Raw genomic sequence first — 57205 nt, 5'->3', positions numbered from 1 at the left:
GACCCGGACGGCGGCTGGTTCAAGGTCCCCATGGACCTCCAGCGGGAGGTCTGGCCGACCGAGGAGTACGAGCTCGCGAAGTCGCTCGTCGATACATCCCTCCCCGAGGACGACCTCTTTGCGGGCATCCGCGACAATGCCTGACATGAGCGCAAGCCTGGCACTGACGCACCTCGTCCCCCTCGCCAAGGAGGTCGACGAGAACAAGGTCACCCCCGGCGTCCTCGGCTTCATCGTCTTCGCGGTGATGGCCCTGGCCGTCTGGGGTCTGATGAAGTCCATGAACCGCCACATGGGCAAGGTCACCTTCCCCGAGGACGCCGACACCACAGCGGACTCCGGCACCGCCGACCGCACCGCCTCCGCCGCGGCGGCCACCGGCACCGGCACCGCGGGCTCCGGCTCCGGCGGAGCCGCACCCGCCAAGGGCTGACCACGGCTTTCCCGGGCCCCCACAGCGGGGCCCGGGCGGCCCGCCCGGCGGGGACTCAGTCCCGCGCCGCCCCCACCGCCACGCCCATCACGTCACGGGCGTGGCGGCCCGGCACCATGCCCAGACGCCACGCCTGCCAGCCCGCGTCCAGATCCACGCCCCGCTCCAGCAGGAGCTGGTAGGCCTCGATGCAGTCGTCCAGCTTCCCGTCCCGCGTCGCGTGGCCGGTCCGCGAGAGCTGCGCCAGCTCCTCCTGGGCCACCGCCGCCCCCACCTCGTAACCACCGGGCGCCGCGTACGGGAGCAGGGTGCTGCGCAGGAAGCGCGCCCAGTCCTCGCCGCGGTGGTCGCCGTACGACGCGAACAGGCCGACGGCCTCGTCGCACAGCGCCATGGCCTGCTGGGCGCGGCCGTTGCCCGCGTCGACCACGGCGAGCTCCAGACACGTCCAGGCCTCGCCGTGCGCCACGCCGATGCGCCGGAAGTCCGCCCGGGCGTCCACCAGGAGCTGGCGGGCGAAGCCGGAATTGCGCAGCGAACCCGTCTGCGCGGCCCGCTGGTCGCGGGTCACCCGGGCCGAATGGTGACGGGCGCACGCCAGCCCGTACACGTCCCGCATCCGGGAGAACATCGTCCGCGAGCGCTCCAGCTCGCGAACCGCCTGGTCGAGATTGCCGGTCTCCTCCAGTGCCTGGCCCAGGTAGTAGACCGTCCACGCCTCGCCGCGCGCGTCCTCGTTCTCCCGGTGACGCGACGCCGCCTGGCGCAGCCCGTCGACCGCGGACGACGGGTCGCCCTCCACGAGCCGGGCCCGGGCCAGCTGGGTCAGCGCCCAGGCCTCACCGCGGGCATCGCGCGTACGACCGTACAGATCGAGCGCCTCACGCAGCTCCCGGTCGGCGCGCGGCACGTCGCCCATGCGCAGCCCGAGCTGCCCCAGCTGGAAGTGCGCCCACGCCTCGCCGTGCACCGACCCGCTCGCGCGGTGCAGGACCAGTGCCTCGGTGAGCAGGTCCAGCGCCTGGGCGAGCCGGGACCTGTCACGCTCCACCGCCGCCAGCGCGTGCATCGTCCACGCCCGGTCCGCCGCCAGCTCGAGGGAGGCCTGCAGGTCCATGGCCTCCTGGAGCTTGGCCGCCGCCTCGGTCAGATTGCCCTGGTGGTGCAGCGTGATGCCCAGCGAGCACAGCGCCCGCGCCGCGCCCGCGTCGTGGTGCGCCTCGAAGTACAGGTCGACCACCGACGCCAGCGTGGTCCGCGCCTTGTCCAGCTCTCCCAGCTGACGGGCCGCGATACCGGTGCGCCACTGCACCGAACGGACCAGCAGCCCCTGGTCGACGGCCTGCGTCAGCTCGCTGATCTCGCCGAGGCGGTACAGGTCGCCGCGCAGCAGGCAGTAGTCGCACAGGGCGCCCAGCAGGTTCAGGACCGCGGACTGGTTCACCCCCTCCGCGTGCCGCAGGGCCGCCGTGATGAAGCTGGACTCGTCGTCCAGCCAGCGCAGCGCGGCGTCCAGCGAGGTGAAGCCGTGCGGCCCGAACTGGTCGGCGCGCGTCGACGTCTTCCCGTCGACCAGGCGGATCACGGAGTCGGCCAGCTCCGCGTAGTTCACGATCAGGCGCTCCTGCGCCGCCGTGCGTTCCGCCTCCTCCTCCTCGTCGAGGAGACGGGCCGCGGCGAAGGCCCGGACGAGGTCGTGCAGGCGGTACCGGCTGCCGCGCACGTGGTCGATCAGACCCGCCTGCGACAGGGCCGTCAGATGCCGGGTCGCCTCGGGTTCGTCGGTCGCGAGGAGCGAGGCCGCCGCGGCGGCACCGAGCGAGGCCCGGCCGGCCAGCGCCAGCCGGCGCAGCAGCCGGCGGCCCATGTCCGACTGATCCGTGTACCGCAGCCACAGCACCCGCTCCACGGGCTCCACCGGGCCGTAAGCCGCCAGGTCGGTCGCGAGCTGACGAGCGGTACGCGGACCGAGCGACGAGCCCGCCACGCGCAGCGCCAGCGGCAGCCCGCCGCACAACTCCCGTACCTGGTCGGTGGATTCGGCGTCGTACGGGCCGGAGCGGTCCTGCGCCGACGCGGTGAGCAGTTCCTCCGCGCCCGCCGTGTCCAGGGCCTCGACGGGCAACTGGTGCACCCAGGCCGCAAGGTCGGCCGGCAGGTCGAGCGGCTTGCGCGCGGTGACCAGGACGAGGCTCTCCGAGCGCTCCGGTACGAGGGTGCGCACCTGCTCGGCGTCGCTCGCGTCGTCCAGCACGATCGTCACCGGCAGGCCCGTCAGATGCTGGTGGTACAGCTCGCTCAACCGTCTGGCCTGCTGGTCCTGCGAGGAACGCTCACGGAACAGGAGCTGCTCGCGGGGCGCGCCCAGCCGGTTCAGCAGATGGAGCAGGGCGTCGCGTGTGGTGAGCGGCGGGTCGTCCGGGCTGTCGCCCCGCAGGTCCACCACGCACGCGCCGCGGAACTGGTCCTTGAGGGCGTGCGCCGCGCGGATCGCGAGCGTGCTGCGGCCGGAGCCGGGCGCGCCGTGCAGCACGACGACCGTCGGCTTCGTCTCCGTGCTCGCGCGGGCCGCCTGCACCCACTGTGCGACCCGGGACAGCTCGGTCCGCCGACCGGCGAACGGGCCCTCCGACTCCGGCAGTTGACCGAAGGACTGCTCCAGGACACTGCGCCTGCGGGCCGCCGCGCTCTTGTCGGTGCGCCGCAACTGGGGCGCACCCTTCTTCGCGCCGGTCGACGCGTTGAGCACCCGCTGCTGGTCGAGGAACGGCCGGATACCCCGTACCTCCAGGGCGGTCAGCCACTGGAGCCGCAGCTGTTCGGGGCCGCCCGGCTGGCCCAGCGCCCCGGCCCGGCGGCTCGCGGCCGGCATGTGCGTGGCCGTCACCTTGAGGACGGTGGTCGCGGCGCCCGCCACCGCCACCGTCGCCCCGGTGCCGACGGCCGTGCCCGCGCCGGTACCGAGCGCCAGGTCGGCCACGACGGCCGCTAAGGCACCGACGGCGGCCACCAGCAGGGGAGTTCCGGAACCCTCGCGCGCGTAACGCTGCCCGAACGTCTGCTGTCCCGCCGCCGCCTCGTCCAGAGCCCGGGTGTACGTCTCGTACTCCTCCGCGGCGGTCCCCGCCATCGCGTCGAGCGCGGCTCGCGCCCGCGACAACAGCACCCCGCCGTCGACACGCCCTCCCGAGCGGCGCACCTCCTCCTCGACGGCCCTGGCCAACAGGCGCTCGGCCTCCGCCCGGTGGCTGTCCCGCATGTCACGTCCCCCTCCGGCAGCAACTCCTTGGCCTATGAGTGTCCTTCGGGAGCGACCTGAGCGCGAGAGGGCCGACGATCACCGTTCGGCGGCCGGCCGCGGGGCGGGCCGCGTTGGGCGGATCGGGTGGTGCGCCCGCGCCGGGCCCGCAGGCCGTCCCGCCACGGGCGGGGACCGGTCAGGCAGGATGGAAGCATGCCGAACCGACTGGCCCATGAGACGTCCCCCTACCTGCTCCAGCACGCCGACAACCCCGTCGACTGGTGGCCCTGGTCGGCCGAGGCCTTCGAGGAGGCACGCAGGACCGGCCGGCCCGTCCTGCTGAGCGTCGGATACAGCAGTTGTCACTGGTGCCACGTCATGGCCCACGAGTCCTTCGAGGACGAGGCGACCGCCGCCTACCTGAACGAGCACTTCGTGAGCGTCAAGGTCGACCGGGAGGAGCGGCCCGACGTCGACGCCGTCTACATGGAGGCCGTGCAGGCGGCGACCGGGCAGGGCGGCTGGCCCATGACGGTCTTCCTCACCCCGGACGCCGAGCCGTTCTACTTCGGCACCTACTTCCCGCCCGAGCCCCGCCACGGCATGGCCTCCTTCCGGCAGGTCCTGGAGGGTGTGTCCGGTGCCTGGGCCGAGCGGCGCGACGAGGTCGCGGAGGTCGCGGGGAAGATCACCCGCGATCTCGCCGAGCGGGAGATGAACTTCGGGGACAGCAGCGCGCCCGGCGAGGAGGACCTGGCCGGCGCGCTGCTCGGCCTCACCCGGGAGTACGACGCCACGCGCGGCGGCTTCGGCGGGGCGCCCAAGTTCCCGCCGTCCATGGTGATCGAGTTCCTGCTGCGCCACCACGCGCGGACCGGCTCCGAGGGTGCGCTCCAGATGGCCGTCGACACGTGCGAACGGATGGCCCGCGGCGGCCTGTACGACCAGCTCGGCGGCGGTTTCGCGCGCTACTCCGTCGACCGCGACTGGGTGGTCCCGCACTTCGAGAAGATGCTCTACGACAACGCCCTGCTCTGCCGCGTCTACGCCCATCTCTGGAGGGCCACCGGGTCCGAGTCGGCCCGCCGGGTCGCGCTGGAGACCGCCGACTTCCTGGTGCGTGAACTCCGCACCACAGAAGGCGGGTTCGCCTCGGCTCTGGACGCCGACAGCGACGACGGGAGCGGGCGGCACGTCGAGGGCGCGTACTACGCGTGGACGCCCGCGGAGCTGCGCGAGGTGCTCGGGGACGCGGACGCCGAACTCGCCGCCCGGCACTTCGGCGTGACCGAGGAGGGCACCTTCGAGGAGGGTGCCTCGGTGCTCCAACTGCCCCAGCAGGAAGGCGTCGTCGACGCGGAGAAGGTCGCCTCGCTGCGGGAGCGGCTGCTCGCCGCGCGCGCCGAGCGGCCCGCCCCCGGACGGGACGACAAGGTGGTCGCGGCGTGGAACGGCCTCGCGGTGGCCGCCCTCGCGGAGACCGGCGCCTACTTCGACCGCCCCGACCTGGTGGAGGCCGCGATCGGCGCCGCCGACCTCCTCGTACGCCTGCACATGGACGAGCACGCCCGGCTCGCCCGGACCAGCAAGGACGGCCAGGTCGGTTCGAACGCCGGGGTGCTGGAGGACTACGCGGACGTGGCCGAGGGCTTCCTCGCGCTGGCGTCCGTCACCGGGGAGGGCGTCTGGCTGGAGTTCGCCGGATTCCTGCTCGACCACGTCCTCGCACAGTTCACGGACGCGGAGTCGGGCGCCCTGTACGACACGGCGGCGGACGCCGAGCAGTTGATCCGCCGCCCGCAGGACCCGACCGACAACGCGACGCCCTCCGGGTGGAGCGCGGCGGCCGGGGCGCTGCTGACGTACGCCGCGCAGACCGGCGCCGAGCCCCATCGCGCCGCCGCCGAGCGGGCGTTGGGCGTCGTGAAGGCGCTGGGCCCGCGCGCGCCCCGGTTCATCGGCTGGGGGCTCGCGGTCGCCGAGGCGCTGCTCGACGGTCCCCGGGAGGTCGCGGTCGTCGGCGACGCGGGTGACCCGGCGACAACGGCCCTGCGGCGTACGGCACTTCTGGGTACCGCGCCGGGCGCCGTGGTGGCGTTCGGGGCACCGGAGAGCGACGAACTGCCGCTGCTCGCCGGGCGGCCCCTGGTGGACGGCAGTCCGGCCGCGTACGTCTGCCGTCACTTCGTGTGCGACGCCCCGACGACCGACCCCGAGGAGCTGCGCGCGACCCTGATCAGCCCGAACGCCTGATCAGCCCGAACGCCTGAGTCGCGACGCCTGCTTCAGCCCCGGCGTCACGTGCCGAACTCCGCGAGGGCGCGTTCCACGACGGTCTCCAGCCGGTCGTGGTGCGCGCCCTTCCAGTAGGCGCGCCCGCACTCCCCGCACTGCGCGAACACGTCGTACGACCGCTCGGTTCCGCCCGCCAGCTGGTCGGCGACCTGTTCCTTGGTCGCCCTGGCGAGCAGGCCGTTGCACGCGGTGCAGCGGGTCCACGGGTTCAGCTCGGGCGCGAACCGGCCCAGTACGTCGCGAAGTTGGTCGTCGGGCCGGGTGCTGTAGACGAAGCCGCCGGCCCACAGCTCACGGCGGCGCAGCAGTCCGCGGTCGCGGCTGAGCAGGACGCGCCGCTCGGCCGCGGACCGGGTGGCGAGGGCGGGGTCCCCGATGTCGGTGGACTCGTAGGCCGCGTCGACGCCGAGGAGCCGCAGCCGGCGGGCGAGGGTGCCGAGGTGGACGTCGAGGAGGAAGCGCAGCGGCGCCCCGGGGACGCGCTGCGGTCGCTCGACGGCGTGGACCCGTACCGACTCGCCGGCCGCCGGGATGTGCGAGAAGGGCACCTCCGCGCCGTCCACGACCAGGGCGCCGACCTCGGTGAGCGGGACGCCGAGCGACTCGACGACGTGGCCGAGGGTGGAGGAGCCGTCGGTGGCGGCGGGGGTGGCCCCGGTGCGGCGGGCGTGCGGGACGAACAGCCCCAGTTCGGGGGCGAATTCGATGTGGATCTCCGGTCCGTTCACGCGGTCAGGATGGCATGCGGGGCGCGCCCGAGGCCTCCGGGTTTCCCGGCGGCAGACCGTGCTCCAGGACACTGACGGTCCGGTCGACGAGGTCGGCGAAGTCCTCCCGGTGGCCGGTCTCGGCCCAGTACAGGGAGGTCTCCATGAGTCCGCCGATCAGTGACATGGCGAAGACGCGGACCTCCAGGCTCTCCGGGTCCCGGCCGACGCGTTCCGCGATGGCCCGGCTGAGCAGTCTTCCGGTGACCGAGGCGCTCTCCATCATCCGGGACCGCACCGCGGGGACCTCGACCATCAGCCGGGTCCGCAGCCGGGAGACCTCGGGGTCCTCCGACGCGCCGAGGCCGATGGCCTTGCGGAGCACATGGCGCAGGGAGTCGAACCACGCTTCGTCGGCCGGGCGCTCCCGCAGTTCCTGTTCCAGCAGGGGGTCGTACTCGTCGGTGAGGACGATGTCCTCCTTGGTGGGGAAGTACCGGAACACGGTGGAGGGGGAGACCTCGGCCGCCTCCGCGATCTGCTCGATGGTCGTGGCGTCGTACCCCTGCGCCTCGATGAGCCGGTACGTCGCCTCGCGGATCGCGATGCGGGTCTTGATCTTCTTCCGTTCGCGGAGCCCCGGCTGGGGCTCCGCGGCGGGAGTGGAACTCTGTGCGGTGGCGGCCATGGTCCTCATTGTCCGGCATCGGCCGTGGCCGGGGCCATGGTGGTGTCCTCCTCGGGTGCGGGGGCGGACGTCCGGGTGCCGGGCAGCAGGGCGGCGGCCAGCAGGGCGGTGACCAGCGCGGCGACGCCACTGACGAGCAGGACGAGGTCCATGCCGTGGATGTAGGCGGCGTCGGCGGAGGCGGCGAGGGCGTGGTCGCCGAGCCGGGCGGCCACCACGTGTGCGCCGACCACGGAGTCGCCGGCGGTGTCCGCGGCGGCGTGGGGCAGCGCGGAGGTGTCGAGCCGGTCGGTGTACGCGCTCGCCAGCAGCGAGCCGAGCAGGGCGATGCCGATCGCGCCGCCCACCTGGCGCACGGTCATCAGCAGGCCGGAGCCGCTGCCGGCCCGGTCGCGGGGGAGGGCGCCGAGGGCGGCGGACATCGCGGGGACGACGGCGAAGCCGAAGCCGAGCCCGGCGACGGACAGCCACAGCGCGGTGAAGCCGTAACCGTCGTCGACGGTCGTGCGGCTGCCGAGGAACGCGGCGAAGGCGAGCGTGACGAGACCGGCGCTGATCACCGCGCGTGCCCCGAACCGGGCGAGCAGTGGCTGGGCCGCCCGGGAGGCGATCAGTAGTCCGCCCATCATCGGCAGCATCCGTACGCCGGTCGCCAGCGCGTCGTGGCCGAGAACCGCCTGGAGGTACTGCGGCAGGACGAACATCAGACCGGAGAGAACGAACATGACGAGGGTCGCGGCGAGGGTGTTCAGCAGGAAGCCGCGCTGGCTGAGCAGGGAGAGATCGAGCATCGGGCGGGCGGCGCGGCGTTCGCGGACGACGAGCAGCGCGATCAGGACGAGCGAGGCGGCGAAGCAGGCCAGCACGAGCGGGTCGCCCCAGCCGCGTCCCGGGGCCTCGATGATGGCGTAGATCAGCACGCTGAGGCCGACCGCGGTGAGCGCGGTGGAGACGGTGTCGACCTTGGGTGAGCCCGGGTCGCGGGTCTCGGGGAGCAGGAGGACGCAGGCGGCGATGCCGATGGCGGCCATCGGCACGTTGACCAGGAACACCGAGCCCCACCAGAAGTGGTTCAGCAGCCAGCCGCCGATGATCGGGCCGAGGGGCAGGCCGAGCGCGGAGGCCGCGGAGACGGCTCCGACGGCCTTGGTGCGCTCGTCGGGTCCGAAGAGCGAGGGCAGTACGGCCAACGCGAGCGGCATGACGAGCGCGCCGCCGACCCCCATCAGGGCGCGGGCGACGATCACCCAGGTCACGTCGGAGACGAGGGCGCCGGCCAGGGATCCGGCGAGGAAGACGCCGAGGCCGGTGATGAGCATCCGGCGGCGTCCGAAGCGGTCGCCGAGCAGGCCCGCCGGAAGCATGAGCGAGGCGAAGACGACGACGTACGCGTCCGCCATCCACTGCTGCTCTCCGGTGGAGGCGCCCAGGTCGCGGGCCATCGTCGGCAGAGCGACGTTGAGGATCGTCATGTCGAAGCCGAGCACGAGCATGCTCGCGACCAGGGCCCCGAGGGCCCACCAGCGGCGCGGGTGGCGCCGGACGTCGTCGTCGTGCGTGATAGTCACCATGAAATGAGAGTAACTCTCAAAAGGTGCTGACTGTCAATCCACTCGGGCTGTCGATCGGGGCTCGCCGTCCGTCCGGGAAACGCGCAGTGGCCGCGGCTGGAAAGCCACGGCCACTGCGGGAGAAGGGGGGTCCGGGGGCGCTGATGGCGCCCCGCGGGGGTCATCCGTGCTGGTAGGCCACCAGGGAGATGCCGACGTAGTGCACGACGAACGCCGCGAGGGTCAGGGAGTGGAAGACCTCGTGGAACCCGAAGTAGCGCGGCGAGGGGTTGGGGCGCTTGATGCCGTAGATGACTCCGCCCGCGCTGTAGAGCAGACCGCCCACGACGACCAGGACGAGGACGGCGATGCCGCCGGTGCGCATGAAGTCCGGGAGGAAGAAGACGGCCGCCCAGCCCATCGCGATGTAGCAGGGGGTGTAGAGCCAGCGCGGGGCGCCGACCCAGAACACCCGGAAGGCGATGCCCGCCGCCGCGGCGGCCCAGATGCTCCACAGGAGCCACTTCCCCTTCGCGTCGGGGAGCAGCAGCATCGTCAGCGGGGTGTAGGTGCCCGCGATGATCAGGAAGATGTTCGCGTGGTCGAGTCTGCGCAGGACGCCGTCCATGCGCGGGCTCCAGTCGCCGCGGTGGTAGAGAGCGCTCACGCCGAACAGCAGGCAGGCCGTCAGGGCGAAGATCCCGCACGCGACACGGCCACGAGGTGAGTCCGCCAGCGTGGTGAGGATCAGTCCGGAGATGAGGGCGGCCGGGAACATGCCGAGGTGCAGCCAGCCGCGGAGCTTGGGCTTGATCTCTTCCGACAGGGTGTGCGCGACAGACGCGTGGCCGGCGGCCGGCGAGTCCGTGGGCGCGTCGGGGACGGACGCAGTCATGGTCCGAATCGTACCTACGGAACCGTAAGTTACGGGTCGGTCCGGCGTAAGGAGCCGCCAATAGTGGCCATGGTCTCACGCGGCCGGCCGGGCGGCGCGGGGGTACTCGCGGTGAACCCGAGGCAAGCGGGGGGAAACCCTCCGGCGAGTGGCGATGCTCACTCCGCTCAGGTGTGAGGCCCTCTGGACATATGGGCGGTTCAGTCGGATGATCAAATGAGTGCGGTCGGCACCGGATGAGCGCCAGGGGGTCAACCACCGTGAAGCATCCGGGTCGCAGCCCCCACGGGGCACAACAACAAAACCCTCATTTAGGAGCAATCGTGGCGCGCGACATCGCGGCTCCCGTCCCGACCAACCACAAGGAACTGATCTCGTGGGTCAACGAGATCGCCGAACTGACCCAGCCGGACAACGTGGTCTGGTGCGACGGATCCGAGGCGGAGTACGAGCGACTGAGCGAGGAGCTCGTCAGCAAGGGCACCTTCCGGAAGCTCGACCCGATCAAGCGCCCCAACTCGTACTACGCGGCCTCCGACCCGACCGATGTCGCCCGGGTCGAGGACAGGACCTTCATCTGCTCCGAGAAGGAGCAGGACGCGGGCCCGACCAACCACTGGAAGGCTCCCGCCGAGATGCGGGAGATCTTCGCGGGGGAGAAGGGCGTCTTCCGCGGCTCCATGAAGGGCCGGACGATGTACGTCGTCCCGTTCTGCATGGGTCCCCTCGGCTCGGACCTCTCCGCGATCGGCGTCGAGATCACCGACTCCGCCTACGTCGCCGTCTCCATGCGCACCATGACCCGCATGGGACAGCCCGTCCTCGACGAACTCGGTACCGACGGCTTCTTCGTGCGTGCTGTGCACACGCTCGGAGCGCCGCTCGCCGAGGGCGAGGCGGACGTGCCGTGGCCGTGCAACTCCACGAAGTACATCTCGCACTTCCCCGAGACCCGCGAGATCTGGTCGTACGGATCGGGCTACGGCGGCAACGCCCTGCTCGGCAAGAAGTGCTACGCCCTGCGCATCGCGTCCGTGATGGCGCGCGACGAGGGCTGGCTCGCCGAGCACATGCTCATCCTCAAGCTGACGCCCCCGCAGGGCGAGTCGAAGTACGTCGCCGCCGCCTTCCCGAGCGCCTGCGGCAAGACGAACCTCGCCATGCTGGAGCCCACCGTCTCCGGCTGGACCGTCGAGACCATCGGCGACGACATCGCCTGGATGCGCTTCGGCGAGGACGGCCGGCTGTACGCCATCAACCCCGAGGCCGGTTTCTTCGGCGTCGCGCCCGGCACCGGTGAGCACACCAACGCCAACGCGATGAAGACCCTGTGGGGCAACTCCGTCTTCACCAACGTGGCGCTCACCGACGACAACGACATCTGGTGGGAGGGCATGACGGAGGAGACTCCGGCCCACCTCACCGACTGGAAGGGCAACGACTGGACGCCCGAGTCCGGTTCGCCCGCCGCGCACCCCAACGCCCGCTTCACGGTGCCCGCCTCGCAGTGCCCGATCATCGCGCCCGAGTGGGAGGACCCGAAGGGCGTGCCGATCTCGGCGATCCTCTTCGGCGGCCGCCGTGCCACGGCCGTACCGCTGGTGACGGAGTCCTTCGACTGGAACCACGGCGTCTTCCTCGGCGCGAACGTCGCCTCCGAGAAGACCGCCGCCGCCGAGGGCAAGGTCGGCGAGCTGCGCCGTGACCCGTTCGCCATGCTGCCGTTCTGCGGCTACAACATGGGCGACTACATGGGTCACTGGGTCGACGTCGCCAAGGACAAGGACCAGGCGAAGCTCCCGAAGATCTACTACGTGAACTGGTTCCGCAAGAACGACGCGGGCAAGTTCGTGTGGCCCGGCTTCGGCGAGAACAGCCGTGTCCTGAAGTGGATCGTCGAGCGTCTCGAAGGCAAGGCCGAGGGCGTCGAGACCCCGATCGGCGTCCTGCCGACCCGGGAGTCCCTCGACACCGACGGGCTCGGACTGGCCGACGCCGACCTCGACTTCCTGCTCACGGTCGACAAGGAGGTCTGGCGCGAGGAGGCCGCGCTGGTCCCCGAGCACCTCAACACCTTCGGCGAGCACACCCCGACGGAGCTGTGGGACGAGTACCGCGCGCTGGTGCAGCGCCTGGGCTGACGCGCCCCGCCGCTCCGCGGCCGGTCCCGTTGCCCTGACCTGCGACGTCGTTCGGACCGGCCGCGGTGACAGCACCCCGCCGGGGCCCCGCACACCACTGTGCGGGGCCCCGGCCTCTTTCGTCCCCGGCGCCCCCGCCCGTGCCGGAACGGCTGAAAAAGCGCGGTTTTCGGGGGACACTCCTGACATCCAGCAGTGAACCCCGAAATGAGGTGGGCGGGGTGCGCACACCGGTCAGTGACCCCCTGAGGATCGGCCCGTACCGCATCGTGGGGCGGCTCGGCTCCGGCGGCATGGGATGGGTGTATCTCGGCCGCTCGCCCGCGGGGCGCGAGGTCGCCGTCAAGGTGGTGCGGCCCGAGTTCGCCGCGGAGGCCGAGTTCCGGGAGCGGTTCGCCCGCGAGGTCGCGGCGGCCCGCGTGGTCAGCGGTGCCTACACCGCCGCCGTCGTCGACGCCGACACCGAGGCCGAACTGCCCTGGCTCGCCACGCTGTACGTGCCCGGGCCCTCGCTCGCGGAGGCCGTCCGCGCCGACGGCCCCCTGCCCGAACCGCAGGTGCGACGCCTCGGCGCGGGGCTGGTCGAGGCCCTCCAGGCGATCCACGCCGCCCACGTCGTGCACCGCGACCTGAAACCGGCCAACGTGCTCCTCGCCTCCGACGGCCCGCGCGTCATCGACTTCGGGATCTCCCGGGTGGACGGCGCCCCCGGACTCACCCAGGTCGGCGTCGTCGTCGGCACCCCGCCCTTCATGTCGCCGGAACAGATCAAGGGGGCCCCGGTCGGCCCGCCGAGCGACGTCTTCTCCCTCGGCGGGGTCCTCGTGTACGCGCTCACGGGCCGGCCCCCGCACGGCAGTGGTGAGGCGGTGCGCTACCGGGTCGCGCTCGCCGAACCCGAACTGGACGGCGTCCCACCGGCGTTGCGGGACCCGATCGCGCGCTGCCTGGCCAAGCGGCCCGAGGACCGGCCCCGGCTGGACGACCTGCTCGCCGGCCTGTTGGAGCCCGAACCCCGGCCCGCCGCCTGGCCGCCGCCCGCGGTGGCCCAGAGCATCAAGGTGCGCACCAGGGACCTCGCGCGACGCCGACAGGAGAGCGGCACGGCGTCCGTGCCGTCCTGCCTGCTCCTGCACGCCCAGGCGCTGCTGGACGCCGGACTGACCGACGCGATGGTCGCCGGGGCGGTGGGCCGTGGCGGCGTCTGACTCCCTTCCCGGCAGCGGTCACGAGGTCCTGGAGATCGGCACGCACTGGCGCCGGTTGGTGCGGACCTGGGTGGCCGGGCGGAATCTCCACACCGTGACCGATCCCGATTCCGTGTCCATGCGCTTCGACCTGTCGGAGACGGGCCGGACGGTGACCGTGCGCTTCATGACGACCAAGAGACTTCTGGTCGCTTTCGCGACCGACGGACATTATCTGCGCCAGGACCAACTCGCCGTCGCCGCAGCGGCGTCGAATGCCTGGAACACCGAACAACTGAATCCCATGCTGTCCGTGTGGGACGTCCGCGGGCCCCGTCCCTGCCTCGCGGGCGTGTGCGACCTTCCGCTGACCTGCCGGATGACGCAGACGGATTTCGATGCTTTGGCCAATGACTGGGTGGAACGGGCGAGGCAGATGTTCACCCGGTGCCACCAGGTGTTCGCGTTGTAGAAGTGAATTCCGCGGGCTTTCCCAAACCCTTTCGGCCGACGGCCGGTTACCGCCACTATGAGCACGTGCCTTTCATGGCCACGGGGGTGTGCCTTTGGGCCACGGGGGGTTTCCCATGCGGCGTTCTTTCTCTGTCGTCGTGCTGTCCGCACTGCTGGCCGTCCTCGCTCCGGCGGTGTCGGCGGCCGGTGCGACGTGCGGCGCCGATCTCGGCCAACGCCTGCGGTGCTGGTCCCGATGGATCGACGAGGGGACGGTCCACGTCACCCTCGACCGGGCCGTGCCCTTCGACGGCAGCGCGGACGACCGCAGGGATGTCGAACGCACCCTGTGGGACGGCAGGGAGAACCTCGTCGTCGAGGTCCCGACGGGCGGCCACACCGGACCGGGCGGAACGGCGCTCCTCCTGCTGGCCGACCGGAAGACCCGGCTCGTCGCGAAGGACGCCACGATCGACCGGCTCACCCCAGGCGCCGTGGCCGAACTGGCCGACCTGCGCGCCTGCCACCCCGAGAACGCCAAGGACCCGTGCGCCCTGCTCGGCAAGGGCTCTCTGAGCGGCGCCGCGTTCATCGCCCAGGACCAGGCCGCCGACCTGACCCGCCACACGTACGCCGTCGCGGACTCCGCCGACCCGCCGGCCGCCACCCCGTCCCGCACCACCGGGACGGCCAAGGGCGAGCAGGGTGCGCAGAAAGGCAGGAACGGCGGCGACTCCGGTTCCGCGGGCGGTTCCGGCTCCGACACCGGCTGGGACACCACCACCGGGATCCTCGCCGTCCTGTGCGCCGTGCTCGTCGTCCTCCTCGGCGCCCTGCTCCTCCTGGTCCGGCGTTCCTCCCACGCGGTCGGCACCCTGTCCAGGCGCGCGCTCGCCGCCCCCGGCGTCGGAGCCGTACAGGCCGCCGCCGCGTCGCCCCCGCCCCGGGCCGCCGACGAGCGCACCACCCGCATCCGGACCCCGGACGAGCGCACCACCCGCACCCGGGCACCGGACGAGAGCACCACCCGCCTGCGGGTCGCCGCGCCCGCCCACCGCTACCGGCGGGTCGGCAACGTACCGGGCCCCGCCCGCTCCGCCGTCGTCCGCACCGAACTGCACCCGCAGGGCTACGTCGAGCTCGACCACGTGCTGCACCGGGCGGTGTGGGCGGAACCCGGCCGCCCACCCCCGGCCCCCGGCGCGCTCGTCGACGTCACCGACGCGCGGGACCAGGACTCCGACGTCCTGTACGCGTTCCCGCCGACCACCGGACGGCACGCCCGGCCCTGAGACCAGGAGAGACCTCCATGCACAGCGAATACCCGCCCACCCTGCCGGCGGAGTACGCCGACATCGAGTTCGAGAACAACGCGCAGCGGCTGCCGCTCGTCCTCTGCCTCGACACGTCCAGCTCCATGGCGGGCCGGCCCATCGAGACGCTCAACAACGCGCTCATGGAGTGGACCCGCGAACTGCACGACGACGTCAGTCTCAGCTACAGCGTCGAGGTCGCCGTCGTCACCTTCGGCGGCCAGGGCGTCGCCGCCTGGCGCGGACCCCAGCTCCTCGCCCCGGGCGTCCCGGTGAGCCCCTTCGTCGCCGCCCACATGTTCCGTCCGCCGCAGCTCGTCGCCGCCGGCGTCACCCTGATGACCGAGGCGCTCGACCTGTCCATGCACATCGTCGCCGCCCGCAAGGCCGAGCTGCGCGCCTCCGGACTCCAGTACTACCGGCCGCAGATCTGCCTCGTCACGGACGGACTGCCGACCGACGCCACGGGTCATCTCTCCGACACCTGGCACCGGTTGATCCCGGTCCTCGCCGAGGAACAGCGCGCCCGCCGCTTCCGGCTGTACGCGATCGGCGTCGGCGGGATCACCGACCGAGGCGAGCAGGTGCTCCAGGCGTTCGCGCCGAAGTTCAACGCCCGCCTCCAGGGGTTCCCGTTCCGCGAACTGCTCCAGATGATGTCCGCGAGTGCGGGCGCCGAACAGAAGGGCGCGGGCGACGAGGTCTTCGAGAAGATCTTCAGCCAGTTCAAGACCCAGCGCCCGGCCTGGGAGTCGTGACGATGACCGGACGGGACACATGACCGGAGCCGACGAGCACGAGCACGAGACGCCGTGGCGGATCCACGGCATGAGCGTCGAGGGCTACCGCCACCGCCGCCAGGGACTGCCCTGCCAGGACGCCTGCGCGTACGCGGTGACCGCGTCCGTCGCCGTCCTCGCGGTCGCGGACGGCGCGGGCAGCAGGCCGCGCTCCGAGGAGGGCTCGCGGCTCGCGGTCGAGCTGGCCGCCGAACACTTCGCGCGCCGGGCCGGAGCAGCCGCCGACCGGGGTCCCGGCGAGGCCGTGCACGCCCTCCTGGAGGACGCCTTCCACGACGTCAGCAAGGTGTTCCTGGACCGGACGGGCGCCGACGCGGCGGACTTCGCGACCACGCTCACCGTGGTCGTCCTCGCCCGGGGCTGGCTCGGCCATCTGAGCGTGGGCGACGGATTCGTCGTCCTGCGGGCCGGTACGGAGGACGGGGAGCGGCAGTTCCACCTGCTGCCCCAGCCGCCGCCGGCCGGCGAGTACAGCAACGAGACCGTCTTCCTCACCTCGCCCGACGCCGCCCGCTGGGTGCACACCGACTGCGTGTCCGACGACGGCATCGACGGCGTGCTGCTGTCCACCGACGGTCTCGCACAGGCCGCGCTCAACCGCTCCGCGAGCGGCGCGCCGTCCCCGAACCCCTCGTTCGCCGAGGCCGTCTTCCGCTCCCTCGACGTGCCCGGACCCGTCACCGACAGCGCCCACGAGGGCCTCGCCACCCTGCTCCGCTCCGACCGGCTCACCGCTCTGAACGCCGACGACAAGACCCTGCTGCGGGCCGTCCTCAAGGCGCGGCCGTGAGCGGCCTCACCGTGTACCTCGACGGTGAGCCCGTCCTCCTCGCCGAACTGCCCCTCAAGGGCGGCGGCCAGGCGGCCGTCTACCCCGTCGTCGGCGACGACACCACCGTCGTCAAGCTCTACCGCGAACCCCCGGGACCCGAGCAGGAACGGCGCCTGACGCGGATGCTCACCATGTCCCCGCTCGCCGCGCGCCCCACCGACGCCTCACAGCCCCCCGAACTGGCCTGGCCGACCGCCCTCGCCCGCGGCCCGCAGGGCGAGTTCCTCGGCTACGCCATGCACCGCTTCGGCGAACCCGGGCACGTCCAGCTCATCGGCCTGTTCACCCGCGCCCAGCGTCTCAAGCTGTTCACCGACCGGGCGGACTGGCGCTTCCTGCTCGGCGTCGCCTGGAACCTCGCCTTCATGACCGCCCGCATGCACTACGACAACCTCGTCATCGGCGACTTCTCCAGCAGCAACGTCGTCGTCGACGCCAACGGCTTCGTCACCTTCCTCGACTGCGACTCCATCGCCTTCAACGACCCGGTGACCGGGGAGCTCTTCCCCTGTCTCATGCACACCGCCGACTACTCGTCACCGGAACGGCAGGCCGGCGGCCCGGCGACCCGCGCCACCGACGACTTCGCCCTCGCGGTCCTCGTCTACCAGTTGCTGACCGCCGGCAACCACCCCTTCGGCGGGGTCCCGCACGAGAGCGCCTCCGAGTCGACCGTCAAGGACAACATCGCCGCCAGCTGCTCCTACGTCGTGCGGCCCGAGCGGGTCGTCATCCCGCGCGGCACCATCGACCCCTCCGTGCTGCCGCCCGACCTCCTCACCCTGGCCCTCGCCGCCTTCGGCCGCGGGGTCCACGAGCCCGCCGCGCGGCCCCCGGCGGAGGCCTGGCTGCGCGCGCTGGACAAGGAGCGCGCCCTCGTACGCCGCTGCCCGGACCGCCCGCTGCACGCGTACGGCTCGCATCTGACCTCGTGTCCCTGGTGCGCGCGGGCGGCCGTCACCCGGCACGACGTGTTCAACCTCCCCGCGCCGGTCCCGGCCCCGGCCCCGGCCCCGGTGCCGGACCCGCCGCCCCAGCCGCCCACGCCCGCCGCACCGTGGGCCAAGGCCCTCAAGGTGGCGCTGCTGATCGCGGTGGTCCTGATCCTCGTGGTGATCGCGGCGAACGCCTGACGCGCCGACAGGCGTGAGCGCCTGCGGCGATCACCCGGGGCGGTCGCGCGGAACGCCGTCACTGCGAGCGGCCGCGCTCCTCCAGATAGCGGGTGTGGGACTCCTGGCGCCGGGCCTCCGTCTCGCGCAGCGCCGCCACGAGCCGGTCGGCCTCCTCCTGCAACGCCGTGAGCTGGCGCTCCAGGTGGCGCTCCGGCGGCTCGGTGCCGGGGGCCAGCCGGGTCCACCACCGGGTGCGGACGAAGGTGTCGACCGCCTCGGGGACGTCCTGCCGCACGGCGCGCGACAGGACGTGCACGCCCTCCGGGTCCTGCGCGAGGACCTCGGCGGCCCAGCCGGGGTCGAGCAGCGCGGTGAGCACCTCGGTCAGCTCCATGAGCCGGCCGGCCGCAGCGGGCGGCAGCTCCACCCCGTCGAGATACTCCCGCAACGTGGCGAAGTCGGCCCGCAGCTCCTCCAGTTGGGCGGAGGGGTCGGGGAAGTCGGGGAGGGGCGGGCGCTCCGGCGGGGCGATCAGCGCGCCCGCGCCGTACAGGCCCGCGACGACCACCGGCCAGTACGGACCGGCGATCCCGGCGAAGGTCAGCGCGAGCCCGGCGATGCCGCACGCGCTGCCCGTGAGGTTCTTGCGGGACTCCAGGAAGCCGACGAGCCTATTGGTAGCCACGGATCTCCTCGAAGGCGCCGTCGAGCGAGCCCTTTTGAGCGTCGAAGAGGCGGCCGCCGGTCAGGTCGGCGATGTGCTGGAGCTCGCCGCGGTCGGAGTCGCCGAAGAGGATCGGGAAGACGGGGATCTCCCGCTGTCCGTCCGGCAGCCGGTCGTAGAAGGCGTTGAAGTCGGACGGGCTCGCGCCCCGGGTGTTCTCACCGTCCGTCATCAGGACGACCGAGGTGAACGTGTCGTCGTCGGCGCCGAGATGCTCGTACGCCTTCTCCAGTGACGTGTAGATCGCGGTGTCGCCGTCGGCGCTCAGCGAGCGGGTGTCGGCGCGGATGGCGTCGAGTCCGGCTCTCGGGTCCTCGGGCCGCACGACGTGTGTGCGGACGCTCTTGACGTCCGATCCGAACGGCATCAGCGTCACCTCCTCGCGGTCGCGGAAGTCGCCGGTCAGATCGCCGAGCGCCTTCTTGAGCCGGTCGAGCCGGTCTCCGCCCATGGATCCCGAGGTGTCCAGGACGTATACGGTCCTGGACGGCCGGCGGAGCTTGTTCTCGTAGGCGTCGAGGAGTCTGTCGGCGACGGACCGGCTGCCGGGGAAGGGGAGTTCGCGCCTTCGTCCGGTGTCGAGTCCCGTCGCCGGGGCGACGGAGGCGACGACCGGGCGGCGGTGGGTCGTCTCGGTGATCCGCCGCTGGCTGTCCGGCGCGCGCAGCGCCTCGGCGAGACGCCGGACCGTCTCGCGGGTGTCCTTGGAGGACGCGGCGAGGGAGGAGATCGGGTAGTCGGCGGTCACCACACCGTCCCGCGGGCGGATGACGGTCAGGCCCTTGACGCCCTTGAGGACGGACTCGTAGTTGAGCAGCGCGTCCACCGTGCCGCGGCGCTCGTAGGCGGTGGCCAGCCAGCCGGACGAACCCGACGTCAGTTTCTGCCCCTTGAAGAACGCGCGCAGTCGGGGCGTCGCCTTGTCCACGTCGGCGTCGGTGAGGGCCGACTGGGCCCCGGACAGTCCGGAGGCCACCGAGATCAGCGTGGAGAAACCGGAGTTGGAGCGCGCCGGATCGGTCATGCCGTACGTGAGTCGCCCTTCCGCCACGGCCTTCTCCACCTGGGACCAGGTCACGTCGTCGGGCTTCCAGCCGAGCGCGGCGACGGTGGCCGGCTTGACCCCGATCGCCACCGGGCTCGACATGACCGGCGTCTCCGAGACGACCTTCTTCGCGGCCTCCGGGCGCAGGTGCAGATAGTCGTCGGAGGAGAGCCACAGGGCGTCGTACGCCTCGTCCGCCGTGCCGCGTGCGAGCAGGTCCACGGCGGCGAGCGTGCCCATGTAGGTGGGCTCGACCGTGATGCCGGTGTCCTGCCTGATCCGGTCGAGGACCGGCTTCATGTCGCCGAGTTCGCTGGAGGCGAGGATCCGGAGGGTGCCGTGCTCGGGGGTGCTGTGGTCCCCGGACCGCCCTTCTCCCTGGGCCGTGCACGCGGTGACGGCGAGCAGCGCCACGGCCGTGCGGGCCGCCTGTCGGAGGCGTCTCATCCGAGCCCGCCCTCCAGTAGCCCGCCCTCCAGTGCGCCCTGGGTGCGGCTGCGCTCCAAGTAGCCGCCGGCGTGCCGGAGTTCCGTGGTGAGGGACTCCACCGTGGCGGCCATCGTCTCGGTCGCCCGGACCTTGTACGTGTCGATGGCGTCGAGGGTGCGGTAGATCTGCTGGAAGGCCTCGCGCAGGGTCTCGGCGCCGACGGCCGGGTCGGCGGCGATGCGCTGGATCTCGCCGCTCTGGGTGGCGAGCATCTCGGCGTTCCCGCGGATGAGGTCCTCGGTGGTGCCGCGCAGGGCGTTGACCTGGTCGACGACCTTGCGCTGGTTGTCCAGCGCGGAGGCGAGCATCACGGAGATGCGCAGGGCGGAGACGGTGGTGGTGGCCGCGCGGTCGACGCCCTTGATCAGTTCCTCGTTGTTGCGCCGGACCACGTCCATCGCGAGATAGCCCTGCGCGCAGACGGCGAGCTGGGTGAGCAGGTCCTGCTGCTTCTGCCGGACGGGGAAGAGGACGTCGGAGCGCAGGGTGTCGGCCTGTGCCGGGTCGGTGGTGTCGACGCCCGCGATGTGGTCCTCGACGGCGCTGTCCAGGGCCTGGGTCAGCACGACGTACTCCTGGAGCTTGCCCATCGTCTCCCAGAGCCGGACGCGTTCGGTCTGAAGTGCCGCGTTGTCCCTGCGCAGTTCGTCCTGGCCGCCGCGCAGGGAGCCCACGATCTTGTTCAACGTGCCTTGTGCGGAGGCGTACTTGGCGACGTGGTCGCGCAGCCGGTTGCCGCCCGGGAGCTTGGAGAGGAACCTGCGGCCCTTGCTCGCGGACAGGTCGCGGGGGTCCAGGTCCTCGACCACGCGGCGGAGCTCGACGAGCGAGCCCGCCACGTGCGACTGGGCGTCCTCGCCCTGGGAGGGCAGGCTGCGGATGGTCCGCTCCAGCATGCGGTTGGACTGGGCGGCGGCGCCGCGCATCTCGTTCGATCCCAGTCCCGCGATCTCGCCGACCTTGCCGGCGAACTCGGGCGAGCGGGCGTCGAGGACGGCCAGTCCGTCGATGTACTCCGCGGCCCGCCGGGCCATCTCGTCCTGCACGGCGGCGTCGACGGGCACGAGCCCACCGGCCCTCTCCCGCGGCACGGGCGCCACGGCCTCGGGCGGAGTGAGCGTGAACGTGTCTTCGGTGGTCATGTGCGCTTCCCCCTACTTCCCGGCCCGGCGTGCCATCTCGTGCAGCACCTTGGAGGCGGGCACGGGTGCCTGCCGGACGCCGGTCAGCTTCTGGTTGAGATAGGTGGCGTGGGCGGCGGTCGCCGCGGTGAACTCTCCGGTCGCGCCCTGCGGCCGGAAGCCGTGCCGTACGGCGAGCCGGCGCAACGTCGGGTCCGTGCTGAGGAGTTCACCGAGCGCCCGGCCCTCGGGCGTGAGCGGTACGACCGTGTGGTCGCTGTTGGCGGTGGTGTCCGGGTAGAGCACCGTCAGGTCGCCCGCGTCCTGGCCCTCGGCGAGCAGGGCCGCGACCTGGGACTCGTAGACCAGGACGAGGGGGTTGCCGACGCCGCTGACGAAGTCCCGGAACTCGGCGTCGGTGCTGGACTGCTGGGCGCCCTGGACGCTGATGAGCCGGTGCATCAGGGGCGCGGTCCGGCCGACCGCGGCGTCGTCGGCGACGACGTTCCCGCCGTTGGCGACATAGGACGCGGCGGCGAGGTAGAGGGCGCCGGAGTTGGAGGTCTCGGGGTCGGTGCTGGCGACGAAGAGCGTGCCGGTCAGCTCACCGTGTGCCGAGGTGCCCTTGAGCTGCTGCCAGGTCCGCTCTTGCCGGGCGGCGTCCAGGTAGGCCGCCATCCTCAGCGTGCCGGTGTTCCTGTCGAGGGTGGCCAGTCCGTTGGCGGCGAGGACCTGGGCCGCGCTGTGGTGGGCCACCACGACGAGGGGCGAGTAGAAGGGCCGGGGGAGCGGCTGGCGGACGTGGTACTTGTCCGCGAGCTCGTCGGCCGGCGCCTGGCTGGAGGGGAAGGCGAAGTCGTACCCCTTGAGGTCGAGGCCTTCCATGGCCCAGGATCCGGAGGTCTCCGTCTTCACGATGTAGCCCCTGGCAGCGAGGGCCTTCACCACGTCGGGATCGGCGAAGAACTCCGCCTTCTCCGAACCGATCACACCGTGCACGGTCTTCGTTGCCGTGCCCTTGTCCTGACCATCGCGGCCCGCGACGACGGCTGCTGCCACTCCGCCGATCAACAGGACCGCCAGGACGATCCCTGCGATACGTCTCACGCCTGGAGCGTGCACCTCGGAATCCAACGTTCCCCGTCTCGGAGGGTGAACGCGGGGTGACGACCGGGTCCCGGTACGCAACCGGAGGGGGAGCCGCCGGTCCGGCGGCGCGGGAGGTGCCCGGGGCGGTGCGTGCGGGGCGTGTACCCGGAGCGGGCGACGGGGGTGGCCCTACTGAGGCACCCGGTCCGCGCGTCGTGGTCGAAGCGCGCGGACCGAGGCCGATCGAGGGGCCCCGGGCCCGGTGGTGCGGGGCCGGGGTGCGGGGCCGGTGGTGCCGGGCTCAGCGGGTGGCGAGCTCGCGGGCGCCGGTGGCCGCGGCGTGCGCGTCCATGCGCTCCGCGGACAGGATCGCCGCGGACGTGTCGGCGCGGGAGGCCGCCACGACGAGGGCGCGGCCGGCGAGGTCGTGGGCGCGCCGGTGAAGCGTCACGAGCCGGGCCTCACCCACGGCGGCGGCCGGGGCGCGGACCGGCGTGGAGCCACCGCGCAGGCGGGTCACCTGACCGGCGAGTCGCTCGGCGGCGGTGTCGAGGTCCGCGGACGGTGCCACCGTGCGGATCTCGTCCGTCACGGCGAGCAGCGCCGCGAGGTGACCGGCGAGCTGGATGTCCAGCTCCTCCTCGCGGGACCGGTGGGGGAAGTCCGAGGAGGGGGTGCCGGCCACCGTGTGGACCGACTTCGTGCGGATCGGTTCGTACATGGGAGGGCCTCCTGTGCCTGACAGGAAACCATCCTAGCTTGGATCTGGTCTAAAGTTGAGTCGGTTCGCGGAACTGGACGGGTCACGCACGGAGGGTGAACGCCGTGCCCGGCCCGGCGTCCTCCGTCACGGCTGGCTGTAGCCGTCCAGGAAGTTGCCGATCCGCGTGACGGCGTCCGTCAGGTCCCCGACCGACGGGAGCGTGACCACCCGGAAGTGGTCCGGCTCGGGCCAGTTGAAGCCCGTCCCCTGCACCACCATGATCTTCTCGCGTTGCAGCAGGTCGAGGACCATCTGCCGGTCGTCCTTGACCTTGAAGACCTTGGGGTCGAGGCGCGGGAAGAGATACAGCGCCCCCTTCGGCTTCACGCAGGTCACGCCCGGGATCTGGGTCAGCAGCTCGTGCGCCACGTCCCGCTGTTCCTTCAGTCGTCCGCCCGGCAGCACCAGTTCGTTGATCGTCTGGCGCCCGCTGAGCGCCGCGACCACGCCGTGCTGGCCCGGCATGTTCGCGCACAGCCGCATGTTCGCGAGGATCGTCAGTCCCTCGATGTAGGAGTCCGCGTGCCCGCGCGGCCCCGAGATCGACATCCAGCCGACGCGGTAGCCCGCCACCCGGTACGCCTTCGACATGCCGTTGAAGGTGAGGGTGAGCAGGTCCGGGGCGATCTTGGCGGTCGCGGTGTGCGTGACGCCGTCGTAGAGGATCTTGTCGTAGATCTCGTCCGAGCAGACCAGCAGGTTGTGGCGGCGGGCGATGTCGGTGAGCCCGCGCAGCATCGCGTCGTCGTACACGGCGCCGGTCGGGTTGTTCGGGTTGATGATGACGATCGCCTTGGTGCGGTCGGTGACCTTCCGCTCCACGTCCGCGAGGTCGGGCATCCAGTCGGACTGCTCGTCGCAGCGGTAGTGCACGGCCGTGCCGCCGGACAGCGAGACGGCGGCCGTCCACAGCGGGTAGTCCGGCGCCGGTACGAGGACCTCGTCGCCGTCGTCCAGCAGGCCCTGCATCGCCATCACGATCAGCTCGGAGACGCCGTTGCCGATGAAGACGTGCTCGACGTCCGTCTCGATGCCGAGGGTCTGGTTGTGCATGACCACCGCGCGCCGGGCGGCGAGCAGGCCCTTGGCGTCGCCGTAGCCGTGCGCCGAGGAGACGTTGCGGAGGATGTCCTCCAGGATCTCCGGCGGGCACTCGAACCCGAAGGCCGCCGGGTTGCCCGTGTTGAGCTTGAGGATGCGGTGACCGGCCGCTTCCAGCCGCATCGCCTCCTCAAGAACCGGGCCCCGGATCTCGTAGCAGACGTTGGCGAGCTTCGTGGACTGGATCACCTGCATGTCCGTGAGCTTACGGCCGCGTAACGAGGACCGGGGGGTGTTTTTCACCACGTGAGACGTGACGGTTCGGGCCTCTTTGTCCGCGCTGCGCTCCGTAACCCCTGGTGGTCGCCGTGCCGCACCGCCGGGCCCCGGGTCCGGGGGGCCGCGAAGCCCGGCCGGCGACGTTCCTCCCTCAGGGCGACGGGAGACCCCCGGCCGGCCGTCCCTCCCAGTAGGTTGACCCTGCCGCACGGGGGAGGCAGGGCATGGAGTTCTCGCTGTTGAACGACGAGCCGGTGACCGGGCCGGGGGACGATCTGCTGGGCGCCGGGCGGGCCGCCCGCGAACTCGCCCGGCTGCTCCACGACTCGCGCGCCGCGACCCCGTTCACCCTCGCGGTGGACGCCGGATGGGGCATGGGCAAGAGCAGCCTCATGCGGCTGGTGGACGCCGAGCTGGGGGCCAGACAGGGCGTCCACACCGTTTGGTACAACGCCTGGACCTCCACCGGTGCCGACGCCCTGGAAGGGCTGATCAAGTCCGTCCTCGTGCGCTTCGACCGCCGGGTGCTGCGGCGCGCCCTGCAGCGCGTCTCCGAGCGGCGGGCACTCGTCGGCGTGTTCCGGGCGGCGCTCACCGTCCTGTCCGGACCGCTCGGGGCCGCCGCCCTCGTCGACCGCCTCTGGCAGGACCTGTCCGTCGACGCCCGGTCCCGCAACGCCATGCGCGACGCGTTGCGCGAGCTGACGGCGGAGTGGACCGCGTCCGCGCCCCACGACACCCGGCGCCTGCTCGTCGTCTTCATCGACGACCTCGACCGCTGCTCCGAGGAGACCGTGCTCGCGGTGTGCGAGGCGGTGAAGGTGTACCTCGACGTGCCGGGGCTCGCCTTCGTCGTCGGGTGCGACCGTTCCGCGCTCGGACCGGGCGGACTCCTGCGCGACCTGTCGCCGGCCGGGTCGGCCTTCATGGAGAAGATCTTCCAGACCAGCTACCGGGTGCCGGTCCCGGCGGTGTCCGAGGTCCGCGCGTACGTGGACGCGTGCGCACGGCGCTCCGGCATCCAGGACCTGCTGAACGACCACCTCGCCGAGCTGATCGCCCGGCGCTCGGCCCGCAACCCGCGCCGGATCAAGCGGCTCATCAACGGCTTCGGCCTGGAGTCCGCGCTCAACCCCGTCTGGCAGGCCTTCAGCGCCGAGGCCGTCATCCGCGTCCTGCTCCTCCAGCAGCTGTACCCCGACTTCTACCGGGTGCTGCTCGCCCGCGACGGGGCCGACGTGCACGCCGCCCGCGAGTTCCTCCGCTACCGGGCGACCCGCCGGGTGCTCGGTCAGCCGTTCGCCCGGCCCGTCGAAGGGGACTGGGCGGTCGCGGTGAGCTGTCTGCGCGCGTACGACCTGGTCGCGCCGGAGCGGGACGCGGCCGAGGACTGGAGCGAACTGCTCGCCCGCCTGGAGGAGCAGCTGCCTACCGGGTTCCCGGAGCTGGCGCTCGACGCGAACTTCGGCCGGCTCATCGAGGACCTGATGGCGCTGGCCGAGGTGGACGACCTCGTGGGGCGGTTGCAGCAGGGCGTTCCGCAGCTCGCGTCGGCCCGTCCGGACGGCGACCCGGAGCCCGCGCGCACCGGGACCGCGCGGCGGCCGTACGCCGGGATGGAGATCCTCTGGGTCGACGACCACCCCGAGCGCAACACCCGGTTCGTCGACGTGCTGGAGGAGCGGGGCGCGCGTGTGCGCGTGGCCACCGACCGGGACGGCGCCGAGCGGGCCCTCGTGGCCGACCGGATCGACCTGCTCGTCTCCGACGTGCAGCGCGGGTCGGACCGCGCGGCTGGGCTCACCGATCTGGCCGGGTGGCGGGAGAGCGGGCTCTACCGGGGGCCCGCCGTCTTCTTCACCAACCGGGTCACGCCGAACCGCGAGACCCGGGCGCGGGCGCTCGACGCGCGGGTCGCCACCAGTGAGGCGCTGCTCCTCCGTTCCGTCCAGGAGGCGTACGAACAGGCCGTTCTGTAAAGGGTGTTGTTCGGGACATCCCCGGCCGGAAACCGCTTCTTGTCCACCCGCCCCACCCCCCTCACAATGCGCATGACAAAACAGAAGGTGGCCGGAAGACCTCCGGTCGCCCCACGTCGCAAGAGGGGACCCCCACATGAGAAAGCCTCTCGTCGCCGCGCTCTTCGCCCTGGTGATCGCCGGGGCCGGCGCGGCACCCGCGGTCGCGGCACCCGCGCCCGAGTCGGCTCCCGCGCACAGCTCGGCCTCCGCCCTCACCGCGGACACCAGGGCGCCGGCCCTGAAGGCCGTCAGCCTCGCCGGGACCGTCGCGCTCAGCAACTGCTCCGGATCCGTCGTCCGCTTCCCCAACTCGGCGGACACCGACCCGGCGCTCGTGCTCTCCAACGGGCACTGCCTGGAGACCGGATTCCCGGAGCCCGGTGAGGTGATCGTCGGCCAGAGCTCCAGCCGGACCTTCGGCCTGCTCAACTCGGCCGGCACCAAGGTCGCCACGCTGCGGGCCAGCAAGGTCGCGTACTCCACGATGACCGACACGGACATCACGATCTACCAGCTCACCAGCACCTACGCGACCATCAGGAACTCGTACGGCATCAGCGCGCTGACCGTGCAGAACACGCACCCGAACACCGGTACGGCCATCACCGTGGCCTCCGGCTACTGGAAGAAGCTCTACAACTGCAACGTCGACGGGTTCGTGTACCGCCTCAAGGAGGGTGACTGGACCTGGAAGGACTCCGTCCGTTACACCTCCGCCTGCAACACCATCGGCGGCACCTCGGGCTCCCCGGTCGTCGACCAGGCCACCGGCAAGGTCGTGGCCGTCAACAACACCGGCAACGAGGACGGCCAGCGCTGCACGGTGAACAACCCGTGCGAGGTCGACGCGAGCGGCAACGTCACCGTCCGCCAGGGCATCAACTACGCCGAGGAGACCTACCAGATCCCGGCGTGCTTCACGACCGGCAACAAGCTCAACCTGGCCGCGAGCGGCTGCGTCCTGCCCAAGCCGTAGGGCGACGGCGGCGGGCGGTCACGCCGTGCGGCGGACCGCCCGTCCCGCCAGGACGTCCGTCCTGCGGCCGTCCTCGACGACGAACCGGCCGTCGATCAGGACGTGCGGGACGCCGGTCGGCAGCGTGCGCGGGGCCTCGAAGGTCGACCCCGCCGCCACCGTCGCCGGGTCGAAGAGGACCAGGTCGGCGCGGTAGCCCTCGCGGACGAGCCCGCGGTCGGGCAGCCGCAGCCGGGCGGCGGGCCGGCCGGTGAGGTGCGCGACGCACTCCTCCAGGGAGAGGATGCCCAACTCCCGTACGTACCGGCCGAGATAGTGCGGGAAGGTGCCGTAGGCGCGCGGGTGCGGCTTGTCGCCGCGCAGGATGCCGTCGGAGCCGCCGGTGTGCACCGGGTGCCGCATGATGGCGCGGACGTTCTCCTCGTGGCCGACGTGCTGGAGGATCGTCGGGCCGAGCCCGTCCTCGACGAGCAGCCGGCGCGCGGTGACCCAGGGCGCCTCGCCGCGCAGGTCGGCGGAGTCCTGGACGGACCGGCCCACGTACCAGCCGAGGTCCGGGTCGCCCACTCCCGAGATCTCGATCGTGTGCCACTCGATCGGGACGCCGTGGCAGCCGTCGGCGCCCAGGACCTCCATGTGGTGCCGGATGCGTTCGGCGGTCGTGTCGTCCCGCAGCCGGGCGAGGATCGCCTCCGGCCCACCCTCGCTCGCCCAGCTCGGCAGCATCGCCACGAGCGTGGTGCAGCCGGGCGTGTACGGATAGGTGTCGAGGGTGATGTCCGCGCCGTCCGCGAGCGCCTTGTCCAGCAGGGCGAGCAGGTCGGGCGCCCTGCCCTCGTTCACACCGAAGTTCATGGTGGCGTGCGCGAGATGCAGCGGGCAGTCCGCCTCGCGGGTGAGGGCCACCATCTCCTCGTACGCCTCCAGGGCACCCGCCCCGTAGGAGCGGTGGTGCGGGCAGTAGTAGCCGCCGTGTTCCGCCACCACCCGGCACAGCGCGGTGAGTTCGGCGTCCTTGGCGTACATCCCGGGGGTGTACGTCAGTCCCGAGGACATGCCGACCGCGCCCTCGCGCAGCCCGTCCGCGACCAACTGCCGCATGTGGTCCAGCTCCTGGGGAGTGGCCTCGCGGTCCTCCCAGCCGACCGCGAGCATCCGAACGGTGCCCTGCGGGATCAGGTACGCGGCGTTCACCGCGATGCCCTCGCCGTCGAAGCCGTGGTCGAGACGGTCCAGGTACTCGCCGACGGAGCGCCAGGTGAAGTCGATGTCCTCGCCGTGGCCGTTCCAGCCGGTGATCGCCCGGCGGACCTCGGCGAGCGTCCGGTCGTCCACCGGCGCGTAGGACAGGCCGTCCTGGCCGAGGACTTCGAGGGTCACGCCCTGCGCGGCCTTCGCGCTGTGGTCCGGGTCCCGCAGCAGCGCGAGGTCGCTGTGCGCGTGCATGTCGATGAAGCCGGGGGCGAGGACGAGTCCCTCCGCGTCCACCTCACGCGTCCCGCGCGGCCGCTGACAGCCCGCGGCCGCCGCCTCCTTCACGATGGACACGATCCGGCCGCCGCTGACGGCCACGTCGGCGCGGTACGAGGGCGTGCCGCTGCCGTCGGCGACGTCCGCGTCCCGGAGGACGAGATCGGCGTGATCCATGGAACGACCCACTCCTCTAGAAGAACGTGCGGATGTAGTCGACGACCGTGCCGTCCGCCTCGACCAGCGGGATCAGCTGCCACTTGTCGAAGGACGTGCACGGATGCGACAGGCCCATGCCGAGCCAGTCGCCGACCTCCAGATCCGCCCCGGGTCCCGTCCGCAGCCACGCGTGCTGGTCGGAGAGGCCGGTGACCTCGACGCCGTCCGCCGGGCGCTCGACACCGTCCCGGCGCACCACCTGGGCGAGGGGAAGGTCGAGGTCGTAGGCCGCGTCCCGCTTGCCCGCGTTCGCGAAGGCCTGCCCGTCGGACGGGCGGGAGACGACCTGCGCCCAGAGCCGGAACGCCGGGTGCAGCGCGCCCTCCTCGGGAACCCGGGTGAAGGGGGTCAGCTTCCGGTAGTGGCCGTCGTCGTGCGAGACGTACGCACCCGAGCGCAGCAACTTCAGCACCGGCAGCGAGAGTTCGGGGATCTCCGCGAACACGTCCGCGACCGCGTCGAACCAGGCGCTGCCGCCCGCGCTCACCACGACCTCGTCGAGGCCCTTGAAGCGCCCGGCGCCGTCGAAGGCCACCGCGAGCGCGGTCAGCCGGCGCAGCCAGGCGCGCACCCGCTCCGGGTCCGCGTCCGGCACCTCGCCCTCGTAGCCCGCGACGCCCACCAGTCGGAGCGTCGAGGTGGCCGCCACCGCGTCCGCGACCGCCGCGCACTCCGCCTCCGTACGCACGCCGGTACGGGCGCCCTCGCCTGCGGCCAGCTCGACGACCACGTCCACCGGGCGGGCGCTGCCGTCCAGGGCGGCGTCCATCAGTTCCACGCCGCGCACCGAGTCGACGTAACAGACGAAGCGGAAGTCCGGGTCCCCGGCCAGCTCGGCGGCGATCCAGCGCAGCGCGGCCGCGTCGACGAGCTCGTTCGCCAGGAAGATCCGGTCGACGCCGAACGCGCGGGCCACGCGCACCTGGTGGGGGACGGCGAGGGTGATGCCCCAGGCGCCGTGCTCGATCTGCTTCCAGAAGAGCTGGGGGGCCATGGACGTCTTGCCGTGCGGGGCGAAGGCGAGCCCGTGCCGGGTGGCGTACGTCTCCATCAGTTCGAGGTTGTGGGTCAGACGCTCGGCCGAGAGGGCCAGCACCGGGGTGGTGAAGCCGTCCGTGAAGAGGTTCCGGCGCCGGGCGGCCAGCTCGCCCACGGTCAGGCCGTACGCGTCCGGGGGGAGGCCCTTGAAGCGGTGGTCGACGCGGTCCGCCGCGAGAGCGGCCAGCGGTGCGGCGGCGGTGTCGGCGCTCATGGGGCCTCCTTGGTGTGTGTCCCGGTGCTCGGAACGGGTGCTCGGTGGTACTCGGAACGGGTGCTCGGTGGGCTGCGGCCTCAGTGTGTTGCATGGTGTGCAACGCTCATTGCGCATGTCGCTTACTGCTGTCTAACATCCCAGCCAACGCAGGGTCAACGGTGCCGTTCGCCGCCGTCGGCCGCTACAGCGAGGAGCCCCGACCATCGTGACCAGCAACGGACCCGCAGGCGCCGCGTCCCCCGACGCCGGCGCCACCGCCGGCCCCGACACCGGCGTCGTCGACGTGGTGGCGCTCGGCGAGTCCATGGTCACCTTCCTGCCCACCCGGGCCGGGCGCCTCGCCGACGTGCCGTCCTTCGAGCGGGGCATCGGTGGCGCCGAGTCCAACGTGGCGTGCGTCCTCGCCTCCGCCGGACACTCCGCGCGCTGGGTCTCCCGGGTCGGCGCCGACGGGTTCGGCGACCACCTGGTGGAGTCCGTCGCCGCGTACGGGGTCGACATCTCCGCCGTCCGCCGCGACCCCGACCGCCCGACCGGCATCTACTTCCGCACCGCGGGCGACCGGGCCACCGACGCCCACGAAGTCGCCTACTACCGCGCCGGATCCGCCGCCTCCGCGATGACCGCCGACAACACCGACCTGGCCGCCACCCGGTCGGCGCGCGTCCTGCACCTGTCCGGCATCACCGCCGCCCTGTCCGCCGACTGCCTGGCCCTGATGCGCGAGCTGACCGCCCCGCGCCCCGGTCGCCCCCTCGTCTCCTTCGACGTCAACCACCGCCCCGGACTCTGGCGCGACCACCCCGAAGGCCCGCGCGTCCTGCTCGACCTCGCCCGCGGCGCCGACCTCGTCTTCGTCGGCGACGACGAGGCACGGGACGCCTGGGGCCTGCACGGGGCTGCCGCCATCCGCGAGGCCCTGCCCGAACCGGACGTCCTGGTCGTCAAGCACGGCAAGGACGGAGCCGTCGTCTTCGACGGGCGAGCCCCCGAGGGGACCGCGCCGGCCGACGGCACCTTCGTCCCCGCCCTGCACGTCGACGTCGTCGCGGCCGTCGGCGCCGGGGACGCCTTCGCCGCCGGATTCCTCTCCGCCACCCTGCGCGGCCTGCCCGTCCGCGACCGCATCCGGCACGGCCACCTGATGGCCGCCGCCGCCCTCACCGTCTCCGGCGACCTCGCGAAGCCGCCCGCCCGCGGGCACGCCGACCGGCTGGCCGCCCTCGACGACCGGGCGTGGGAGACACTTCGTCTCGGCCCCGGCTGGACCGAAGCCGACGCATGGGCCGCCGAGGAGGTACGTACGCCATGAGCCAGACCGTCGACCGAGCGCTGAGCATCCTGCCGCTGCTCGCCGAGGGCCCCGCCGACCTCGGACAGGTCGCCGAACGCCTCGGCGTCCACAAGTCCACCGCGCTCCGCCTGCTGCGCACCCTCCACGAACACGGCATGGTCCACCGCCAGTCCGACCAGCGCTACCGCCTCGGCGTCCGCCTCTTCGCCCTCGCCCAGGAGGCCGTCGAGAACCTCGACGTCCGCGAGATCGCCCACCCCCACCTCGTCCGCCTCAACGAGCAGTGCGGCCACACCGTCCACCTCGCCGTGTACGAGGAGAACGAGGTCCTCTACATCGACAAGGTGGAGAGCCGCTACCCGGTGCGCATGTACTCGCGGATCGGCAAGCCCGTCGCCATCACCGTCGCGGCGGTCGCCAAACTGCTCCTCGCCGACCTGCCAGAGGCGGAGCGGCGCGCCGTCGCCGACAAGCTCGACTACCCCCTGTACACGGCCCGTTCGACCCCCAGCGCCCCCGCCTTCATGAAGGAACTGGCGACGGTGCGCGAACAGGGCTGGGCCACCGACCTCGGTGGCCACGAGGAGTCCATCAACTGCGTCGGCGCGCCCATCCGCGGCGCCGACGGACGGGTCGCCGCCGCCATGTCGGTCTCCGCGCCCAACGTCGTCGTCACCGCCGACGAACTCCTCACCCTTCTCCCGCTGGTGCGCCGTACGGCGGACGCCATCAGCCGCGACTACTCCGGCAAAGCCCCCACGAAGGAATGATCACCGCATGACCGACAAGACCGCTCTCACCCCCTCCACCCACACCACCCCGCCCGCGAAGTTCTCGCACGGCGTGAAGAAGGGGAACATCCTCCAGGTCGCCGGCCAGGTCGGCTTCCTGCCCGCCGAGGACGGCAAGCCCCCGACGCCCGCCGGGCCCACCCTGCGCGAGCAGACCCTCCAGACCCTCGCCAACGTCAAGGCGATCCTCGAAGAGGGCGGCTCCGGCTGGGACGACGCGATGATGATCCGCGTCTACCTCACCGACGTCGACCACTTCGCCGAGATGAACCAGATCTACAACCAGTACTTCGAGGAGCAGGGCCTCACCGCGCCCCCCGCCGCCCGCACGACGGTCTACGTCGGTCTGCCGGCCGGACTCCTCATCGAGATCGACGTCCTCGCCGTTCTCGGCTGACGTCTCTCGCCGGGCTCACGCCCGTCCGACTCCCGCACCCCGTACGTCATCACGGTGCGGCGCCCCCGATCCAGGAGGCGCCGCACCGCGATCCCCCCTGCCCGAAAGCACGATGGACTTACGAAATCGAGGCCCCCCGCCCATGTCGTCGTATCCGCTCGCCGCGACAGCCCCCGAGACGCCACCGCACACCGGCGGCCTCCTGACCCTCATCGACGGCACGGCCGGACTGCTCACGGTCGCCGCACTCGGAATCGCGCTCCTCCTCTTCCTGATCATCAAGGTCAGACTTCAGCCGTTCGTCGCCCTGCTCGCCGTCTCCATAGCCGTCGGTCTCGCCGCCGGACTCTCCGTCACGGAACTGTTCGGCACGGTCCAGAAGTCCGACGCGGTCTCCGTCATCGAGTCCGGCATGGGCGGCATCCTCGGCCACGTCGCGATCATCATCGGCCTCGGCACCATGCTCGGCGCCATCCTCGAAGTCAGCGGCGGGGCCGAGGTTCTCGCGACCCGCCTGCTCAACCTCTTCGGCGAGAAGCGCGCCCCGCTCGCGATGGGCCTGACCGGCCTCATCTTCGGCATCCCGGTCTTCTTCGACGTCGGCATCTTCGTCCTCGCGCCGCTCGTCTACGCCGCCGCCAAGCGCTCCGGCAAGTCGATCCTGCTCTACTGCCTGCCGCTGCTCGCCGGCCTGTCGATGACCCACGCGTTCCTGCCGCCGCACCCCGGCCCGGTCGCCGCCGCCGGACTGCTGCACGTGCAGCTCGGCTGGGTCCTGCTGATGGGCATCATCTGCGGCGTCCCCTCCGTCCTCGCCGCCTGGGTCTACGCAGCCTGGATCGGCCGGCGCATCTTCGTCCCCGTGCCGCAGGACATGGTCGAGGCGGCCGAGGAGGCCAAGCAGGCCGTCGTCGAGGAGCAGCGCGCACAGGGCGTCGACCCGCGCGAGGAGCCCGTCCCGCTCGGCACGGTCGTCGGCATCATCGGTACGCCGCTGGTGCTGATCCTCGCCGCCACCTTCTCCTCGATCGTGCTCGACCCGTCCACCCCGCGCTCGGTCATCGAGTTCTTCGGCAGCCCGTTCGTGGCCCTCACGATCGCCCTGCTGCTCGCCTACTACCTGCTCGGCATCCGGCGCGGCTGGTCGCGCAAGTCCTTGGAGACCGTGTCGACTTCGTCCCTCAAGCCGGTCGGCAACATCCTGCTGGTGGTCGGCGCGGGCGGCATCTTCGGCGCCGTGCTGAAGGCGAGCGGAGTCGCCCAGGCCCTCTCGGACACCTTCCACGACGTCGGCCTGCCGATCATCGTCCTGGCCTATCTGATCTCCCTGGTGCTGCGGGTCGCGCAGGGCTCGGCGACGGTCGCGATCGTCACCACGGCCGGCATCGTGGCGCCGCTCCTCACCGAGGGGGACCACTCCCAGGCCTTCGTGGCGCTCGTCATCATGGCGATCTCGGCGGGCTCCATCTTCGCCTCGCACGTGAATGACGGCGGCTTCTGGATGGTCGCCAAGTACTTCGGCATCAGCGAGCGCGACACCCTGCGGACCTGGACCGTTCTCGAATCGGTGCTGTCCGTCGCGGGGTTCGCGGTGGCCGCGGTGGTCAGCCTGTTCGTGTAGGGGGGACGGGCGTCCCCGTGTAACAGAGGCATAGCTAAGTAGGGGCTGGCTGTGTCCGGCACAGGATCTTCGACCATACTTCCGGCTGTGGAGCAGCGCATAGGTTCGAAGAGCCAGCCCCTGGACGCCGCCGCGGTGAACCCGGCGTACATCCCCGGGCTTACGTCACCCGTGCCCGCGGAACCGAAGGACGCGGTCGAGGAGACCGGGGAGGCGGCCGCGGAGGAGACACCCTCCGCGGCGGCCTCCGACCCGGCGGCCTCCGACGACGCGGTGTCCGACGAGGCGCCCGCCGACGCGGACCCCGAGGACGCCGGGGCCGGGGCGGAGTCCGACTCCGGAGCGGAGCCGGACGCCGCGACCGACGAGGAGGCCGACGCCGTACCGGAGGGCCCCGTCTTCGAGGCCTCCGACCGACGGGCCTCGATCAGAGCCGACCACGGCGGCGTCCGCCTGCGTCTGGACGACCAGGAGGCGGAGTTCCGCTGGGACGAGATCGGCGCCGTCGAGACGGAGTCGCCCCGCTTCGGCAAGCGGTTCACGGTCACGGTGCACACGCCGGACGCCCGCTGGTACCCCATCGAGATCGAGGCCGCGGCCCGTTCCCGCTTCAAGGAGTGGGAGGAGCAGCTCGACGCCGTACTGGACACGTACTTCGAGGACGGTGCCGAGGCCGAAGCCGAACCGGAAGCGGTGGAGGCGGAGTTGGATGCCTCCGAGGTGGCGGACTCCGAGGTGACGGACTCCGAGGTGACGGACTCCGAGGTGGCGGACTCCGAGGTGGCGGACTCCGCGTCGGAGACCGCCGGAAAGCCTGCCGACGAGGCCGAAAAGCGTTAGCCGGTACGGGGATCCGCGCGCCCGGTCGGTCCGGCCGCGCGGATCCCCGGCCACCGGCCGGACCGTGCCCTAGACGCAGTACTGCGCCGCCTTGCCGATCGACCGGTACATGCAGTCGGCGTTCTCCAGGAGTTGGAGCACCGCGTCCCGGTTGCGGGAGGTCTCGCGCTCGATGACCTCGTCGGGCGGGTAGAAGCCGCCGCCCGAACTGGACGTCGGATACATCTCGAAGGTGAAGTCGAAGATCTTCTGGGTGCCCCAGAGGTAGTCGTCGATGGAGCCGTCCGTGATGTACAGGTCGCTCGACTGCTCGGCGGTGTAGCCGTTGCTCGCGGCCATCTTCTGCCCGACGGTCCTGAAGGCGTCCCGGTCGTCCGCCGTCATGCCCGTCGCGGTGTCCGAGTAGGTGTACCCGAACGGCCACAGCACCAGTTCGCTGTACGTGTGGAAGTCGATCCCGGCGGTGATCTGCTGCTTGCCGCCGACGACCCGGCCGCGGACGAAGTCGGCCACCACCTTCACCTCGGGCGCCGACTCGGCGGACGCGCCCCGGTAGGTCTCCGAGGACTTGGAGCCCGAAGAGCCGCCGCAGCAGCCCCACTTGTAGTTCCAGTTGCGGTTCAGGTCCGTACCGACGTACGAGGAACCGGCGTTGGGCTGCCGGTTCTTGCGCCACGAGCGGTAGGAGCCGGTCGCGATGTCGTACTCGCCGCCGTCCGGGTTGAGGTCCGGGACGATCCAGATCTCGCGGTTGTTCACCATGTTCGTCACGCGCGCGTCGCCGCCGTAGCCGGCCCCGAGTTCACGCAGCAGATACAGGGCCATCTCCACCGTGAGGTGCTCGCGGGCGTGCTGGTGGAAGGTGAGGAGGACCTCGGGCTCGTTCTCGTCCGTGCCGACGTTGTCGCTGACCTTGACGGCGATGATGTCGCGGCCCTGGTAGGACCGGCCGATCACCCGCTTGCTCATGATGTTCGGGTAGGCCGCGAGCCGCTGGTCGATCTCGGCGTTCGCCTCGGCGTAGTTGTGGTACTTCGCGTCGGCCGTCGGGAAGTCGAAGAGGCGGGTGCCGCCGGCTCCGGCGGCGCGGTCGGGTGCCGCGCCCAGCGGGGAGACGGTGTACCCCTGGCGGCGCAGCGCGGTGATCTGGTCGGCGCGGCCCGAGACGACGACGGTCTCCTCGTCGGACTCGTCCACGGTGACCCCGGAGCGCTGGATCGCCGTACGGGACACCGGAGTCGAGGCCTGCTGGATCTCGTACTGGCGGATGTCGTCGGGGGAGGCCGCGGGGGTCCGCGCGCCGTTCGCGGTGGCGTCGGTGGCGGTGGCGGTGAGGGGGGCCGCGAGGGCGAGGGCCGCGAGGACGGCGAGTGCGGCGGTGCGCCGTCCGCCTCTTCGCGTTCCGTGGGGGCTGCCGCGGCCGCGTGTGCGAAGTCGCATGAAATCTCCTGGATTCTCCTGGAATTCCGGTGTCTCTCCGGAATGGTGGAGTGGAGCGGGGGGTGGTCCATGGCGACGTGCCGGTGCGGATGTCGGGCTCATCGTGCGGCTGTGGCATGAGCAGGTCAAGAGATGCCCATGTGCGGGTGACGGGAACCGGCCGCGGGGCCGGAGCCGTCGGAGGGTCATCCGGGCGCCCCGCCCGAGGTGCGGGCTCTGGTACCGCGCTGTGCACATCGCGTGGCGATCGGCCTACGCGCCCTTGTGCCCGCCCCCGCCTTTGCGCTTTCTTGAACCGCATGACGGAGACCACCGACACGTCAGCGCCAGGGGAGACCGGCCCGGCCGTCTCCCGCCCCCGCAGGTCCAGTTGGAGGTACATCGGGCCCGGCATCGTCGTCGCGGCGACCGGCGTCGGGGCGGGAGACCTCGTCGCGACGCTGATCGCGGGCAGCAGCTTCGGCTACACCCTGTTGTGGGCCGCCGTCATCGGCTGCCTGGTCAAGATCTCGCTGGCCGAGGCGGCGGGCCGCTGGCACCTGTCCACCGGCCGCACCCTCTTCGACGGCTGGGCGAGCCTCGGCCGCTGGACCACGTACTTCTTCGTCGTCTACGTGGTCGTCTGGGGCTTCGTCTACGGCGCCGCCGCGATGTCGTCGAGCGCGCTGCCGCTCCAGGCGCTGTTCCCCGGTGTCATGGACCTCCAGTGGTGGGGCGTCGCCTGCGGGCTGGTCGGCCTCGTCTTCGTCTGGTTCAACAAGTACGCGGTCTTCGAGAAGGTCATGACCGTCCTGGTGGGCGTCATGTTCGTGGTGACGGTGTACCTGGCGATCCGGGTCACGCCGAACCTGCCGGAGGCCTTCGCGGGCCTGCTGCCCGTCCTGCCCGACGAGAAGGACTCCGTCCTCAACACCCTCGGCCTGATCGGCGGGGTCGGCGGCACCATCACGCTGGCCGCCTACGGCTACTGGGTCAACGCCAAGGGCTGGACCGACACCGGCTGGATGAAGGTCATGCGGCTCGACAACCGCGTCGCCTACGCCACCACGGGCATCTTCGTGATCGCGATGCTCTTCGTCGGCGCGGAGATGCTCCACTCCTCCCACGTGGCCATCGCGAGCGGCGACAAGGGCCTGATCCAGCTCGGCGACATCCTGGCCGCCGAATACGGCACGGCGACCGCGAAGTTCTTCCTCATCGGGTTCTTCGCCACCTCGTTCACCTCGCTCATCGGGGTGTGGCACGGCGTGAGCCTGATGTTCGCGGACTTCGTCGCGCACTACCGCGGCGGCGGCCGGGAAGGGGACGAGGAGGTCGCGGCGGGCCGGCACGACCGCTCCTGGGCCTTCCGCGGCTACCTCCTGTGGCTGACCTTCCCGCCGATCGTCCTCCTCTTCCAGGGCCAGCCGTTCCGCCTGGTCATCCTGTACGGGGTGCTGGGCGCGGCCTTTCTGCCCTTCCTCGCGCTGACCCTGCTCCGCCTCCTCAACTCCGCCCGCACGCCCCGCGAATGGCGCAACGGGCCGCTGAGCAACGCCATGCTCGTGATCGCGGGCGTGCTGTTCCTGGTCCTGTGCGTCAAGCAGGTCTGGGACCAGCCGTGGGCGGAGTTCTTCTAGGCAGCCGCTACGAGAGGCCCGGCCACTTCGCGCTGGTCGCGATCGCCCGCAGCTCGGAGAGCGACAGGGCCGGGGCCGTCCGGGTGGCCGCCGCGTCCTGCCGGTCGGCGTTGAAGGCGGAGACCACCACACGCAGCCCGTCCGGCCGGATGGTGTCGGCGGTCCACATCACCACCCCGGCGCCGCCCTTCTCGCCGGGGGCCTTCTTCGTGACGACCTTCGTGCCGTCGGGCAGGGTCTCGGCGCCGCCGAACAGCTGGCCCTCCACGTCGCCCATGTTCGGCTGAACGTTGATCTGTACGAGGCTGCGGCCCTTGCCGTCGTCGACGATCACCCAGGCGTACTCCTGGTCGTCGGCTCCTCGCGACGTCACGGTGACGTCCGCGGGGAGGAGCGAGACCAGGTCGTCCAGGACGGCCTCGCCGTCGGCCGCCGGGTGCGGTGTCGTCGTGGGCGCCGCCGGTTCGGACGGCTTCGGCATCAGGTCGGCCGCGGTCTGCCACACGGCGGCCGTCGCGGCCTTCTTCAACCGGGCGGGCGACAGCGGGGGTTGTGGGCGGGTGACGGGGCTGTCCTTCTCGGCGGCGGCGTTCCACTCGGAGACGTTCACCTGCCGGCCCGTCGGCGAAAGGAGCTGGGCGTACCAGTACTTCGTGTCGGCGCGCCGGTCCGGGTACTCGTAGCCCTGGAAGATCATCAGGCGTGAGCCGTCCTTCAGCGTGCTCGTGTGGCACGCGTCGTACTTCGCCGTGCTCTTGTCCGGGCAGGTGACCGCCTCCCCGGCCTCCGGGCTCGCGGGGTCCACCAGGTTCACCGCGACCGAGACGGCCGCCTTGCCGTGTCCGTCGTCGTGGACGGCGTACGCGTACGGGCCCAGCGGATGATCGGTCGGGCGGCCCGCCTCTTCGCTGAAGCTGCCCTTGGGGAGCGTCTTTTCGAGGGCGCGGATCATGTCGGCGGCCGACATCCGGCCGTGCTTCTCCGTACCGGCCTTCGAGGTGGCCGCGGCCGCCGGTGCCCGTCCGTCGTCCGTACCGGGCATCAGCAACGCCCCGCCGACCCCGACGAGCGCGAGGCCGGCCACGCTCCCGGTCACCGCGATCCGGCGCCGCGACCGCAGCCGGCGGCCCCGCGCCTCGCCCTTCGCGGCCAGCGCCCGCCGGTCGGGGTCGAACCCGTTGCCGGCCCGGTGCAGGGCATTGCCGAGCCGTTCCTCGAGGAGGTCGTCGGCGGGAGAGTCGTCGAGGGGCATGGGGAACCACCCTTTCTGGTGAAGGTGAGGAAGCGGGGGAGGAGAAGGGGCGCGGGACGGTCCGCTCAGGGGGCCGCGTGTTCGCTGAGGCTGCCGCCCAGGACCGTGCGGAGCCGGGCCAGCGCCCGGACGCTGCGGGTGCGGACGGCGGCCGAGCTGGTGCGCATCACCTCGGCCGTCTCCTCGACGCTGCGGTCCTCCCAGTAGCGCAGGACGACCACCGCCCGGTCCTTCGGCGGCAGCCCGCGGAGCGCCTCGACGAGGGTGAGCCGCAGCGGGGTGTCGCCGCCGGCGGCGGCCGGGTCGGCAAGGTCGGGGAACACGTCGGTCGCGCGTTCCGAGCTGCTGCGTAACCGCCGGTGCGCGAGGAACGTACGGGTCAGCACGGTCTGCGCGTACGCCGCCGGGTTGTCACTGCGTGACACCCGCCCCCAGCTGACGTACATCCGCCCGAGCGCCTCCTGCACGAGATCCTCGGCCAGATGGACGTCCCCGCCGGTCAGCAGACAGGCGGACCGGTACAGATGCCCGGCCCGGGCACCGGCGAACTCCGCATACCCGTCCCCCTGAACCTTCCTCATCCGACTCCCCCGGGTGACCGTGAACTCGACGCCGTCACTTACTTGATGCGCCGGGCCCCGGAAATGTTTCACCCCGCCCCCCACGGATGCGGGGAGCGGGGTGAAGGGGAAGGGGGGTGCGTCAGGGGTGTCGGGCGGTGGGGGCGGGGTTACATCGCGTGGACGTGCGGGCCGACCGCGTTGGACCAGGCGTTGCCCGCCGACGCGTCCCAGTTCGTGGACCAGGTCATCGCGCCGCGCAGACCCGGGTAGGTCTTGGAGGGCTTGAACGAGCCGCAGTTGGTGCCCTTGGCCAGGCAGTCGAGGGCGTTGTTCACGATGGTCGGGGAGACGTAGCCGCTGCCCGCGCCGCTGGTGGAGGCGGGGAGGCCGAGGCCGACCTGCGAGGGGGCGAGGCCGCCTTCGAGCTGGATGCAGGCGAGCGCCGTCAGGAAGTCGACCGAGCCCTGCGAGTACACCTTGCCGTCGCAGCCGAGCATCGAACCGCTGTTGTAGTACTGCATGTTGACGACGGTGAGGATGTCCTTGATGTTCAGGGCCGTCTGGAAGTACCCGTTCGACGTGGACTGCATGTCGATCGTCTGCGGGGCCATCGTGATGACCAGGGACGCGCCGGCCTTCGCGGACAGGGACCGCAGCGCCTGGGACATGTAGGTCGCGTTGAGACCGTTCTCCAGGTCGATGTCGACGCCGTCGAAGCCGTACGTCTGCATCAGCGAGTAGACCGAGTTGGCGAAGTTCGTGGCCGACGCGGAGTCGCTCACCGAGATCGTGCCGTTCTGGCCGCCGATCGAGATGATGACCTTCTTGCCCGCGGCCTGCTTGGCCTTGATGTCGGCCTTGAACTGGTCGACGGTGTAACCGCCGAGGCCGGCCGAGTCGAGGGTGAAGCTCACCGCGCCGGGCGTGGTCGTGGCGTCCGCGAAGGCGACCGCGATGATGTCGTACTGCGACTGCACGGCGGAGAGCTTCTGGACGGTCGCGCCGTTGTTGAAGTTCTGCCAGTAGCCGGTCACGGCGTGCGCGGGCACGCCGCCTCCGCCACCGCCGCCACCCGAGGACGCGGTGGTCGTCCCGGTGACCGCCGACGACTTGGCCGACTCACCGGCCGCGTTCGTGGCCGTGACCTGGAACGAGTACGCCGTCGAGGCGGCGAGTCCGGAGACGGTCGCGGACGTCCCGGTCACCGACTGGACCTTGGAGCCGCCCCGGTAGACGTTGTAGCCGGTCGCGCCCGACACCGTGCTCCAGGCGAGGGAGACGGACGACGAGGTCGTGGAGGACACGCCCAGACCGCCGGGGGCCGCCGGGACCGTCGGAGCCGGGTCACCGCCCCCGCCGCCGTCGGGGCCGAGCACCGAGAGGTCGTCCGCGAAGTAGGCGGCCTGTCCGTACCAGCCGTGCGTGTAGACCGTCACCGACGTGGTCGAGGCACCCGTGGTGAAGGTGGTCTTCAGCTGCTTCCAGGACGAGGAGTCCGGCGTCCACGTCGACACGTCCGTGGTGCCCGTGCCCGTCGCGCCGAGGTAGGAGTAGCCCCCCTGCACCCACGCGCTGAGCGTGTACGTCGAGTTGGGCTTGACAGCGACCGACTGGGTGCACTGCGCGTTGTCCTGCCCGGCGGGCGTGGCCTTCAGCGCCGCCGAGCCGCCGTGCACCGGCGAGGAGACGGTCGCGCCACTGCCCGCCGAACAGGTCCAGCTGCTGAGGCCGGACTCGTAGCCGCCGTTCTTGGCGTTGTTGACGTCCGCGGCCTGGGCCTGGCCGGCCAGACCGGTGAGGGAGAGGACGGATGCGGTGACGGCGGCGGCGAGGGTGCCCGCCCATCTCCGCCTGGGCATTCTGGTGACGCGGTCCACTGGGTCCTCCGGGGGAGAGGTGGGGGAGGGGGATCGGAACGGTGGCCACCGCCGGTGGATACAAGTTGGTCCAGACCAATCCGGTTGTCAAGACCTCTGGAGCGCTCAACACCCCTGTCAGGGCCTTGAGTTGCCCCACGCGCGTCTTACTCTCCGTTGATCACTCCCGCACCTTCGGTGAGATGATCTCGTTGATTCGGTGTTGAGCGGGCCATGCCGTGGATATGGTGCTGATGCAAGAGGACGTCACCGTGACGATCTGAGGCCGTTCGAGGTCGTCCGTGATGCTCCATGGCGATAAAAAGGGGCGATCTGAGGCGGTGGTTGACCACCCCGCCCCAGCGAACGGGGTGTGTGCAGCGTGCCGACCGCGATAGCCGTCACCAGTCCCGACCTGGTGCTCCCACCGCACGACCGGCAGACCCCGCCCGCGGTCGTCCAGCCCCTGGACACCCTGGAGGACTCCCTCACCGGGATGCACGCCCTCATCGAGCAGCACGGATACGTCATCGCCCTGTACCCGTCCTCCGCCGAGGGCGCGGTCACCCAGCGGCTGCGCACGGTCCGCTCCGTCCTGGAGAGCGACCGCATCGCGCTCCTCGGACTCGATCTCCCGCCGCTCGGAATCGCCCTGCTGGCCCAGCAGTTGCGCCAGCTGTCCGTCTGTGACTTCAGCCCCGGCGTGCTGGCCTCCGCCGCCCGGCTGCTCGCGCACTACATCTACGCGGGCGCCCTGCTCGGCTCGGTCGCCAAGCTCGACCGCGTCCCGGTCACCCTCAGTTCGCACGCCAAGTCGTGGGTGCCGGGCGCCCAGTTCGCGGTTCTCGCCAACCCGCGCCCCGAGATCGTCAGAGTCGGCCAACAGGAGCTTTCAGGACCGGAGTTCGGCACCCGACTGCTCTCGGCGGCGGGGCAGGCGCCCTCCGACTGGGTCACCGAGACCCTCGCCCCCGCCTGGCGCGTCCAGGGCGCCGCGACCGTCCCGCTGCCCGCCGAATCGGCCCGCTGGTGGGGGACGTCACGCCTCGTCGAGTTCGCCGCCGGACTGTACGACGTCTCCGTGCTCTACCAGCTCGTCTCGTCCGTCCGGCGCGAGCAGTGCCACTGGTGCGGCCTCGAACTCATCGGTGACCGCTGCGGGTTCTGCGCCGCGCCCCTGCCACCACCCTCCGCCCAGGAGCTTCCGGCCACCGTCGTCCGGGCATCCTCCTCGGTACGCGCACTGCCCCGGGGCGCCACCTAGGCCCCTCCGCACCACCGGGCACATCCGAACAGCACCAGGCACCACCGCACGACCCCGCCGTCCCCCGCAGATCGAGGTTGTCCGGAGCATGCTGCAGCACCCCGGGGCACACCCCCCGGCACCTTGGCAGAACAGACAGCTCGGTCCCGTCCCCGGTCCCGCTCCACGAGGTGAGATTCAGTGAACTCGCGCCAGCGCCGCGGCGTCATCCTGCTGGTCCTCTCGGTCCTGTGCGCCCTCGGCGCCTTCGCCGGAGTCCTCTCGGTGATCCGCGACGTGAACTCCAAGGTCGGCCCGGAGGTCACGGCGTACCGCCTGAAGGACGACATCGCTCCCTACAAGGAGCTGACGGCCGACCAGTTCGAGAAGATCTCGATGCCCGAGCGGTGGCTGTCGTCCACCGCCGTCACCAGCCTCTCCCAGATCCGCGGCAAGATCGCCGTCACCCAGCTGGAGAAGGGCTCGCTGCTTCAGGCCGACATGATCGTCGAGCGGCCCCGACTGGCCGCCGGGCAGCAGGAGATCGCCATCATGATCGACGCCGCGACCGGCGTCGCGGGCAAGATCAACCCCGGCTCGCGGGTCAACATCTACGCCACCTTCAAGGCCGAGAACGACAAGGGCGTCGACCAGTCCAAGGTGATCGTCGAGAACGCCCGGGTCATCGACGTCGGCAAACTCACCGCGCTCGACCCCGGCCAGTCCAGCTCCGACCGGCGCAACAACGCCAACCAGGCCGTCCCCATCACCTTCGCGCTCGGCACCGCCGACGCCCAACGCGTCGCGTACGCGGAGTCGTTCGCCGAACACGTCCGGCTCGCCCTGGTCGCGGGAGGCTCCGACGCGGCCGTCGCACCCGGCGACCGTACGTACACCCTCGACGAGGACAAGTAGGAGGCCGCGCATGACGTCCATGCCCACGGGGCGCTGCCGGAGTCCCCACCCGAGGTTCCCGCGTACGACCGATCCGGCGCCGGCGTCCCGTACGCACGCCGCCGGGGTCCGCCGACCCGGAGTACCCCGTGTCGACGAGGAGCTGGGCCGATGACCGTCCGCATCCTCTCCGCCGTCGGCGACATCGACTCCGCCCGCGCGCTCACCACCCTGCTGAGCCAGCTCGCCGACGCCGAACCCGCCCCGCCGGTCGCCGACTCCACCGCCCTGCTCGACATGCTGGCACGGCTGGCCGCCGAATCCCTGGACGAACTGCCCGAAGTGGTGCTCGTCCACGAACGCATCGGTCCCGTACCGGCGTTGGACCTGATCCGCGACCTGGTGATGCGCTTCCCCGCCGTCGGTGTCGTCCTCATCACCGCCGACACCAGCACCGGCGTCCTGACGGCCGCCATGGACTCCGGCGCCCGCGGCATCATCGGCCTGCCCCTCGGCTACGACGCCCTCGCCGAACGCGTCCAGGCCGCCGCCTCCTGGTCCGCCGGCATGCGCCGCCACCTGCACAGCGGCGCACCCGCCCTGTACACGGGCCCCGGCGGCACCGTCGTCACCGTGACCGGCGCCAAGGGCGGAGTCGGCGCGACCGTCACCGCCGTCCAACTCGCCCTCGCGGCACAGGCGTCCGGCCGCAACGTCGCACTGCTCGACCTGGACCTCCAGTCCGGCGACGTGGCGTCCTACCTCGACGTGCAGTTCCGGCGCTCGGTGGCCGACCTCGCCGCCATCACCGACATCAACCCGCGCGTCCTCCAGGACGCCGTCTACACCCACGACAGCGGCGTCGCCCTGCTGCTCGCCCCCGCCGAGGGCGAACGCGGCGAGGAGGTCACCGACCGGGTGGCCCGCCAGGTCCTCGGCGCGCTCCGCTCCCGCCATGACGTGGTGGTCGTCGACTGCGGCTCCCAGATGAACTCGGCGACCGCCGCCGCTGTCGAACTGGCCGACGTGGCACTGCTGTTGGTCACCCCCGACGTCGTCGCCGTCCGCGCGGCCAAGCGCATGGTGCGCATGTGGGACCGCCTCCAGATCCGCAAGGCGGAGGAGACCACCACGGTCGTCAACCGCTTCGCCCGCGGTACGGAGATCCAGCCGTCCCTCGTCGAACGCGTCACCGGCACCAAGGTCGCCCGCGCCTGTGTCCCCGCCGCCTTCAAGGAACTCCAGGCCGTCGTCGACGCGGGCCGGCTCCAGGACCTGGACGCCCGCTCGACCGTCAAGCAGGCCCTGTGGACGCTGGCCGGCGAGCTGGGGCTCGTGGTCCCGCAGGAGGGCGGGGCCGGCGGCCGACGGCGCAAGGCACCGGTGGCCGACCGCGGCGCGATCGGCCTGCGCCGCCGGGGCGGCGACCGGGGAGCCGTCACCCTCGAGTTCGCCGGTATGTTCCCGCTGCTGCTCGTCGTCATGACGATCCTGTGGCAGTGCGTGCTGTACGGCTACTCGTACTCCCTCGCCGGCAACGCGGCCGACGAGGCGGCACGGGCCGCGACCGCCGCGTACGCGGTGAACGGCGACGTCGGCGGCGCCTGCGCGGCGGCGGGCGACCAGCACCTCCCCGGCGCATGGCAGGGCGCGGACATCGGCTGCGCCCCGGCCGGCTCGGTCATGAAGGCCACCGTCGACGTCGACGTGCCGCTGTTCTTCCCCGGCTTCGACGCGGGCTTCCACGTGAAGGGCACAGCGGGCGCGGCACTGGAAGGGGACGACGGATGAGGACGTTCCTGCGACGAACACCGCTCCTCCGGCCGGGATTTGGCCGCGGACTCCGGCACGGGCGGCACGAACCGGGCGGCACCCGTCCGACCCGCGCGCCGCGCGGCGGTGGATGCCGGGGCGGGAGCGGCCGTACGGCGACCGGCCGTCGTGCCGCCGACGGGCCCCGTGCCGCGGGAGCCGGCAGGGACGAGAACGCCCCCGCCGCCCCCGCGACACGCGCCGTCCTGGCGCCCCGCACCGCCCACCGGACCTCTGCCGCGAGCGGGCCCCCTGCCGCGAACGCCGATCGCCGCACCCGCCGCGTCACCCGCCGCCTCCGTGACGACCGGGGCGTCTCCATCCTGGAGTTCACCGGATTCCTGCCCATCCTGCTGCTCATCGGGATGGCGACGATCCAGCTCGGCCTCATCGGGTACGGGGCCAACCAGGCCGGCTCCGGGGCTCGGGCCGCCGCGCGCGTCGCCTCCCAGGGCGGCGACGGCGCCGCCGCCGGACAGGCCGCCGTCAGCGGCTGGCTCGACCCGCAGGTCGCGCCCGCCCAGGGGGCCGACCTCACCACCGCGACCGTCACGGTCCACGTCCCGGGCCTCATCCCCCTGTTCGGCGGCTACGACCTGACCCGCCAGGCCACCATGCCCACCGACGACTGACCGGGAGGAGCCGACACCATGAGCCTGCGTTCCCGCATCGCGACCCCCGACGAGGGGGGACCCGCCCGTGAGGACGGACACCTCGTCGCCGTCTACCGCGCGAAACTCCTCGAGGAGATCGACCTCGCGGAGATGTCCAGCCTGGCCGCGGCCGAACGCCGCGTCCGCCTCGAACGCGTCCTCGGCCACATCATCAGCCGCGAGGGCCCGGTCCTCTCCTCCGCCGAACGCTCGCAGCTGATCCGCCGGGTCGTCGACGAGGCCCTCGGACTCGGCGTCCTCGAACCGCTCCTCGCCGACGCGTCGATCACCGAGATCATGGTCAACGGCCCCGACTCGATCTTCGTCGAGCGGGCCGGCCGCGTCGAACAGCTGCCGCTGCGCTTCGCCTCCAACGAGCAGCTCATGCAGACCATCGAACGCATCGTCTCCACGGTCAACCGCCGCGTCGACGAGTCCAACCCGATGGTCGACGCCCGCCTGCCCACCGGCGAGCGCGTCAACGTCATCATCCCGCCGCTCGCCCTGACCGGCCCCACCCTCACCATCCGCCGCTTCCCCCGCGCCTACACGCTCCCCGAACTGATCGGCCTCGGCTCCCTCGACGAGCAGATGCTCATGCTGCTCGCGGCCTTCGTCCGAGCCCGCTTCAACGTCATCGTCAGCGGCGGCACCGGCAGCGGCAAGACCACCCTGCTGAACGCGCTCTCCGGACTGATCCCGTCCCACGAGCGCATCATCACCATCGAGGACTCCGCCGAACTCCAGCTCCAGCAGGAGCACGTCATCCGCCTCGAGTCGCGGCCCCCGAACGTGGAGGGCAAGGGCCAGATCACCATTCGCGACCTGGTCCGCAACTCCCTGCGCATGCGACCCGACCGCATCATCGTCGGCGAGGTCCGCGGCGGCGAGACCCTCGACATGCTCCAGGCCATGTCCACCGGCCACGACGGCTCGCTCGCCACCGTCCACGCGAACTCCGCCGAGGACGCTCTGATGCGCCTGCAGACCCTCGGCTCCATGTCCGAGGTCCAGATCCCCTTCGAGGCGCTGAAGGACCAGATCAACTCCGCCGTCGAGGTCGTCGTCCAGCTCTCCCGGCACGCCGACGGCTCCCGCAAGGTCACCGAGATCGCGCTCCTCGTCTCGCACGGCCGCGAACAGTTCCGCGTCAGCCCCGTCACCCGGTTCGTGCCCCGCCCCGTCGGCCCCGACCGGGTCGTCCGGGGCCACTTCGAGCACCTCCCGCTGCCCCGCTCGGTCGCCGAGAAGCTGTACGTCGCCAACGAGCCGCTGCCGCCCGCCTTCGGCGTCGCCGAGGCTATCGACCTCCTCCCCACCCGGCAGGCCATCGGATGACCCCGCCCACCTCCGAAGGGAGGCTGCCATGAACGACCCCGCCCTCCTCGCCCTCGGCGGGACCGTCCTCGGCGGCACACTCGCCGTCGCGGGCGTGCACACCTACGCCTCGGGCCGAGCCCAGCGCCGGGCGCTCGTCGACCGCCTCTCCGGCACCGGCCCACCGCGCACCGGCGCCGGTCGTGTCCGGCACTTCGCGGGCGTGGACCGCAGGCTGCGCCGCACCCGGCTCGGCCGCACGATCCACCTCCGCCTCTCGGCCACCGGACTCGACATCACCGCGGGGGAGTTCTTCACCTACGTCACCGCCGTGGTCGTCGCCCTCTGGCTGATCGCCGCCGCCACCCTCGCCCCCTTCTTCGGCCCGATCGCCGCCGTCCTCGGGGTGTGGAGCGCGGCCATCTTCCTCAACTGGCAGCGCCAGAAACGCATCGAGGCGTTCATCAACCAACTCCCGGACGTGGCGCGTCTGCTGGCGAACGCCACGGCGGCCGGCCTCGCCCTGCGCACGGCACTCGCCATGGCGGCCGAGGAGCTGGAGGCCCCGGCGGGCGAGGAACTCGCGCACGTGGCCGACCAGTTGATGCTGGGCCGGACCATCGACGACGCGCTCGGTGAACTGTCCGAGCGGCTGCCGTCACGCGAACTGATCGTCCTCGTCACCACGCTCGTCCTCGCCAACAAGGCGGGCGGCTCCGTGGTCAACTCCCTGCGCAACCTCACCCAGACGCTGGAGGACCGCAAGGAGACCCGGCGCGAGGTCCGCACGATGCTCTCCGAGGTCAACGCGACCGCCTTCACCGTCCCGTTCCTCGGCATCGGCTCCCTGGTCCTGATCAACTCCTCGAACGAGGGGGCCCTCGCCCGCGTCACCGGCTCCCCGCTCGGCCAGGGCCTCGTGCTGCTGGCCCTCGGCCTCTACACCGTGGGCTTCTTCGTCATCCGCCGGCTCGGCAAGATCGAAGTGTGAGGGAGGGGTCACCATGCTGCCGCTGCTGCTCGCCGTCCTGATGGGCGCGGCCGTCGCCGGCGTCCTCCTGGGCGTCCGGATGATCCGTGCCGACGCCAAGCTCCCCAGCGACCTCCAGCTCGCCCTGGAGGTCGGTGGCACCCGCGTCTCCACGGCGGACTCGGCCGTCGACCGCCTGGGCATGCGCTTCGCGCCGACCGTGCTGCGCCTGATGGGCCCGCGCCGCGTGGACGCCAAGCGCCGCCGCATCGACATGGCGGGCAACCCCGGCGGCCTGACGCTCAGCCGCTACGCGGCCCGCCGCGCGGTGTACGGCATCTTCGGCGTCGTCCTCGGTCTGGTCTTCCTCTCCAACGGCCAGCTCCTGTTCGCCGTGCTCACCCTGGCCTTCGGCCTGGTCGCGGCGGACGCCCTGATCTGGCAGGCGGTCCGCGAACGCAAGGACGTCATCGACCGCACGCTGCCCGACTTCCTGGACGTCCTCGCCGTCGTCGTCTCCGCGGGCCTCGGTTTCCGCCAGGCACTCGACCGGGTCGCCGAGAAGTACGAGGGTCCCTGGGCCGACGAACTGCGCATCACCCTGCGCCAGATGGACATGGGGGTCAGCCGCCGCCAGGCCTTCGACGAACTCCGCAGGCGCAACTCCTCCGAGCAGGTGGCCCAGTTCGTCTCGGCGCTCCAGCAGGGCGAGGAACTCGGCTCGCCGATCGCCGAGACGCTCATCCAGCTCGCCACCGACATGCGCCGCACCGACGCCCAGAACGCCCGCCGCCGGGCCGCCAAGACCATCCCCAAGGCGACGATGGTCACCCTCGTCTTCATGCTCCCCGCGACGATGATCCTCATCGCCACCGGCATGTTCCTCGGCTCGGGAACGAACTTCGGCTCGATCCTGGGGCGCTGATGGACGGCATCCTGCACAGCCTCGCGAAGACCGCCCGCCCGCTCGGGATCGGCCCGCTCTCCCGCGCCGGACGCAACCGCGCACGGGGCACCGGCTACCTCGCCGACGACGTCCCCGCACCCGGCGGCGTCCGCCTCCAGCTCAACGCCCTCCAGGCGCTGTGCCGCCAGGCCTTCGGTGTCCGCCTCGCCGCCATCGCCGTCGGCGCCCCCTTCGCGATGACGAACGCGACGGACGGCCTCGCCCGCTATGCCGTCCTCGCGGCCGCCGTCCTCGGCGTCATGGGCTCCTACGCCATGCTCCGGGACTGGGACCGCTTCGGCCCCCGCCTGCTCGCCCACCCGAGCCTGATGGCCCTGGACCTCGGCTTCGGCGCGATCCTGCTCCTCACCGCGTCCCCGGCCTCGCCCCTCGCCTACGCCACGGTCTGCACCCCGCTCCTCTCCGGCCTCCTCTACGGCTGGCGCGGCGCGGGCGTCTTCACCGGCCTCCAGTTCATCGTGCTCCTCACGGTGTTCCGGGCCTGGGAGCACCGGCCGGGAGCCGGCGCCAACACCCTTCTCGTCGCGGGCTTCTGCGTCGGCGCCGGCATCATCGGGGTCACCCTGCGCAACCTGATGTTCCGCTTCGGCACCGCCAGCCAGGCGCTGTCGGAGGCGACCAGCAGGCTCGCCGTCGCCGAGGCCGTCGAGTCCGAACGAGCACGCCTGGCACGCGAGATGCACGACTCGGTGGCCAAGACCCTGCACGGCCTCGCCCTCGCCGCGGACGCCCTCGCCACCTCCGCGGACGCCGCGGACCCGGAGGAACTGCGACGTCAGGCGACCGTCGTGGCCGGCGCCGCGCGCCGCGCCGCCACCGAGTCCCGCACCCTCCTGTCGGACCTGCGCCGCCATACGGACCTCACGGCCCCGGACACCGACCTTCTGCCCGAACTCCGCTGCCTGGCGGCCGACTTCCAGACCCGGACCCGTATCCCCACCCCGGTACGGCACCGGGGCGAGGCCCCGGTCCTGCCCTGCGCGGCCGCCCACCACGTCCTCGCGATCGTGTCCGAGGCCCTGGAGAACACCCACCGGCATGCCGGCGCCACCCGGGCCGACATCGAACTGGCCGTCACGGAGCACGAGTTCTCGGTACGCGTCCAGGACGACGGAGCGGGCCTCCCCGCGGCCGCCACCCCGGCCCTGCTCGCCACCTGGACGAGATCCGGCCATTTCGGCCTGCTCGGCATGACGGAGCGGGCCGCCTGCGTCGGCGGCCACCTCGCGCTGGACCGGGCCCCACAGGGCGGTGCCGAGATCCGCCTGACCGTCCCTCTCCGCGGGGCGGCACGCCTCGCTCCCCCCACCAACCAAGAGGAGGCCGCACATGCCTGACCAGGCAGTTCCCGGCCCGCCCCTGCGCGTCCTCGTGGCCGACGACAACCCGGTCGTACGGGCCGGACTGACCGCCCTGCTGGAGGCGCACCCCGACACCGTGGTGGTCGCGGCGGCCCGTGACGGCGAGGAGGCACTGGCCTGCGCCGTCCGCCACACACCCGACGTGGTCCTCCTCGACGTCCGCATGCCCGGCACCGACGGCCTCACCGCCCTGCCCGAACTGACCAGGATCGCCCCGGTCATGATGCTCACCTACAGCCGCGAACCCGAGGTCGTGGCGGAGGCCCTGCGCAAGGGCGCGGCCGGCTACCTCGTCCATGGCGAGTTCACGGCGGCCGAACTGATCTCCGCCGTACGGGACGTCCGCGACGGCGTCTCCACTGTCCCGGATTCACTCGGAGCTTCCTACCAACCCGAGCCGTTCTCTTCGCACCTGCAACCGCATGTGGGACAGTCGTCGGAGGCTCGGCCCGCAGTGGCGGCGGGACTTCACCGCCGTGCTCCCAACCATCCGGATTTCGGCCTGAGTTCAAGGGAGGTGGAGGTGATGGACCTCATCGCCGCCGGCATGAACAACCGCCAGATCGCCGCCACCTGCTTCATCACCGAGAAGACCGTCAAGAACCACATCAACCGTATCTTCGCGAAGCTGCACAGTTCCTCGCGCAGCGAAGCGATAGCCCACTGGCTGGGCACGGCCCGCGAGGGGTGGGGCCGATGACTCCCCGGACCGGAAGTTGGGCCCCTGGGCCCACCCGGAGTAAGGGCCTTCTCACGTACGGTGCACGGGTCGTTAGTGGCGTCGGGTGGGAGGGCAGTGCTGATGAGCAGGTTCGCCATGTGGACACGAACCGTGATCTCCCGCATGCGGGACACGAACCGGGACGCGGGAGCGGGGTTCGTGGAGTACGCGGGGTTGATGATCATCATCGCGGGGATCTTCACGTTGATCGACAGCCTGGGGCTCGACGGACTGATCTCGACAGCGATCCTCAACGCGGTTCAGGACGTCATCGGCGGCTGATCCGTCTCCGGACACGAGGGGACAGGGGACAGACTCTCCCCATCTACATCTGGCTGACCGGCATCCTGCTCTTCGCCGCGTTCGCCTTCTTCGCCTTCGCCCAAGCAGCGTCCGCCCGCAATGGAGCTCAATCTGCGGCGGACGCTGCGGCGTTGGCCGCCGCGCAGGACGCGCGGGACGAGTTGGTGGACCGTCTGACGGCTGCTGTCGGCGTGGACGACGACTGGCTGGACTGGCTGAACGGTGACCACCAGCCGGACGGGGCGGGAGCGGGCGCGGCCGCTCAGCAACTGGCGTCCGAGAACGACTCCAGCCTTCAGGGTGTTCAGTTCGTGGTCAAGAACGGTTACCCCGGATTCCAGGCGGACATCCTCACGAACTACACCGTCGGCCACTCGATCATCCCCGGCACTGACGGCATGCATGCGAAGGCCCACGCGGTCGCCGTGATTCAGCCGCGCTGCGATTTCGATCCGGCCGCGGATCCCGAGAAGCCCGTCGAACTCGACTGTGACGGCGAGATCGTGGACATCGACCCCGGAGATTTCAACCCGGACGACCTACCGGACGCGTCGGTGCTGTTCTCCGTGCACCTGGCCGAGTGAGAGGAAGCCGTACCGATGGACTTTCGGCACACCAGGAAGGGCCGTACGGCGCTGAGCGCGGTGGCGATCACGGCTGGGCTGCTCCTCACGGTGGCCGGCTGCGGCGGGGGAGGCGACGGCGATGCGGACAAGGGGACCTCGTCGCCTTCGGCTCCCGCCAAGAGCAGCAGCGACGGCGACAAGGGAGAGACCCAGACGCCTGAGTCCGACCCCGTTCTCGCCGAGGTGAAAGGCGAGAACGGACTCACCCTCGCGGTCACGTCGGCCAAGCGGGACGACGGGGGTTTCCTGACCGTCGAGGGGACGGTCACCAACAACACGGACAACACCTGGATCGCGGCGAACTGGCGCGGCGACGAGCGGGAGTTGTCCAAAAACGGGGCGTCCATCGCCGGCGCGACCCTCATCGATCAAAAGGGCAAGAAGAAGTACCTGATCCTCCGGGACACCTCGGGCCGCTGCCTGTGCACACAGTTCACCGGCGGTGTGCGCCAGGGCGCGACCGCCCAGTGGTTCGCCCAGTTCCCCGCACCCCCCGCCGACACCACCTCCGTCGACTTCCAGGTGGGCGCCATGCCCCCCGCCTCCATCGAGATCTCCGAGGGCTGAGCCATGGCCCTTGCGCCCCGTACCGCCGCGACGACGTTCACGGCCCTCGCCGTACTGGTCACCCTCGGCCTTCCGGGTCCCGCCCACGCCGACGACGACCCCAGTGCCCCGCCCGGCACCGTCACCACCTCCCCGCCCCCCGACGTCGACGCCAACAGCCCCGGGCTCAAGCTCGCCGACGGTGCCACGCTCGCGGCCGCCAAGGTGCTGGACATCAAGTCGGTCGTCGAGGATCTGGGAGGCGAGGAGCGCCGGGAGGACACCAACGCGGACGTGACGTTCGCGCTCCAGGCGGAGGTCCTCTTCCCGAAGGACAGCTCGAAGCTGAACCCGGACGCCCAGTCCCGTATCCAGGCGATCGCGGACGAGATCAAGGCCCAGAACGCCACCACCGTCCGCGTCTTCGGCTTCACCGACAACCTCGGCTCGTACGCGCACGGTCTGAAGCTGTCCAAGAACCGCGCGGAGCAGGTCCACGACCGGCTGGCCGCCGCGCTCGGCTCGTCGGACACGGACATCACGTTCGAGGTGCGGGGCTACAGCGAGGACTACCCGATCGCCGACAACACCTCGGAGCAGGGCCGCCGCAAGAACCGTCGCGTGGAGGTGTCCTTCCCGAGGGGTTCGGCCGACGACTCGTCGTAAAGCGCTTGTCGGGGGAGCGCGACGTCGGTAGGAAGGCGGGATGACGTCACTCGGTGTTGTCTTCCGGCCGCAACTACCCCCCGAGCGCCTGCGTGCCGTGGCGCGCGCGGCCGACGGAGCGGGACTCGACGAACTGTGGCTGTGGGAGGACTGCTTCCTCGAAGGGGGCGTCTCCGCCGCCACGGCCGCCCTCGCCTGGACCGAACGCCTGAAGGTCGGCGTCGGTCTGCTCCCGGTCCCGCTGCGGAACGTCGCGGTCACCGCGATGGAGGCCGCAACCCTGCACAGGCTCTTCCCGGGACGCGCGGCCGTCGCGGTCGGCCACGGCGTCCAGGACTGGATGGAACAGGTCGGAGCACGCGCAGAGTCGCCCCTGACGCTGCTGCGTGAACATCTCGACGCGCTGCGCGCCCTGCTGCACGGCGAACGCGTGTCCAGGGACGGGCGGTACGTGAAGCTGGACGACGTCGCTCTCGACTGGCCGCCCGTCTCGGCGCCCGAGGTCCTCACCGGCGCCACCGGCCCCCGGACGCTCCGGCTCGCCGGGGAGGCCGCCGACGGAACCGTCCTCACCGCCTCGACCACCCCCGACGGCGTACGGCGGGCCCGGGGCCTCATCGAGGAGGGACGGAAGGCGGCAGGCAGGACGGCCGGGCAGCACCGGGTGATCGTCTACCTCCACGCCGCGACCGGGCCCGACGCGGACGCCCGGCTCCGCGCCGAGATGGCCACCAACGGTGAGAACCCCGTGCCGGGACACGGCGCCGCGGGGGACGCGCAGACCGTCGCCGAGGCCGTCCGGCGGGTCGCGGACGCGGGCGCCGACACCGTGGTCCTCCAGCCCACCGCCGACGAACCGGACCCCGAGGGCTTCGTCCGCTTCGCCGCGGAGCAGGTGCGCCCCCTGCTCCCGTAGGCCCCCGAGGCGGGCGAAAATCCGTCGCCGCCGGTCCCGCCCGTTGCGACAATGCGCCCATGAGCAGCACACGTACCTTCGAGGACCTCGTCGCCGAAGCCGAGGCCGCGTCCGTCGACGGCTGGGACTTCTCCTGGTTCGACGGGCGGGCCACCGAGGAGCGGCCCTCGTGGGGATACGCGCGGGCGATGGGAGAGCGGCTGGGCCGCGCCCGCGGCGCCCTCGACATCCAGACCGGTGGCGGCGAGGTGCTGAACTCCGCCCCGAAGCTGCCCACGCTCACCGCCGCCACCGAGGGCTGGCCGCCGAACGTGGCCAAGGCGTCCGCGCTGCTCCACCCCCGCGGGGCCGTGGTCGTCGCGTCCCCGGAGGAGGCCCCGCTGCCGTTCGCGGACGGCGCGTTCGACCTGGTGACGAGCCGGCACCCGGTGGCGACCTACTGGGACGAGATCGCCCGCGTGCTGTGCCCCGGCGGCACCTACTTCTCCCAGCAGGTCGGGCCGGCCAGCGTCTTCGAGCTCGTCGAGTACTTCCTCGGCCCGCTGCCCGAGGAGGTCCGCGCCGGCCGGGACCCGGAGGCCGCCCGCGTCGCCGCCGAGGCCGCCGGGCTCGATGTCGTCGACCTGCGCTCGGAACGGCTGCGCATCGAGTTCCGGGACATCGGTGCCGTCGTCCACTTCCTGCGCAAGGTGATCTGGATGGTCCCCGGATTCACCGTCGAGGCGTACCGCCCCCGGCTGCGCAGCCTGCACGAACAGATCGAGGCGCAGGGCCCGTTCGTCGCGCACAGCAGCCGCTTCCTGATCGAGGCACACAAGCCGGACGGGACTGCCGGACCGCTGGCCGCGGGCACCCTGTAGCCGCGCGGTCGTCCCGCCACCCGCGCGCGAGGACGGTTCGCGGCCCGAGCGCGAGGATTGACCGAAAACACCCCAATGAAGGGCACTCGGTATGAGATGCCCGTCCGGATGACGGACGGGCCGGCGGGGCGGGCGCCGGGTGCCAACCGGCGGATCTGCACAGGGTTTCCACATCGTTATCGAGAGTGGCTCGCCTGGGCTGTTCGCCTGACGTAAGTTCAGTCCAAGGTAATTCGCGTGAGCAAAGCTGCGCGTGTGGCACCGCGCAGTGGAGGGGGCTGCGCGGTGCTGCCTTCGTCGAGTGACGTGACGTCAGCCGTCCTGGACCGCGACCCGTGCGCCGCGCTGCACGCCCCACCGCTCCATGGCCCCGGCCTCCGCCTCCAGGACCGCCCGGGCTCGCGGCCGCGGAAGCCCCACTCGCCCCGGACGCATCGTGCGCACCGCCAGGACCCGTGACGTGCGGTCCAGGTAGGCGACATCGATCGGGAACCGCATCCCCAGGGTGTGCACCGAGTTCGCCGGAGCCAGCAGCAGCGCACCCTCGATCCCGTCGCGCCCGAGCAGTCCGCGTCGCCGGGCGCGCGCCGTCGCCGCCCGCTCCAGCGGCACCGGCTCGGACGTTCGCTCCGTCGTGAAGGTCGTCATGGCTGCGAAGCTAGCGACGGCGTCAAGGGGAGTACGCCACGCCCGTCACCCACCCGGAGTACGTGGCCGCGCATCGGGGTGGTCCCCCTCAATCGGCCCCGAACCCATTGGATCTCCATCGATCCTCCGCGATTCCCTTTGAATCAGCTGGGATCCGGCCATGATCACGCCCGGAATCGATGGTTCCGCGCTCATCGCGGCGTCGTCGGGCGACTCCGGAGAGTAGTTGTGGCACGCGGATGCACGCAGCATCACTTACGAAGGGTTATGGTGGAAACCCCCCCTCGGGCCGGTCCGTCTCCCCCCCACGGACCGGCCCGTTTTTTGTGCCCGCGTCGGTCCGTCCGGCGGGCGCCCCCGTGCGCCCCCGGGGCGGGACGCTGGTGGATGCCGGGGAATCCGGTGACGCAGCGCCGTCCTGTGCGGAGGTTCCGTCCCCGACCTGCCCCTCCCGCGCGGCCGATCGTCTCCCGCTGTGGGCCGGGGCGCCCTCTCGGCGCCGGCTCCCTGTCCCAGGGACCGCCGTCACGAACCTCCCGACGTGGACCCGGAAGGGGCGCCCGAACCCCTCCCCGGGGTTCCGGGCACGGCAAGGGGAGCACGCCGGTCCGCTCCCGTGCCGCACTGTCAGGTCTCTGACACCCCTTGGCGGACCCACTGTTTCGCGGGGGTAGGCTTCGCCCCGGGGGACCGCCATATGGACAGGGACTGTGCTCGGGCGCGCCTGTCCCATCCGCACGGAGGGGCTGACAACACGTGACCTTGCGCGACAACCTGCGCCGACTGCTGGTCAGGTTCTATGCACGCAGGGTGGAAGGCCACCTCGACCACGACCAGGTGCCCAAGCACATCGGGGTCATCATGGACGGCAACCGGCGCTGGGCGAA

Annotated in this window: 52 protein-coding genes (2 of these 52 cut by a window edge); 34 read left to right on the top strand and 18 right to left on the bottom strand. The window is 71.8% G+C overall.

The genetic code is table 11. The features are described from left to right. Together mca and AB0C62_RS17015 are read left to right on the top strand one after the other, a co-directional pair. Positions 1–144, top strand: the 3' end of a protein-coding gene (gene mca, locus AB0C62_RS17020) for a mycothiol conjugate amidase Mca (protein WP_362973829.1). The gene continues 738 nt to the left of window position 1, outside the view; the window shows 144 of its 882 coding nt (coding positions 739–882); its start codon lies off the left edge, out of view; the stop codon is at positions 142–144. Further along, positions 137–433, top strand: a complete 297-nt coding sequence (locus AB0C62_RS17015) for a hypothetical protein (RefSeq protein WP_362973827.1) — start codon at positions 137–139, stop codon at positions 431–433. The genes mca and AB0C62_RS17015 overlap by 8 nt, the downstream gene beginning before the upstream one ends. Before the next feature lie 55 nt (positions 434–488). Here AB0C62_RS17015 and AB0C62_RS17010 read toward each other — a convergent pair whose 3' ends face one another. Next, a complete protein-coding gene (locus tag AB0C62_RS17010) occupies positions 489–3692 on the bottom strand; it encodes a tetratricopeptide repeat protein (protein WP_362973825.1) in 3204 nt (1067 codons plus the stop codon). A gap of 195 nt (positions 3693–3887) precedes the next feature. Here AB0C62_RS17010 and AB0C62_RS17005 point away from each other — a divergent pair, with 195 nt between their 5' ends. Continuing rightward, positions 3888–5927, top strand: a complete 2040-nt coding sequence (locus AB0C62_RS17005) for a thioredoxin domain-containing protein (RefSeq protein WP_362973823.1) — start codon at positions 3888–3890, stop codon at positions 5925–5927. Positions 5928–5971: 44 nt separating this feature from the next. Here AB0C62_RS17005 and AB0C62_RS17000 read toward each other — a convergent pair whose 3' ends face one another. The 4 genes from AB0C62_RS17000 to AB0C62_RS16985 all read right to left on the bottom strand — a co-directional run bounded on the left by AB0C62_RS17000 (position 5972) and on the right by AB0C62_RS16985 (position 9809). Next, positions 5972–6697: a Mut7-C RNAse domain-containing protein gene (locus AB0C62_RS17000; protein ID WP_362973821.1), complete on the bottom strand. Its 726-nt coding sequence runs from the start codon at positions 6695–6697 to the stop codon at positions 5972–5974. 4 nt (positions 6698–6701) lie between these two features. After that, complete coding sequence (locus AB0C62_RS16995; RefSeq protein ID WP_362973819.1) at positions 6702–7364, bottom strand: TetR family transcriptional regulator; 663 nt, start codon at positions 7362–7364, stop codon at positions 6702–6704. Between the two features lie 5 nt (positions 7365–7369). Beyond that, complete coding sequence (locus AB0C62_RS16990; RefSeq protein WP_362973817.1) at positions 7370–8935, bottom strand: MFS transporter; 1566 nt, start codon at positions 8933–8935, stop codon at positions 7370–7372. 160 nt (positions 8936–9095) lie between these two features. Continuing rightward, entirely contained in the window at positions 9096–9809 is a 714-nt protein-coding gene (locus AB0C62_RS16985; RefSeq protein ID WP_362973815.1) for a hemolysin III family protein, read from the bottom strand. A 323-nt stretch (positions 9810–10132) separates the two neighbouring features. Here AB0C62_RS16985 and AB0C62_RS16980 point away from each other — a divergent pair, with 323 nt between their 5' ends. The 7 genes from AB0C62_RS16980 to AB0C62_RS16950 all read left to right on the top strand — a co-directional run bounded on the left by AB0C62_RS16980 (position 10133) and on the right by AB0C62_RS16950 (position 17668). After that, positions 10133–11950 (top strand): phosphoenolpyruvate carboxykinase (GTP), encoded by a 1818-nt coding sequence (locus tag AB0C62_RS16980; protein WP_362973813.1) that lies wholly within the window; start codon positions 10133–10135, stop codon positions 11948–11950. A 221-nt stretch (positions 11951–12171) separates the two neighbouring features. After that, positions 12172–13158 (top strand): serine/threonine-protein kinase, encoded by a 987-nt coding sequence (locus tag AB0C62_RS16975; protein WP_362973811.1) that lies wholly within the window; start codon positions 12172–12174, stop codon positions 13156–13158. A gap of 94 nt (positions 13159–13252) precedes the next feature. Continuing rightward, on the top strand, positions 13253–13609 hold the full coding sequence (locus AB0C62_RS16970; RefSeq protein WP_362973809.1) for a hypothetical protein: 357 nt from the start codon (positions 13253–13255) through the stop codon (positions 13607–13609). Positions 13610–13724: 115 nt separating this feature from the next. Then, entirely contained in the window at positions 13725–14882 is a 1158-nt protein-coding gene (locus AB0C62_RS16965; RefSeq protein ID WP_362973807.1) for a hypothetical protein, read from the top strand. Positions 14883–14899: 17 nt separating this feature from the next. Beyond that, the gene (locus AB0C62_RS16960) at positions 14900–15661 is read left to right on the top strand and encodes a hypothetical protein (protein WP_362973805.1); all 762 of its coding nucleotides are present in this window, start codon (positions 14900–14902) and stop codon (positions 15659–15661) included. A gap of 19 nt (positions 15662–15680) precedes the next feature. After that, entirely contained in the window at positions 15681–16493 is an 813-nt protein-coding gene (locus AB0C62_RS16955; protein WP_362973803.1) for a PP2C family serine/threonine-protein phosphatase, read from the top strand. Then, on the top strand, positions 16490–17668 hold the full coding sequence (locus AB0C62_RS16950) for a hypothetical protein (protein ID WP_362973801.1): 1179 nt from the start codon (positions 16490–16492) through the stop codon (positions 17666–17668). Before AB0C62_RS16955 ends, AB0C62_RS16950 begins: the two co-directional genes overlap by 4 nt. A 58-nt stretch (positions 17669–17726) precedes the next feature. Here the strand turns inward: AB0C62_RS16950 and AB0C62_RS16945 are convergent, their stop codons facing one another. The 6 genes from AB0C62_RS16945 to AB0C62_RS16920 form a co-directional block, all read right to left on the bottom strand. Continuing rightward, on the bottom strand, positions 17727–18335 hold the full coding sequence (locus AB0C62_RS16945) for a hypothetical protein (RefSeq protein WP_362973799.1): 609 nt from the start codon (positions 18333–18335) through the stop codon (positions 17727–17729). Beyond that, a complete protein-coding gene (locus AB0C62_RS16940) occupies positions 18322–19866 on the bottom strand; it encodes a substrate-binding and VWA domain-containing protein (RefSeq protein ID WP_362973797.1) in 1545 nt (514 codons plus the stop codon). The genes AB0C62_RS16945 and AB0C62_RS16940 overlap by 14 nt, the downstream gene beginning before the upstream one ends. After that, on the bottom strand, positions 19863–21050 hold the full coding sequence (locus AB0C62_RS16935) for a toxic anion resistance protein (protein ID WP_362973795.1): 1188 nt from the start codon (positions 21048–21050) through the stop codon (positions 19863–19865). Before AB0C62_RS16935 ends, AB0C62_RS16940 begins: the two co-directional genes overlap by 4 nt. Before the next feature lie 12 nt (positions 21051–21062). Further along, positions 21063–22136 (bottom strand): hypothetical protein, encoded by a 1074-nt coding sequence (locus tag AB0C62_RS16930; protein ID WP_362973793.1) that lies wholly within the window; start codon positions 22134–22136, stop codon positions 21063–21065. Positions 22137–22419: 283 nt separating this feature from the next. Then, positions 22420–22839: a hypothetical protein gene (locus AB0C62_RS16925; RefSeq protein ID WP_081219116.1), complete on the bottom strand. Its 420-nt coding sequence runs from the start codon at positions 22837–22839 to the stop codon at positions 22420–22422. 126 nt (positions 22840–22965) lie between these two features. After that, complete coding sequence (locus AB0C62_RS16920; protein WP_362973791.1) at positions 22966–24177, bottom strand: pyridoxal phosphate-dependent aminotransferase; 1212 nt, start codon at positions 24175–24177, stop codon at positions 22966–22968. A 248-nt stretch (positions 24178–24425) separates the two neighbouring features. Between AB0C62_RS16920 and AB0C62_RS16915 the strand changes: the two genes are divergently transcribed. Both AB0C62_RS16915 and AB0C62_RS16910 read left to right on the top strand, forming a co-directional pair. Next, complete coding sequence (locus AB0C62_RS16915; RefSeq protein ID WP_362973789.1) at positions 24426–26180, top strand: P-loop NTPase fold protein; 1755 nt, start codon at positions 24426–24428, stop codon at positions 26178–26180. A gap of 136 nt (positions 26181–26316) precedes the next feature. Continuing rightward, positions 26317–27198, top strand: coding sequence for a serine protease (locus AB0C62_RS16910; RefSeq protein WP_362973787.1), 882 nt, complete (start codon positions 26317–26319; stop codon positions 27196–27198). 18 nt (positions 27199–27216) lie between these two features. Here AB0C62_RS16910 and AB0C62_RS16905 read toward each other — a convergent pair whose 3' ends face one another. Both AB0C62_RS16905 and AB0C62_RS16900 read right to left on the bottom strand, forming a co-directional pair. Then, positions 27217–28845, bottom strand: a complete 1629-nt coding sequence (locus tag AB0C62_RS16905) for a D-aminoacylase (protein WP_362973785.1) — start codon at positions 28843–28845, stop codon at positions 27217–27219. 16 nt (positions 28846–28861) lie between these two features. Further along, positions 28862–30139, bottom strand: a complete 1278-nt coding sequence (locus AB0C62_RS16900; RefSeq protein ID WP_362973783.1) for an amino acid deaminase — start codon at positions 30137–30139, stop codon at positions 28862–28864. Between the two features lie 208 nt (positions 30140–30347). Here AB0C62_RS16900 and AB0C62_RS16895 point away from each other — a divergent pair, with 208 nt between their 5' ends. The 5 genes from AB0C62_RS16895 (at position 30348) to AB0C62_RS16875 (ending at position 35085) form a co-directional block, all read left to right on the top strand. After that, positions 30348–31454 (top strand): sugar kinase, encoded by a 1107-nt coding sequence (locus tag AB0C62_RS16895; RefSeq protein WP_362973781.1) that lies wholly within the window; start codon positions 30348–30350, stop codon positions 31452–31454. After that, the gene (locus AB0C62_RS16890; protein ID WP_362973779.1) at positions 31451–32206 is read left to right on the top strand and encodes an IclR family transcriptional regulator; all 756 of its coding nucleotides are present in this window, start codon (positions 31451–31453) and stop codon (positions 32204–32206) included. Before AB0C62_RS16895 ends, AB0C62_RS16890 begins: the two co-directional genes overlap by 4 nt. A 7-nt stretch (positions 32207–32213) precedes the next feature. Next, entirely contained in the window at positions 32214–32624 is a 411-nt protein-coding gene (locus AB0C62_RS16885) for a RidA family protein (protein WP_355865364.1), read from the top strand. Positions 32625–32766: 142 nt separating this feature from the next. Beyond that, positions 32767–34245, top strand: a complete 1479-nt coding sequence (locus AB0C62_RS16880; protein ID WP_362973777.1) for a gluconate:H+ symporter — start codon at positions 32767–32769, stop codon at positions 34243–34245. An 87-nt stretch (positions 34246–34332) separates the two neighbouring features. Then, positions 34333–35085, top strand: coding sequence for a hypothetical protein (locus AB0C62_RS16875; RefSeq protein ID WP_362973775.1), 753 nt, complete (start codon positions 34333–34335; stop codon positions 35083–35085). Positions 35086–35154: 69 nt separating this feature from the next. On the opposite strand, the gene AB0C62_RS16870 is transcribed toward AB0C62_RS16875, so the two are convergent. Continuing rightward, the gene (locus AB0C62_RS16870) at positions 35155–36525 is read right to left on the bottom strand and encodes a M14 family metallopeptidase (protein ID WP_362973773.1); all 1371 of its coding nucleotides are present in this window, start codon (positions 36523–36525) and stop codon (positions 35155–35157) included. A gap of 299 nt (positions 36526–36824) precedes the next feature. Between AB0C62_RS16870 and AB0C62_RS16865 the strand changes: the two genes are divergently transcribed. After that, entirely contained in the window at positions 36825–38144 is a 1320-nt protein-coding gene (locus tag AB0C62_RS16865) for an Nramp family divalent metal transporter (RefSeq protein ID WP_362973771.1), read from the top strand. Positions 38145–38151: 7 nt separating this feature from the next. On the opposite strand, the gene AB0C62_RS16860 is transcribed toward AB0C62_RS16865, so the two are convergent. The 3 genes from AB0C62_RS16860 to AB0C62_RS16850 all read right to left on the bottom strand — a co-directional run bounded on the left by AB0C62_RS16860 (position 38152) and on the right by AB0C62_RS16850 (position 41818). Beyond that, positions 38152–39396: a hypothetical protein gene (locus AB0C62_RS16860; protein ID WP_362973769.1), complete on the bottom strand. Its 1245-nt coding sequence runs from the start codon at positions 39394–39396 to the stop codon at positions 38152–38154. 65 nt (positions 39397–39461) lie between these two features. After that, on the bottom strand, positions 39462–39977 hold the full coding sequence (locus tag AB0C62_RS16855) for a SigE family RNA polymerase sigma factor (RefSeq protein ID WP_362973767.1): 516 nt from the start codon (positions 39975–39977) through the stop codon (positions 39462–39464). A 149-nt stretch (positions 39978–40126) separates the two neighbouring features. After that, positions 40127–41818 carry a glycoside hydrolase family 18 protein gene (locus tag AB0C62_RS16850; protein ID WP_362973765.1) on the bottom strand — a complete coding sequence of 564 codons (1692 nt, stop codon included), beginning with the start codon at positions 41816–41818 and terminating at the stop codon, positions 40127–40129. 379 nt (positions 41819–42197) lie between these two features. Here AB0C62_RS16850 and AB0C62_RS16845 point away from each other — a divergent pair, with 379 nt between their 5' ends. The 15 genes from AB0C62_RS16845 (at position 42198) to AB0C62_RS16775 (ending at position 55670) form a co-directional block, all read left to right on the top strand. Continuing rightward, positions 42198–43079: a hypothetical protein gene (locus AB0C62_RS16845; RefSeq protein WP_362973763.1), complete on the top strand. Its 882-nt coding sequence runs from the start codon at positions 42198–42200 to the stop codon at positions 43077–43079. Positions 43080–43259: 180 nt separating this feature from the next. Continuing rightward, the gene (gene cpaB / locus AB0C62_RS16840) at positions 43260–43973 is read left to right on the top strand and encodes a Flp pilus assembly protein CpaB (RefSeq protein ID WP_081219132.1); all 714 of its coding nucleotides are present in this window, start codon (positions 43260–43262) and stop codon (positions 43971–43973) included. Between the two features lie 150 nt (positions 43974–44123). Next, positions 44124–45743, top strand: a complete 1620-nt coding sequence (locus AB0C62_RS16835; RefSeq protein WP_362973761.1) for an AAA family ATPase — start codon at positions 44124–44126, stop codon at positions 45741–45743. A gap of 341 nt (positions 45744–46084) precedes the next feature. Beyond that, positions 46085–46396 carry a TadE/TadG family type IV pilus assembly protein gene (locus AB0C62_RS16830; protein WP_362973861.1) on the top strand — a complete coding sequence of 104 codons (312 nt, stop codon included), beginning with the start codon at positions 46085–46087 and terminating at the stop codon, positions 46394–46396. An 18-nt stretch (positions 46397–46414) separates the two neighbouring features. Continuing rightward, positions 46415–47755: a CpaF family protein gene (locus tag AB0C62_RS16825; RefSeq protein ID WP_081219135.1), complete on the top strand. Its 1341-nt coding sequence runs from the start codon at positions 46415–46417 to the stop codon at positions 47753–47755. Positions 47756–47783: 28 nt separating this feature from the next. Continuing rightward, a complete protein-coding gene (locus tag AB0C62_RS16820; RefSeq protein ID WP_362973759.1) occupies positions 47784–48725 on the top strand; it encodes a type II secretion system F family protein in 942 nt (313 codons plus the stop codon). A gap of 13 nt (positions 48726–48738) precedes the next feature. Beyond that, complete coding sequence (locus AB0C62_RS16815) at positions 48739–49629, top strand: DUF5936 domain-containing protein (RefSeq protein ID WP_362973757.1); 891 nt, start codon at positions 48739–48741, stop codon at positions 49627–49629. After that, positions 49629–51008, top strand: coding sequence for a histidine kinase (locus AB0C62_RS16810; protein ID WP_362973755.1), 1380 nt, complete (start codon positions 49629–49631; stop codon positions 51006–51008). Before AB0C62_RS16815 ends, AB0C62_RS16810 begins: the two co-directional genes overlap by 1 nt. Then, complete coding sequence (locus AB0C62_RS16805) at positions 51001–51732, top strand: response regulator transcription factor (RefSeq protein WP_362973753.1); 732 nt, start codon at positions 51001–51003, stop codon at positions 51730–51732. Before AB0C62_RS16810 ends, AB0C62_RS16805 begins: the two co-directional genes overlap by 8 nt. Before the next feature lie 102 nt (positions 51733–51834). Continuing rightward, on the top strand, positions 51835–52035 hold the full coding sequence (locus tag AB0C62_RS16800; protein WP_266616162.1) for a hypothetical protein: 201 nt from the start codon (positions 51835–51837) through the stop codon (positions 52033–52035). Beyond that, positions 52032–52640 (top strand): pilus assembly protein TadG-related protein, encoded by a 609-nt coding sequence (locus AB0C62_RS16795; RefSeq protein ID WP_362973859.1) that lies wholly within the window; start codon positions 52032–52034, stop codon positions 52638–52640. Before AB0C62_RS16800 ends, AB0C62_RS16795 begins: the two co-directional genes overlap by 4 nt. A gap of 15 nt (positions 52641–52655) precedes the next feature. Further along, positions 52656–53249 carry a hypothetical protein gene (locus tag AB0C62_RS16790; protein WP_362973751.1) on the top strand — a complete coding sequence of 198 codons (594 nt, stop codon included), beginning with the start codon at positions 52656–52658 and terminating at the stop codon, positions 53247–53249. Positions 53250–53252: 3 nt separating this feature from the next. Next, complete coding sequence (locus AB0C62_RS16785) at positions 53253–53894, top strand: OmpA family protein (protein ID WP_362973749.1); 642 nt, start codon at positions 53253–53255, stop codon at positions 53892–53894. 40 nt (positions 53895–53934) lie between these two features. Next, entirely contained in the window at positions 53935–54810 is an 876-nt protein-coding gene (locus AB0C62_RS16780) for an LLM class flavin-dependent oxidoreductase (protein ID WP_362973747.1), read from the top strand. 59 nt (positions 54811–54869) lie between these two features. Next, positions 54870–55670, top strand: coding sequence for a class I SAM-dependent methyltransferase (locus tag AB0C62_RS16775; protein ID WP_362973745.1), 801 nt, complete (start codon positions 54870–54872; stop codon positions 55668–55670). Between the two features lie 312 nt (positions 55671–55982). Here AB0C62_RS16775 and AB0C62_RS16770 read toward each other — a convergent pair whose 3' ends face one another. Further along, positions 55983–56318, bottom strand: coding sequence for a DUF192 domain-containing protein (locus AB0C62_RS16770; protein ID WP_362973743.1), 336 nt, complete (start codon positions 56316–56318; stop codon positions 55983–55985). 756 nt (positions 56319–57074) lie between these two features. Between AB0C62_RS16770 and AB0C62_RS16765 the strand changes: the two genes are divergently transcribed. After that, on the top strand, positions 57075–57205 hold the 5' end (the start) of the coding sequence (locus AB0C62_RS16765; protein ID WP_164372026.1) for an isoprenyl transferase. 643 nt of this gene lie beyond the right edge of the window; 131 of the gene's 774 nt are visible here — the first part of the coding sequence; the start codon lies at positions 57075–57077; the stop codon falls past the right edge of the window.

The organism is Streptomyces sp. NPDC048643 (assembly GCF_040650615.1).
In the GTDB taxonomy this organism is placed as follows: domain Bacteria; phylum Actinomycetota; class Actinomycetes; order Streptomycetales; family Streptomycetaceae; genus Streptomyces.
This window is presented reverse-complemented; position numbering and strand designations above follow the sequence as displayed.

Bases quoted from the DNA above. Each gene is read 5' to 3' on its own strand.
- AB0C62_RS16925 (WP_081219116.1), bottom strand. From the start codon at position 22,839: ATGTACGAACCGATCCGCACGAAGTCGGTCCACACGGTGGCCGGCACC.
- AB0C62_RS16990 (WP_362973817.1), bottom strand. From the start codon at position 8,935: ATGGTGACTATCACGCACGACGACGACGTCCGGCGCCACCCGCGCCGC.
- AB0C62_RS16995 (WP_362973819.1), bottom strand. From the start codon at position 7,364: ATGGCCGCCACCGCACAGAGTTCCACTCCCGCCGCGGAGCCCCAGCCG.
- AB0C62_RS16890 (WP_362973779.1), top strand. From the start codon at position 31,451: ATGAGCCAGACCGTCGACCGAGCGCTGAGCATCCTGCCGCTGCTCGCC.
- AB0C62_RS16885 (WP_355865364.1), top strand. From the start codon at position 32,214: ATGACCGACAAGACCGCTCTCACCCCCTCCACCCACACCACCCCGCCC.
- AB0C62_RS16865 (WP_362973771.1), top strand. From the start codon at position 36,825: ATGACGGAGACCACCGACACGTCAGCGCCAGGGGAGACCGGCCCGGCC.
- AB0C62_RS16850 (WP_362973765.1), bottom strand. From the start codon at position 41,818: ATGCCCAGGCGGAGATGGGCGGGCACCCTCGCCGCCGCCGTCACCGCA.
- AB0C62_RS16880 (WP_362973777.1), top strand. From the start codon at position 32,767: ATGTCGTCGTATCCGCTCGCCGCGACAGCCCCCGAGACGCCACCGCAC.
- AB0C62_RS16800 (WP_266616162.1), top strand. From the start codon at position 51,835: ATGAGCAGGTTCGCCATGTGGACACGAACCGTGATCTCCCGCATGCGG.
- AB0C62_RS16910 (WP_362973787.1), top strand. From the start codon at position 26,317: ATGAGAAAGCCTCTCGTCGCCGCGCTCTTCGCCCTGGTGATCGCCGGG.
- AB0C62_RS16815 (WP_362973757.1), top strand. From the start codon at position 48,739: ATGCTGCCGCTGCTGCTCGCCGTCCTGATGGGCGCGGCCGTCGCCGGC.
- AB0C62_RS16965 (WP_362973807.1), top strand. From the start codon at position 13,725: ATGCGGCGTTCTTTCTCTGTCGTCGTGCTGTCCGCACTGCTGGCCGTC.
- AB0C62_RS16905 (WP_362973785.1), bottom strand. From the start codon at position 28,845: ATGGATCACGCCGATCTCGTCCTCCGGGACGCGGACGTCGCCGACGGC.
- AB0C62_RS16770 (WP_362973743.1), bottom strand. From the start codon at position 56,318: ATGACGACCTTCACGACGGAGCGAACGTCCGAGCCGGTGCCGCTGGAG.
- AB0C62_RS16855 (WP_362973767.1), bottom strand. From the start codon at position 39,977: ATGAGGAAGGTTCAGGGGGACGGGTATGCGGAGTTCGCCGGTGCCCGG.
- AB0C62_RS16860 (WP_362973769.1), bottom strand. From the start codon at position 39,396: ATGCCCCTCGACGACTCTCCCGCCGACGACCTCCTCGAGGAACGGCTC.
- AB0C62_RS16785 (WP_362973749.1), top strand. From the start codon at position 53,253: ATGGCCCTTGCGCCCCGTACCGCCGCGACGACGTTCACGGCCCTCGCC.
- AB0C62_RS16960 (WP_362973805.1), top strand. From the start codon at position 14,900: ATGCACAGCGAATACCCGCCCACCCTGCCGGCGGAGTACGCCGACATC.
- AB0C62_RS16920 (WP_362973791.1), bottom strand. From the start codon at position 24,177: ATGCAGGTGATCCAGTCCACGAAGCTCGCCAACGTCTGCTACGAGATC.
- AB0C62_RS16835 (WP_362973761.1), top strand. From the start codon at position 44,124: ATGACCGTCCGCATCCTCTCCGCCGTCGGCGACATCGACTCCGCCCGC.
- AB0C62_RS16775 (WP_362973745.1), top strand. From the start codon at position 54,870: ATGAGCAGCACACGTACCTTCGAGGACCTCGTCGCCGAAGCCGAGGCC.
- AB0C62_RS16810 (WP_362973755.1), top strand. From the start codon at position 49,629: ATGGACGGCATCCTGCACAGCCTCGCGAAGACCGCCCGCCCGCTCGGG.
- AB0C62_RS17005 (WP_362973823.1), top strand. From the start codon at position 3,888: ATGCCGAACCGACTGGCCCATGAGACGTCCCCCTACCTGCTCCAGCAC.
- AB0C62_RS17010 (WP_362973825.1), bottom strand. From the start codon at position 3,692: ATGCGGGACAGCCACCGGGCGGAGGCCGAGCGCCTGTTGGCCAGGGCC.
- AB0C62_RS16940 (WP_362973797.1), bottom strand. From the start codon at position 19,866: ATGAGACGCCTCCGACAGGCGGCCCGCACGGCCGTGGCGCTGCTCGCC.
- AB0C62_RS17015 (WP_362973827.1), top strand. From the start codon at position 137: ATGCCTGACATGAGCGCAAGCCTGGCACTGACGCACCTCGTCCCCCTC.
- AB0C62_RS16790 (WP_362973751.1), top strand. From the start codon at position 52,656: ATGGACTTTCGGCACACCAGGAAGGGCCGTACGGCGCTGAGCGCGGTG.
- AB0C62_RS16935 (WP_362973795.1), bottom strand. From the start codon at position 21,050: ATGACCACCGAAGACACGTTCACGCTCACTCCGCCCGAGGCCGTGGCG.
- AB0C62_RS16805 (WP_362973753.1), top strand. From the start codon at position 51,001: ATGCCTGACCAGGCAGTTCCCGGCCCGCCCCTGCGCGTCCTCGTGGCC.
- AB0C62_RS16820 (WP_362973759.1), top strand. From the start codon at position 47,784: ATGAACGACCCCGCCCTCCTCGCCCTCGGCGGGACCGTCCTCGGCGGC.
- AB0C62_RS16900 (WP_362973783.1), bottom strand. From the start codon at position 30,139: ATGAGCGCCGACACCGCCGCCGCACCGCTGGCCGCTCTCGCGGCGGAC.
- AB0C62_RS16825 (WP_081219135.1), top strand. From the start codon at position 46,415: ATGAGCCTGCGTTCCCGCATCGCGACCCCCGACGAGGGGGGACCCGCC.
- AB0C62_RS16955 (WP_362973803.1), top strand. From the start codon at position 15,681: ATGACCGGAGCCGACGAGCACGAGCACGAGACGCCGTGGCGGATCCAC.
- AB0C62_RS16915 (WP_362973789.1), top strand. From the start codon at position 24,426: ATGGAGTTCTCGCTGTTGAACGACGAGCCGGTGACCGGGCCGGGGGAC.
- AB0C62_RS16780 (WP_362973747.1), top strand. From the start codon at position 53,935: ATGACGTCACTCGGTGTTGTCTTCCGGCCGCAACTACCCCCCGAGCGC.
- AB0C62_RS16985 (WP_362973815.1), bottom strand. From the start codon at position 9,809: ATGACTGCGTCCGTCCCCGACGCGCCCACGGACTCGCCGGCCGCCGGC.
- AB0C62_RS16870 (WP_362973773.1), bottom strand. From the start codon at position 36,525: ATGCGACTTCGCACACGCGGCCGCGGCAGCCCCCACGGAACGCGAAGA.